General features: G+C 71.8%; 51 protein-coding genes and 2 pseudogenes (1 of these 53 cut by a window edge). 43 read left to right on the top strand and 10 right to left on the bottom strand.

The features are described from left to right. The 7 genes and pseudogenes from AQI88_RS43935 to AQI88_RS34070 all read left to right on the top strand — a co-directional run. Positions 1–833 carry the 3' portion of a ComEA family DNA-binding protein gene (locus AQI88_RS43935; protein WP_079057983.1) on the top strand. It extends 328 nt beyond the left edge of the window, so the window shows 833 of its 1,161 coding nt (coding positions 329–1,161); the start codon falls outside the window, past its left edge; the stop codon is at positions 831–833. Further along, a pseudogene (locus AQI88_RS34090) lies at positions 830–3,413 on the top strand (ComEC/Rec2 family competence protein). Before AQI88_RS43935 ends, AQI88_RS34090 begins: the two are co-directional and overlap by 4 nt. Positions 3,414–3,884: 471 nt before the next feature. Further along, entirely contained in the window at positions 3,885–4,751 is an 867-nt protein-coding gene (locus AQI88_RS34085) for an arylamine N-acetyltransferase family protein (RefSeq protein ID WP_067006875.1), read from the top strand. Positions 4,752–4,757: 6 nt separating this feature from the next. Next, positions 4,758–4,936 (top strand): annotated as a pseudogene (locus tag AQI88_RS49165) (YceI family protein); the annotation flags it as partial. Positions 4,937–4,977: 41 nt separating this feature from the next. After that, entirely contained in the window at positions 4,978–5,223 is a 246-nt protein-coding gene (locus AQI88_RS34080) for a hypothetical protein (protein WP_067006872.1), read from the top strand. Positions 5,224–5,309: 86 nt separating this feature from the next. Further along, positions 5,310–6,299, top strand: a complete 990-nt coding sequence (holA, locus tag AQI88_RS34075) for a DNA polymerase III subunit delta (protein WP_067006869.1) — start codon at positions 5,310–5,312, stop codon at positions 6,297–6,299. Positions 6,300–6,400: 101 nt separating this feature from the next. Next, a complete protein-coding gene (locus AQI88_RS34070) occupies positions 6,401–6,796 on the top strand; it encodes a nuclear transport factor 2 family protein (RefSeq protein WP_067006866.1) in 396 nt (131 codons plus the stop codon). Positions 6,797–6,996: 200 nt separating this feature from the next. On the opposite strand, the gene rpsT is transcribed toward AQI88_RS34070, so the two are convergent. Beyond that, positions 6,997–7,263, bottom strand: a complete 267-nt coding sequence (gene rpsT / locus AQI88_RS34065) for a 30S ribosomal protein S20 (protein ID WP_067006864.1) — start codon at positions 7,261–7,263, stop codon at positions 6,997–6,999. 226 nt (positions 7,264–7,489) lie between these two features. Between rpsT and lepA the strand changes: the two genes are divergently transcribed. From lepA to AQI88_RS34040, 5 genes are all read left to right on the top strand, one after another. Continuing rightward, complete coding sequence (lepA, locus tag AQI88_RS34060; protein ID WP_067006861.1) at positions 7,490–9,364, top strand: translation elongation factor 4; 1,875 nt, start codon at positions 7,490–7,492, stop codon at positions 9,362–9,364. A gap of 262 nt (positions 9,365–9,626) precedes the next feature. Then, a complete protein-coding gene (locus AQI88_RS34055) occupies positions 9,627–11,501 on the top strand; it encodes an AMP-dependent synthetase/ligase (protein ID WP_067006856.1) in 1,875 nt (624 codons plus the stop codon). Positions 11,502–11,700: 199 nt separating this feature from the next. After that, positions 11,701–13,521, top strand: coding sequence for a SpoIIE family protein phosphatase (locus tag AQI88_RS34050; RefSeq protein ID WP_167357500.1), 1,821 nt, complete (start codon positions 11,701–11,703; stop codon positions 13,519–13,521). Positions 13,522–13,548: 27 nt separating this feature from the next. Further along, entirely contained in the window at positions 13,549–14,781 is a 1,233-nt protein-coding gene (gene hemW / locus AQI88_RS34045; RefSeq protein ID WP_067007004.1) for a radical SAM family heme chaperone HemW, read from the top strand. Positions 14,782–14,858: 77 nt separating this feature from the next. Further along, a complete protein-coding gene (locus tag AQI88_RS34040) occupies positions 14,859–15,131 on the top strand; it encodes a hypothetical protein (RefSeq protein WP_067006850.1) in 273 nt (90 codons plus the stop codon). On the opposite strand, the gene AQI88_RS34035 is transcribed toward AQI88_RS34040, so the two are convergent. Together AQI88_RS34035 and AQI88_RS34030 are read right to left on the bottom strand one after the other, a co-directional pair. After that, on the bottom strand, positions 15,115–15,921 hold the full coding sequence (locus tag AQI88_RS34035; RefSeq protein ID WP_067006847.1) for a DUF3097 domain-containing protein: 807 nt from the start codon (positions 15,919–15,921) through the stop codon (positions 15,115–15,117). The two genes, AQI88_RS34040 and AQI88_RS34035, sit on opposite strands and share 17 nt — an antisense overlap. 34 nt (positions 15,922–15,955) lie before the next feature. After that, positions 15,956–16,690, bottom strand: coding sequence for an MBL fold metallo-hydrolase (locus AQI88_RS34030; RefSeq protein WP_067006844.1), 735 nt, complete (start codon positions 16,688–16,690; stop codon positions 15,956–15,958). 161 nt (positions 16,691–16,851) lie between these two features. Here AQI88_RS34030 and hrcA point away from each other — a divergent pair, with 161 nt between their 5' ends. The 5 genes from hrcA to AQI88_RS34005 all read left to right on the top strand — a co-directional run bounded on the left by hrcA (position 16,852) and on the right by AQI88_RS34005 (position 21,400). Then, a complete protein-coding gene (gene hrcA / locus AQI88_RS34025) occupies positions 16,852–17,868 on the top strand; it encodes a heat-inducible transcriptional repressor HrcA (RefSeq protein ID WP_067006842.1) in 1,017 nt (338 codons plus the stop codon). Beyond that, positions 17,869–19,005, top strand: coding sequence for a molecular chaperone DnaJ (gene dnaJ / locus AQI88_RS34020; protein WP_067006839.1), 1,137 nt, complete (start codon positions 17,869–17,871; stop codon positions 19,003–19,005). Between the two features lie 159 nt (positions 19,006–19,164). Further along, entirely contained in the window at positions 19,165–20,241 is a 1,077-nt protein-coding gene (locus AQI88_RS34015) for a nitronate monooxygenase (protein WP_067006836.1), read from the top strand. Beyond that, complete coding sequence (locus AQI88_RS34010) at positions 20,238–20,990, top strand: 16S rRNA (uracil(1498)-N(3))-methyltransferase (protein ID WP_067006833.1); 753 nt, start codon at positions 20,238–20,240, stop codon at positions 20,988–20,990. Before AQI88_RS34015 ends, AQI88_RS34010 begins: the two co-directional genes overlap by 4 nt. A 17-nt stretch (positions 20,991–21,007) precedes the next feature. Further along, complete coding sequence (locus AQI88_RS34005) at positions 21,008–21,400, top strand: VOC family protein (RefSeq protein WP_067006830.1); 393 nt, start codon at positions 21,008–21,010, stop codon at positions 21,398–21,400. Here the strand turns inward: AQI88_RS34005 and AQI88_RS43930 are convergent. Further along, complete coding sequence (locus tag AQI88_RS43930; RefSeq protein WP_079057985.1) at positions 21,342–21,734, bottom strand: hypothetical protein; 393 nt, start codon at positions 21,732–21,734, stop codon at positions 21,342–21,344. The genes AQI88_RS34005 and AQI88_RS43930 overlap by 59 nt on opposite strands. Before the next feature lie 154 nt (positions 21,735–21,888). Here AQI88_RS43930 and AQI88_RS34000 point away from each other — a divergent pair, with 154 nt between their 5' ends. The 16 genes from AQI88_RS34000 to AQI88_RS33920 all read left to right on the top strand — a co-directional run bounded on the left by AQI88_RS34000 (position 21,889) and on the right by AQI88_RS33920 (position 39,007). Next, positions 21,889–22,398 carry a hypothetical protein gene (locus tag AQI88_RS34000; protein ID WP_067006827.1) on the top strand — a complete coding sequence of 170 codons (510 nt, stop codon included), beginning with the start codon at positions 21,889–21,891 and terminating at the stop codon, positions 22,396–22,398. A 46-nt stretch (positions 22,399–22,444) separates the two neighbouring features. Beyond that, positions 22,445–25,663 (top strand): S41 family peptidase, encoded by a 3,219-nt coding sequence (locus AQI88_RS33995; RefSeq protein WP_208615980.1) that lies wholly within the window; start codon positions 22,445–22,447, stop codon positions 25,661–25,663. A 121-nt stretch (positions 25,664–25,784) separates the two neighbouring features. Next, on the top strand, positions 25,785–26,138 hold the full coding sequence (locus AQI88_RS33990) for a histidine triad nucleotide-binding protein (RefSeq protein ID WP_067006821.1): 354 nt from the start codon (positions 25,785–25,787) through the stop codon (positions 26,136–26,138). Between the two features lie 6 nt (positions 26,139–26,144). After that, positions 26,145–27,050 (top strand): ribonuclease Z, encoded by a 906-nt coding sequence (locus AQI88_RS33985; RefSeq protein ID WP_067006818.1) that lies wholly within the window; start codon positions 26,145–26,147, stop codon positions 27,048–27,050. Positions 27,051–27,070: 20 nt separating this feature from the next. Then, positions 27,071–28,078, top strand: coding sequence for an adenosine deaminase (locus tag AQI88_RS33980; protein WP_067006785.1), 1,008 nt, complete (start codon positions 27,071–27,073; stop codon positions 28,076–28,078). Between the two features lie 242 nt (positions 28,079–28,320). Beyond that, positions 28,321–29,610 carry a glucarate dehydratase family protein gene (locus AQI88_RS33970; RefSeq protein ID WP_107118744.1) on the top strand — a complete coding sequence of 430 codons (1,290 nt, stop codon included), beginning with the start codon at positions 28,321–28,323 and terminating at the stop codon, positions 29,608–29,610. 82 nt (positions 29,611–29,692) lie between these two features. Continuing rightward, positions 29,693–30,841, top strand: coding sequence for a carbohydrate kinase family protein (locus AQI88_RS33965; protein ID WP_067006778.1), 1,149 nt, complete (start codon positions 29,693–29,695; stop codon positions 30,839–30,841). Positions 30,842–30,991: 150 nt separating this feature from the next. After that, positions 30,992–32,062, top strand: a complete 1,071-nt coding sequence (locus tag AQI88_RS33960; protein ID WP_067006775.1) for a PhoH family protein — start codon at positions 30,992–30,994, stop codon at positions 32,060–32,062. A 15-nt stretch (positions 32,063–32,077) separates the two neighbouring features. After that, positions 32,078–32,575, top strand: coding sequence for an rRNA maturation RNase YbeY (gene ybeY, locus AQI88_RS33955; protein ID WP_067006772.1), 498 nt, complete (start codon positions 32,078–32,080; stop codon positions 32,573–32,575). A 16-nt stretch (positions 32,576–32,591) separates the two neighbouring features. Next, positions 32,592–33,878 carry a hemolysin family protein gene (locus AQI88_RS33950; RefSeq protein WP_067006769.1) on the top strand — a complete coding sequence of 429 codons (1,287 nt, stop codon included), beginning with the start codon at positions 32,592–32,594 and terminating at the stop codon, positions 33,876–33,878. Further along, positions 33,875–34,234, top strand: a complete 360-nt coding sequence (locus AQI88_RS33945) for an MmcQ/YjbR family DNA-binding protein (RefSeq protein ID WP_067006766.1) — start codon at positions 33,875–33,877, stop codon at positions 34,232–34,234. Before AQI88_RS33950 ends, AQI88_RS33945 begins: the two co-directional genes overlap by 4 nt. A gap of 43 nt (positions 34,235–34,277) precedes the next feature. Then, a complete protein-coding gene (locus AQI88_RS33940; RefSeq protein ID WP_067006763.1) occupies positions 34,278–35,297 on the top strand; it encodes a S66 family peptidase in 1,020 nt (339 codons plus the stop codon). Positions 35,298–35,371: 74 nt separating this feature from the next. Beyond that, positions 35,372–35,734: a cytidine deaminase gene (locus AQI88_RS33935; protein ID WP_067006760.1), complete on the top strand. Its 363-nt coding sequence runs from the start codon at positions 35,372–35,374 to the stop codon at positions 35,732–35,734. A gap of 184 nt (positions 35,735–35,918) precedes the next feature. Next, positions 35,919–36,395 carry a hypothetical protein gene (locus AQI88_RS33930; protein ID WP_067006757.1) on the top strand — a complete coding sequence of 159 codons (477 nt, stop codon included), beginning with the start codon at positions 35,919–35,921 and terminating at the stop codon, positions 36,393–36,395. 166 nt (positions 36,396–36,561) lie between these two features. Beyond that, positions 36,562–37,890 (top strand): beta-xylosidase, encoded by a 1,329-nt coding sequence (locus AQI88_RS33925; RefSeq protein WP_067006755.1) that lies wholly within the window; start codon positions 36,562–36,564, stop codon positions 37,888–37,890. Between the two features lie 97 nt (positions 37,891–37,987). After that, entirely contained in the window at positions 37,988–39,007 is a 1,020-nt protein-coding gene (locus AQI88_RS33920; protein WP_067006752.1) for a WxL protein peptidoglycan domain-containing protein, read from the top strand. On the opposite strand, the gene AQI88_RS33915 is transcribed toward AQI88_RS33920, so the two are convergent. Then, on the bottom strand, positions 38,901–39,239 hold the full coding sequence (locus AQI88_RS33915; RefSeq protein ID WP_067006749.1) for a P-II family nitrogen regulator: 339 nt from the start codon (positions 39,237–39,239) through the stop codon (positions 38,901–38,903). The two genes, AQI88_RS33920 and AQI88_RS33915, sit on opposite strands and share 107 nt — an antisense overlap. 58 nt (positions 39,240–39,297) lie before the next feature. On the opposite strand from AQI88_RS33915, the gene AQI88_RS33910 reads away from it, so the two are divergent. Then, on the top strand, positions 39,298–40,515 hold the full coding sequence (locus AQI88_RS33910; protein ID WP_067006746.1) for an RNA-guided endonuclease InsQ/TnpB family protein: 1,218 nt from the start codon (positions 39,298–39,300) through the stop codon (positions 40,513–40,515). A gap of 267 nt (positions 40,516–40,782) precedes the next feature. Next, entirely contained in the window at positions 40,783–41,736 is a 954-nt protein-coding gene (gene era, locus AQI88_RS33905; protein WP_067007001.1) for a GTPase Era, read from the top strand. Here the strand turns inward: era and AQI88_RS33900 are convergent. Continuing rightward, a complete protein-coding gene (locus AQI88_RS33900; protein WP_067006743.1) occupies positions 41,733–42,587 on the bottom strand; it encodes a helix-turn-helix transcriptional regulator in 855 nt (284 codons plus the stop codon). The two genes, era and AQI88_RS33900, sit on opposite strands and share 4 nt — an antisense overlap. A gap of 137 nt (positions 42,588–42,724) precedes the next feature. On the opposite strand from AQI88_RS33900, the gene AQI88_RS33895 reads away from it, so the two are divergent. After that, entirely contained in the window at positions 42,725–43,570 is an 846-nt protein-coding gene (locus tag AQI88_RS33895; protein WP_067006740.1) for an NAD-dependent epimerase/dehydratase family protein, read from the top strand. A gap of 118 nt (positions 43,571–43,688) precedes the next feature. Here the strand turns inward: AQI88_RS33895 and AQI88_RS33890 are convergent, their stop codons facing one another. Genes AQI88_RS33890 through AQI88_RS33875 form a run of 4 tightly spaced genes read right to left on the bottom strand, consistent with a single transcriptional unit; the run spans position 43,689 to position 47,665 of the window. Then, positions 43,689–44,942 carry an MFS transporter gene (locus AQI88_RS33890; RefSeq protein WP_067006737.1) on the bottom strand — a complete coding sequence of 418 codons (1,254 nt, stop codon included), beginning with the start codon at positions 44,940–44,942 and terminating at the stop codon, positions 43,689–43,691. After that, positions 44,939–46,258 (bottom strand): GH1 family beta-glucosidase, encoded by a 1,320-nt coding sequence (locus AQI88_RS33885; protein WP_067006734.1) that lies wholly within the window; start codon positions 46,256–46,258, stop codon positions 44,939–44,941. The genes AQI88_RS33890 and AQI88_RS33885 overlap by 4 nt, the downstream gene beginning before the upstream one ends. A gap of 58 nt (positions 46,259–46,316) precedes the next feature. Beyond that, positions 46,317–46,583, bottom strand: a complete 267-nt coding sequence (locus AQI88_RS33880) for a protealysin inhibitor emfourin (RefSeq protein ID WP_067006731.1) — start codon at positions 46,581–46,583, stop codon at positions 46,317–46,319. Between the two features lie 20 nt (positions 46,584–46,603). Then, positions 46,604–47,665 carry a M4 family metallopeptidase gene (locus AQI88_RS33875; RefSeq protein WP_067006728.1) on the bottom strand — a complete coding sequence of 354 codons (1,062 nt, stop codon included), beginning with the start codon at positions 47,663–47,665 and terminating at the stop codon, positions 46,604–46,606. Positions 47,666–47,995: 330 nt separating this feature from the next. On the opposite strand from AQI88_RS33875, the gene leuA reads away from it, so the two are divergent. From leuA to AQI88_RS33840, 7 genes are all read left to right on the top strand, one after another. Continuing rightward, positions 47,996–49,717: a 2-isopropylmalate synthase gene (leuA, locus tag AQI88_RS33870; RefSeq protein ID WP_067006725.1), complete on the top strand. Its 1,722-nt coding sequence runs from the start codon at positions 47,996–47,998 to the stop codon at positions 49,715–49,717. Between the two features lie 184 nt (positions 49,718–49,901). Continuing rightward, entirely contained in the window at positions 49,902–50,597 is a 696-nt protein-coding gene (locus AQI88_RS33865) for a TerB family tellurite resistance protein (RefSeq protein WP_067006723.1), read from the top strand. Between the two features lie 466 nt (positions 50,598–51,063). Continuing rightward, positions 51,064–53,139 carry an MMPL family transporter gene (locus AQI88_RS33860; RefSeq protein ID WP_107118743.1) on the top strand — a complete coding sequence of 692 codons (2,076 nt, stop codon included), beginning with the start codon at positions 51,064–51,066 and terminating at the stop codon, positions 53,137–53,139. Positions 53,140–53,185: 46 nt separating this feature from the next. Next, on the top strand, positions 53,186–54,373 hold the full coding sequence (locus AQI88_RS33855) for a sensor histidine kinase (protein ID WP_079057982.1): 1,188 nt from the start codon (positions 53,186–53,188) through the stop codon (positions 54,371–54,373). Next, positions 54,370–55,029, top strand: coding sequence for a response regulator transcription factor (locus tag AQI88_RS33850; RefSeq protein WP_067006720.1), 660 nt, complete (start codon positions 54,370–54,372; stop codon positions 55,027–55,029). Before AQI88_RS33855 ends, AQI88_RS33850 begins: the two co-directional genes overlap by 4 nt. Positions 55,030–55,032: 3 nt before the next feature. After that, the gene (locus AQI88_RS33845; RefSeq protein ID WP_067006717.1) at positions 55,033–56,274 is read left to right on the top strand and encodes a sialidase family protein; all 1,242 of its coding nucleotides are present in this window, start codon (positions 55,033–55,035) and stop codon (positions 56,272–56,274) included. 379 nt (positions 56,275–56,653) lie between these two features. Further along, a complete protein-coding gene (locus AQI88_RS33840; RefSeq protein ID WP_067006714.1) occupies positions 56,654–57,121 on the top strand; it encodes a hypothetical protein in 468 nt (155 codons plus the stop codon). Positions 57,122–57,184: the final 63 nt, after the last annotated feature.

The following is a 57,184-nucleotide window of genomic DNA, read 5'->3' as shown; positions in this document are numbered from 1 at the left end:
CCCGGCTGAGTACGGCGAGCACGACGCCGCCCGGACCGGGCGAGGCACGCGCGCCGTCCATGGAGCCCGGGCCCCCGACCCGGGCCGCCGAGGAGCAACTGGCAGGTCCAGCGGGCCATTCGGAGCCCGCGAAGCCTCTCGTACCGGGCCTGCGGGAGCGGGCCGGGCTTGCTCTGCGGGAGCGGTTGCCGGTGTGGTTGCAGGTGCGATGCGGGGTGGAGCGGCGGGGAGTGGTTGCGCTCGCCGTGGTACTCGTGGCAGCCGTCGCCTTCGCCGTCCAGCACTTCTGGGCCGGCCGGACGCAGCCCGTGAGCGCTCCTCAAGTGGTGCGCGCGCAAGCGCCGTATGCCAAGAAGGGCGATGAGGCGAAGTCCCGCGGTTCCGCCGGCGCAGCGGCGACCGCGGCCGGCCAGATCGTCGTGGACATCGGCGGCAAGGTCCGCAAGCCGGGGATCCGGCGGTTACCGGCCGGTTCCCGCGTGGCCGACGCCCTGCGCGCGGCGGGCGGAGTACGGCCGGGCGTGAGCACCGACGGGCTCAACCGGGCCCGTTTCCTGGTGGACGGCGAGCAGGTCCTGGTCGGCGCACCCCCAGGGGTGGCGGCAGCTCCGCCCGGGCCGGGCAACGGGGCGGGACCCGCCGCCCCGGTCTCCCTCAACACGGCGACCGCGGACCAGCTCGACACCCTGCCCGGAGTCGGCCCGGTGCTGGCCCAGCACATCATCGACTACCGCACCCGGCACGGCGGTTTCCGCTCGGTAGACGAACTGCGCCAGGTCAACGGCATCGGCGACCGCCGCTTCTCCGACCTGCGCAGTCTGGTGCGGCCATGAGAGGCGCACCGGATCGCGAGCCGTCGCGGCGCGGGGCAGCCGGTGCGGCCGGGAACAGTCCCGCCGACCAGCGGCCACCGACCCCGGCCGACCTGCGTCTGGTGCCGCCGGCGCTCGCGGCCTGGGGGACGGCGGCGCTGGCCGTGGACGCCGCGCCGGGCTGGAGCGCCGGCATCGCGGTCGTCTGCCTGGTCGCCGGAGCCGCTGTGCTGTCGGCGTGGTGGCGGGGGCGGTCGCGGACTCGGCTCGGCCGGCTCCGCGCCCCGGTCGCCGCCGTGCTGCTCTGCGTCGCCGCAGCTGCTGCCTCGGCGGGGCTGCACGGGGCGGACGTACGGCGCGGGCCGGTGCCCGAGCTGGCCCGCCGGTTCGCCACCGTGACCGCCGAGGTCGAGCTGACCGGCGATCCCTGGCTGAGCAGGCCCCGGGTGCGGGGTGATCACGCGGCGCCGACGGCGGTGCTGGCCCGGGCGGAGGTACGGCGCGTGGAGGAGGGCGACGGGACGGGTGTGCGCACGCGGAGCCCTGTGCTGCTGGTCGTCGACGCCGAGGTTCCGGCGCCACGGGCGCCCCCCGACGAAGACGCGCCCGCCGCGCCTCCCGCGCCCGGCGCACGCGGTGCGCGTCCGGTCTGGCTCGGGCTGCTGCCGTCCACGCGGCTGAGGGTGCACGCTCGACTGGCACCCTCCCTGACCGGCGGCGACCGGACCGCGGCCGTGCTGCGTGTGCGGAACGAACCGGTGCCGGAGGTCGTCGCAGGGCCGAGCGGGCCGCAGCGGCTCGCGGGCCGGCTCAGGGCCGGTCTGCGGGAGGCGAGCGACGGACTGCCGGGGGACGCCCGGGCGCTGCTTCCCGGACTGGTCGTCGGCGACACCTCGCGGATCACACCCGAACTGGACGAGGCCTTCAAGGAGACGGACCTGGCACACACGCTCGCCGTCTCCGGCAGCAACCTCACGATCCTGCTCGCCCTGCTCATCGGGCCGCCCGGTCTGGCCCAGCGCGTCGAGCGCCGCGGACTCGCCCCGCGCCTGGGGCTCTCGCTGCGAGCGACCGCGCTGCTCGCGGGAGCGCTCACGCCGCTTCGTGATCGTGTGCCGACCCGACCCCAGCGTGCTGCGGGCCGCGGCCTGCGGCACGGTCGCCCTGCTCGCCCTGGCGACAGGGCGCCGCAGATCCCTGATTCCGGCACTGGCCACGGCCGTCCTCCTGCTGGTCCTGTACGACCCGTGGCTGGCGCGCAGTTACGGCTTCCTGCTCTCCGTGCTGGCGACCGGCGCACTGCTCGTGCTGGCGCCCGGCTGGAGCGAGGCGCTGCGGCGGCGCCGGGTACCGGCCCGGTTCGCGGAGGCGCTGGCCGCGGCCGCCGCAGCGCAGGCCGTGTGCGCGCCGGTCGTGGTGGTGCTGTCGGCCCGGGTGAGCCTGGTGGCGGTGCCCTGCAATCTGCTGGCCGAGGCAGCGGTCGCCCCGGCCACGGTGCTGGGATTCGCCGCGCTGGCGACGGCGCCGGTGGCGATGCCGGTGGCCAAGGTACTGGCCTGGGGAGCGAGTTGGCCGACCGGATGGATCGCCAGGGTCGCCCGGACCGGGGCGGCGCTGCCCGGCGGGGGTGTGGACTGGCCGGGGAGCTGGGCCGGGGCGCTGTTGCTCGCGGCGGTCACCGTGGCCGTGGTCCTGGCCGCCCGGCGGCTGCTGCGCCACCCCTGGTGGTGCGGTGTGCTCGGCGTACTGCTCCTGCTGGTGGTGGTGCGGCCGGCGCCGCTGACCCGGGTCATCACGGGATGGCCGCCGCCGGGCTGGCGGTTCGCGATGTGCGACGTAGGCCAGGGCGACGCGACGGTGCTGGCAGCCGGCGAGGGAGCAGGGGTGGTCGTGGACGCGGGACCCGATCCCACACTGGTGGACCACTGCCTGCGGGAGCTGGGCATCACTCGCATCCCCTTGGTCGTCCTGACCCACTTCCATGCCGATCATGTCGCGGGCCTGCCCGGTGTCCTGCGGGGCCGCTCGGTGGCCGCGATCGAGACCACGGATTTCGAAGAACCGGCGGACCAGGCCGAGTTCGTGAGAAGGGAGGCGGCCGAACGGCACATCCCGCTCACCCGGGCCGCAGCCGGGGAGGAACGGCGCACCGGAGCCCTCGCCTGGCGGGTGCTGTGGCCGCCCGCGGCGCCACCTCCCGGCCAGGGCCCGGCACCGGAGCTCGACGGCCCGAACGACGCCAGTGTCGCCCTGCTCGTACGGTCCGGCGGACTGCGGCTGCTGTTGCTCGGGGACCTCGAACCTCCCGCCCAGCAGGAGCTGTTGCGGTCACCGGTGGCGGCCGAGCTGGCCGGCGTGGACGTCCTGAAGGTGGCCCATCACGGCTCGGCCTATCAGGACCCGGAGCTGATACGGCTGGCGGCCCCCCGGGTGGCGCTCATCTCCTGCGGCGCCGACAACCCCTATGGCCACCCGGCACCGGCGACCGTGGCCGCGCTGCGGGCCGGCGGCGCGATGGTGCTGCGCACGGACCGGGACGGGGCACTTGCGGTGGGCGGGACCGGAGGGGCAAGAGGGGAGGTGCGGGTGGCCCGGGACTGAGGCAGGCGAGGCGGGCGGGCGGCTTCGGGCAATCGGACGGGGGCGGACCGGCCCCGGCGGACAAGGAGGGACGGGCAAAGCACCGGAAGAAGAGAACAGCGGACACCGAACCAAGGACGGGAGGAGACCGGACACGGTCTCGGGTGTAGAGGCGGCCGGACTGGGGCGGGATGGGAGCCGGCAGGACCAGGTCGGGACGGGAGGCGGCCGGACCGGTTCGGGAGGAAGGACGAGGAGGCCCAGCTGGTACCCGTCGAGGGCGACCGGTGCCACCTGGAGGCAGCCGGATCCAGCACCGGATGGTAGGGACCGGGTCGGGAGGGGAGGCGGCCGGACCCGGCTCGGGATGAAGGGGGCAGAGGCCCGCCTGGTGCCCATGCTTCCGGGTGACCGGTGCCCGGACGCAGCCGGATCCAGCGCCGGGTGGGAGGGACCAGGTCGGGATGGGAGGGCTGGGCACAGACTGGGGGTATGAACGCAGCACAGATTGACGCCTATCTCCGTCGGATCGGGGCCGTGCGCCCGCAGCGGCCCACCGCCGAGGCGCTGCGCGAACTGCACCTGCGCCATCTGCGGACCGTCCCCTTCGAGAACCTGTCGATCCACCTCGGCGAGGAGATCGTGCTGGGCGAGAAGCACTTGCTGGACAAGCTGGTCGAGGCGCGGCGGGGCGGCTTCTGCTACGAACTCAACGGCGCGTTCGGGGTGTTGCTCGCCGCCCTCGGCTACGAGGTCGAGCTGCTCGCCGCGCGGGTGTACGGGGACGAGGGGCGGCTCGGGATCCCGTACGACCACCTCGCGCTGCGGGTGCGGACGGCCGACGGCGGTGACTGGCTCGCCGATGTCGGGTTCGGGGCGCACAGCCACTTTCCGCTGGCGTTCACGGAACGCGGTGAGCAGGCGGACCCCGGCGGGACGTTCCGGGTGGCGGAGGCCGGACCGGACGCGGCCGGGGTGCTCGGCGGCGGGGGAGACCCCTCCAGGTCGGCTGACCTGGACGTCGTACGGGACGGCCAGCCGGAGTACCGGCTGGAGCGGCGGCCCCGGGTGCTCGGGGACTTCGTGGGCGGGGCCTGGTGGAACAGCACTTCGCCGCACTCGCACTTCACCCAGTCCCTGGTGTGCTCACGGGTGACCGAGGACGGCGGGCGGATCACGCTCAGTGGGCGGAAGTTGACCACGACGGCCGCTGACGGCAGGAAGGAGACACGGGAACTGGGCACCGACGAGGAGGTGCTGGCGGTGTACCGGGAGGGGTTCGGGATCGGGCTGAGCTCAGTGCCGACACCGCTGTTGTCTCGAAAGCCGCATCCGAAAGTCGCATCAGTGACCGAATGAACCTACGGCAACGGTATGCAGGGCGAGGCGCGGGCGGCCTGCCGGGCCACCACCGAACTCCGCCGCGACGACTCCGCCGCGACGGCTTCACGGTGAGCCGGCAGACCATGCCGGCGCGGGGCATCGCGGTGGTCGGGCCGAGCATCCGGCTCGACCACGGCGTACCGCTCGTGCCCAACGGCTGACCTGGCGCTTCGGTCGGGGCAGTGTGCCGGAGAATGGGCCCGTGAGTGATGTGAGACATGTGCTGGTGCTGCCCGACCGCGATGCCGCCGAGGAGGCGGCCGAGGCGCTCGGGGAGCGCTTCGGCCTCGACGAGGAGCCCCAGCTCGTTCGGGACGCGCTGGCCGGCGAGGACGACGCCGAGGACGCCCAGTGGCTGGTCGTGCTGCACGACGAGGGCGAACGCCTGGACCCCGCCGAGCTGGACGCGTTCGCGGGGCAGTGGGACGGCTGGCGCGAGGAGCCGTGACCCCGAGGCGGACTCCGGGTGGGCTCGGGGACCGATCAGGGCCGCGGACCGGTTCGTTGTCAGTGCCGCGTGGGATGCTTTAGGCGATGGCCAGAAAGACTGCAAATGACGACCCTCTCGCCCCGGTGACCCTTGCCGTGGGCCAGGAGGACCTCCTGCTCGACCGTGCCGTGCAGGAGGTGGTGGCTGCCGCCAGAGCTGCCGACGCCGACACGGACGTACGTGACCTGACCCCGGACCAGGTGCAGCCCGGCACACTCGCCGAGCTGACCAGTCCCTCGCTCTTCGCCGAGCGCAAGGTCGTGGTCGTACGCAATGCGCAGGATCTGTCCGCCGACACGATCAAGGATGTGAAGTCCTACCTCGGGTCCCCCGCCGAGGAGATCACCCTCGTGCTGCTCCACGCGGGCGCCGCCAAGGGCAAGGGCCTGCTGGACGCCGCGCGCAAGGCGGGCGCGCGTGAGGTGGCCTGCCCGAAGATGACCAAGCCGGCGGACCGGCTGGCGTTCGTGCGGGGGGAGTTCCGCTCGTTCGGGCGGTCGGCCACGCCCGAGGCCTGCCAGGCCCTGGTCGACGCGATCGGAAGCGATCTGCGGGAGCTGGCTTCGGCGGCGGCGCAACTCGTCGCCGACGTAGAGGGGACGATCGACGAGGCCGTCGTCGGGCGGTACTACACCGGGCGGGCCGAGGCCTCCAGCTTCACGGTCGCCGACCGGGCCGTGGAGGGGCGCACGGCGGAGGCGCTGGAGGCACTCAGGTGGTCGCTGGCGACCGGGGTCGCGCCGGTGATGATCACCAGCGCGCTCGCGCAGGGCGTGCGGGCGATCGGCAAGCTGTCGTCGGCGCGCGGCGGCCGGCCCGCCGACCTCGCGCGGGAGCTGGGGATGCCGCCCTGGAAGATCGACCGGGTGCGGCAGCAGATGCGGGGCTGGACGCCGGACGGGGTGGCCGTGGCACTGCGTGCGGTCGCCGAGGCTGACGCGGGTGTGAAGGGCGGCGGCGACGATCCCGAGTACGCCCTGGAGAAGGCCGTCGTGACGATCGCCCGGGCGGCGCGGTCCAGAGGACGGGGCTGAGCCGCCGGCGGGAGCGTGATCCAGTCGCCCCGCCGCGGTCGGCGAGGAGAATCGGAGCTGTCAGCCGTACATCGCCGAGGCACGGGAAGGTGGCGGTCTCCATGGCTGAACACCCGCATGCAACGCTCGTCCGCAAGGGTTACGACGCCTTCCTCCGCGTCGACATGGACACCCTGCGCGGGTTGATGACGGCGGACGTCACCTACCACGTGCCCGGCAGCCACCCGCTGTCCGGTGACTTCAAGGGCCAGGACGCGGTGATCGGGATGTACCGCCGGCTCTTCCAGGAGACCGGTGGCAGCTTGCGCGCCGACCTGCGCACGGTGTTCGTCGACGGCCGGGGCCATGCCGTCGCCCTGCACCACATCACCGCGGAGCGCGAGGGGAGGCGCTATCACGAGGACGGATGCCTCGTCGTCCGGATCGTCGGGGACAAGATCACCGACATCGACCAGTGCGTAACGGACATCGACCTGGACAACGCGTTCTGGTCGTGACGCAGGTGCCCGGGGGTGGTCATGCCGAAGGCCCCGCCGCCCACCCTGGGGAAGGGAGGGCACCGGGGCCTCGGATCAAGCTTGCGAGCCCGTTCCCGCGTGGCGAACGCAGGCCGCGAACAGGCTCTGGGGTGCCGGACGGGAGCGGATGAGAGAGGGCCCGCTCTGGGTCCTTCCGGCGGTCAGATCAGAAGGGAGTTTCAGCCCTTGAGGGACGTGACCTTGGAAGCAAGCGCCGACTTCTTGTTGGCGGCCTGGTTCTTGTGGATGACGCCCTTCGAGACGGCCTTGTCGAGCGCACGCGCGGCAGCGCGCTGCAGCTCGGTGGCCTTCTCGACGTCACCCGCGGCAGCGGCCTCACGGGCCTTGCGGATCGCGGTCTTCAGGGAGGACTTGACGGCCTTGTTGCGCAGCCGAGCCTTCTCGTTGGTCTTGATCCGCTTGATCTGGGACTTGATGTTCGCCACGAAGGAGCCTTTTCAGGTTCAGGTGCGGGGCCGCTCGGGTCCCGTACCGGTGATCCAAAAATTTTCTGTCGCGCCTCACGCCGAGAGGGCATGAGGCACAGCCATCTACAGTACCAGTGGCCCTGCGAACGGCCCAAAACGGTCCTCGGTCCCTCCGCGTGGGACCATGGAGACTACGTATCGATCCGACCCGAGGCATAAGGCGCCTCAAGAGACAGGACCCTGCGTGCCCGCGACCCCTAACCATGTGCCCGAGCCGAGCCGTACCGCCCCGGCTCTGATCCGCAATTTCTGCATCATCGCGCACATCGACCACGGCAAGTCCACACTCGCCGACCGGATGCTCCAGCTGACCGGTGTGGTCGAGCAGCGGCAGATGCGTGCTCAGTACCTCGACCGGATGGACATCGAGCGCGAGCGCGGCATCACGATCAAGTCCCAGGCGGTGCGTCTGCCCTGGGCCCCGACCGAGGGCCCCGACCAGGGCACGACCCACATCCTCAACATGATCGACACCCCGGGGCACGTCGACTTCACCTACGAGGTCTCGCGGTCGCTGGCCGCCTGTGAGGGGACCATCCTCCTCGTCGACGCCGCCCAGGGCATCGAGGCGCAGACCCTCGCCAACCTCTACCTGGCGATGGAGAACGACCTCACGATCATCCCCGTACTGAACAAGATCGACCTGCCGGCCGCCCAGCCGGAGAAGTTCGCCGAGGAGCTGGCGAACCTGGTCGGCTGCGACCCGTCGGACGTGCTCAAGGTCTCCGCCAAGACCGGCCTCGGCGTCGACGCGCTGCTCAACAAGGTCGTCAAGGAGATCCCGGCGCCGGTCGGGGTCGCCGATGCGCCGGCCCGCGCGATGATCTTCGACTCGGTCTACGACTCCTACCGCGGTGTCGTGACGTACGTCCGTGTCATCGACGGCCAGCTCAACAAGCGCGAGCGCATCAGGATGATGTCGACCGGTGCCACCCACGAGCTGCTGGAGATCGGGACCAACTCGCCGGAGATGCTCCCGGCGGACGGTCTCGGCGTCGGTGAGGTGGGCTACCTCATCACCGGCGTGAAGGACGTGCGCCAGTCCAAGGTCGGTGACACCGTCACCAGCCAGGCCAAGGGCGCCACGGAGGCGCTCGGCGGCTACAAGGACCCGAAGCCCATGGTCTTCTCGGGTCTGTATCCGCTCGACGGCTCCGACTACCCCGAGCTGCGCGAGGCCCTCGACAAGCTGCAGCTCAACGACGCCGCGCTGGTCTACGAGCCGGAGACCTCCGCCGCCCTCGGCTTCGGTTTCCGCGTCGGCTTCCTGGGTCTGCTCCACCTCGACGTGATCCGCGAGCGGCTGGAGCGCGAGTTCGGGCTCGACCTGATCGCCACCGCGCCGAACGTGGTCTACCGCGTGGTCATGGAGGACGGCACCGAGTACACCGTCACCAATCCGAGCGAGTTCCCCGAGGGCAAGATCCGCGAGGTCTACGAGCCGGTCGTGCGTGCCACCATCCTGGCGCCCACCGAGTTCATCGGCTCGATCATGGAGCTGTGCCAGACCCGGCGCGGCACCCTGCTCGGCATGGACTACCTCTCCGAGGACCGGGTCGAGATCCGCTACACCCTCCCGCTCGCGGAGATCGTCTTCGACTTCTTCGACCAGCTGAAGTCCAAGACCCGCGGCTACGCGTCCCTCGACTACGAGCCCACCGGCGAGCAGACCTCCAGCCTGGTCAAGGTGGACATCCTGCTGCACGGCGACAAGGTGGACGCCTTCTCGGCGATCACCCACAAGGACGCCGCGTACGCGTACGGGGTGCGGCTCGTCGCCAAGCTGCGCGAGCTCATCCCGCGGCAGGCCTTCGAGGTGCCGATCCAGGCCGCCATCGGCTCCCGGGTCATCGCCCGCGAGACCATCCGCGCCATCCGCAAGGACGTCCTCGCCAAGTGCTACGGCGGTGACATCTCCCGTAAGCGGAAGCTGCTGGAGAAGCAGAAGGAAGGCAAGAAGCGGATGAAGATGGTGGGTTCCGTGGAGGTTCCGCAGGAGGCCTTCATCGCGGTCCTGTCCAGCGATGACAGCGCGGGGTCGGCCAAGAGTAAGAAGTAACCGCGGGTAACCACGGCTTGCGCTCGCAAACCGGGTACAACGGGGGCTCGTCGTGCGAAAGCGTGGCGGGCCCCTACGCGTGCGTAGCGTCGCTCTGAGTGGAAAGTGACAGGCCGATGCCCCTTACGCAGCGGCCGGTCGCGCCTTACTCTGATCCCTGCTCGATAGTTACTCGCGAGTTAAACAACAAGCGCGAACCCCACCGTGAGTTAACCCAGCCGCACTTGAGCCAGCCGCACTGTCGCGGGCCCCGGAGGATGTCGTGAGCGACACACAGACCCTGATCGAGAACCGTCCGCCGTCCGTGGCGGCCCTCTTCCTGGAGCGCGTGGCGGCCACACCGGACGCCGAGGCCTACCGCTACCCCGTCCCGCCGGCCTCCGGCCAGGGCCCCGACGACTGGAAGTCGCTGAGCTGGGGCGAGGCGGCGCAGCGGGTGTACGCGATCGCCGCCGGGCTCATCGAACTGGGCGTGCAGCCGGAGCAGCGGGTGGCGCTCGCCTCCTCGACCCGCGTCGAGTGGGTCCTCGCCGACCTCGGCATCATGTGCGCGGGCGGCGCCACCACGACCGTCTACCCGCAGACCAACGCCGACGAGTCGGCGTTCATCCTCTCCGACTCCGAGAGCCGGGTGCTGATCGCCGAGGACGCGGCCCAGCTCGCCAAGGCGGTGGAGAAGCGCGGCGAGCTGCCCGCGCTGACCAAGGTCGTGGTGATCGACCCGGCCGGCGTCGAGACGAACGACTGGGTGACCACCCTCACCGAGCTGGAGCAGCGCGGTGCCGCCTATCTGGACAAGCACCCCGAGCTGATCAAGGAGCGGGTCGGCGCGATCACCAAGGACCAGCTCGCCACCCTCATCTACACCTCCGGCACCACCGGCCGCCCCAAGGGCGTGCGTCTGCCGCACGACAACTGGGCGTACATGGCGAAGGCCATCGCCGCGACCGGCCTGATCAGCGGCGAGGACGTGCAGTACCTCTGGCTGCCGCTCGCCCACGTGTTCGGCAAGGTGCTCACCTCCGGCCAGATCGAGGTCGGCCACGTCACCGCCGTCGACGGGCGCGTCGACAAGATCATCGAGAACCTCCCGGTGGTGCAGCCGACGTACATGGCGGCCGTGCCGCGCATCTTCGAGAAGGTCTACAACGGCGTCGTGGCCAAGGCCCGCGAGGGCGGCGGGGCCAAGTACAAGATCTTCCAGTGGGCCGCCGAGGTCGCCCGCGAGTACGCCAAGGCCAGCCAGGACAACTTCCGGCGCACCGGCAACCGCACCGTGCCCTTCGGTCTCGCGGCCAAGCACAAGGCCGCCGACGCGCTCGTCTACGCCAAACTGCGCGAGGCCTTCGGCGGCCGGCTGCGCGCCTGCGTCTCCGGCGCCTCCGCGCTCTCCCCGGAGATCGGCTACTTCTTCGCCGGCGCCGGCATCCACGTCCTGGAGGGCTACGGCCTCACCGAGACCTCCGCCGCCTCGTTCGTCAACCCCGGCGAGGCCTACCGCACCGGCACCGTCGGCAAGCCGCTGCCCGGCACCGAGGTCCGCATCGCCGACGACGGCGAGATCCTGCTGCGCGGCCCCGGCATCATGGACGGCTACCACCAGCAGCCCGAGAAGACCGCCGAGGTGCTGGAGTCCGACGGCTGGTTCCACACCGGCGACATCGGCGAGCTGTCGCCCGACGGCTACCTGCGCATCACCGACCGCAAGAAGGACCTCATCAAGACCTCCGGCGGCAAGTACGTCGCCCCCGCCGAGGTCGAGGGCCAGTTCAAGGCGGTGTGCCCGTACGTCTCCAACATCCTGGTGCACGGCGCCGACCGGAACTACTGCACCGCTCTCATCGCCCTGGACGAGATCGCGATCCTCCAGTGGGCGAAGGAGAACGGCTTGGACGGCAAGTCGTACGCCGAGGTCGTCGCGGCGCCGCAGACGGTGGAGCTGGTCGACGGCTATGTGCGGGAACTCAACACCGGTCTTCAGCGCTGGCAGACGATCAAGAAGTTCCGGCTGCTGCCGCGCGACCTGGACGTGGAGCACGGTGAGATCACGCCGAGCCTGAAGCTGAAGCGGCCTGTTGTCGAGCGGGAGTACCGGCACCTCATCGACGAGATGTACGCGGGGACGCGGGAGTCGTAGGCCCTGAGGGGGACTGCGCGTCGTTGAGCCGTTGCGGGCCGTCCGCGGCTGGTCGCGCAGTTCCCCGCCCCCCTCTTACGGCTCGCTTCACATCGCGTTCGAAACTGTCCTCCAGTAGCACAGTTCGCATGCGTTGCTGGTCGCTTCGGTGACTCTGCGCTTATCCATGGGGTCGGTCTGTCACCCTGGCCGCATGGACATGGCGGCCATACCGATGCAGCGGGAGAACGAGACCCACGCCCGAGGGGCTCAGGGGCACGCCACCCTGCCCGGCAGCCCCCTCGCGCCGGGGGCTGCCCGCGCGCTGCTGCGCACGGCGTTCACCGATGCCCCCGAGATCTGCGCGCGGCTCGCCGACGACGCCATGGCCGTCGTCAGCGAACTGGTCACCAACGCCGTCGTGCACGCGGGCACCGAGGTGGAGGTGGACTGGCGGCTGGAGGAGAGCGGCGCGTTCGTGGTGGAGGTGCGTGACCACCACCCCGCGCGCGCCCCGCGCGACCCTTCGGGCGGCGAGGCACCGTACGAGATCTCCGACCACGGGCGCGGCCTGCGCCTGGTCGCCACCCTCGCCGAGTCCTGGGGCGTCACCTACCGCACCGGCACCAAGACGGTGTGGGCGCGGCTGCCGCCCGGCGGCCGGGACGAGCCGGACGAGCCCGCACCGGTCCCCGCCCTGGAGACCGCCGAGGCGCTCGCCCCGCAGCCGCAGCGCCCCGGAGCCGACCGGGACTGGCTGGGCCGGGGCGCGCTGTCCTTTCTCGCCGAGGCCTCCGACCTGCTCGCCGGACAGCTGGACGAGAACCTGGTCGCCGCCCTCACCGGGCAGCTGATCGTGCCCCGGCTCGCCGACTGGTGCGCGGTGTGGCTGGAGGACGAGGCGAGTGCGCGCGGCGGAGACGGCGGCGCGCCCGCACGCGTGTGGCACGCCAGCGAGAGCCGGATCGAGGAACTGACCCGCGCCCTGGAGAAGGACCCGCCGTGCCCGCGCGACGGACTGCGCTCCGGCCCGGAGCCGTACCCCTGGCCCGGTGACGCGCTCGGCCCGCAGGGCGCCGACGGCACCGCACTCGCGTACCGGCTCATAGCGGGCGGCCGTCCGCTGGGCACGCTGGTCATCGGGCGGTGCGGGCTGCTCAGCTTTCCCGACGAGGTCACCGGTCTGGTCGAGGACCTCAGCCGCCGGGTGGCCCTCGCCATCGGCGCGGCCCGCCAGTACGCCCGGCAGGCCACCATCAGTGCCGTCCTGCAGCGCGGCCTGCTGCCCGGCGCGGTCGCCGAGATCCCCGGAATGCGCAGCGCGCTCGTCTACGAGCCCTGCGACAAGGGCGGCCCGAGCGGCGACTTCTACGACCTCTTCCCGGCGGGCGACGGCCGCTGGTGCTTCGCGGTCGGCGACGTACAGGGCAAGGGCCCCGAGGCGGCGGTCGTGATCGGGCTCGCCCGCCCCTGGCTGCGTCTGCTCGCCCGCGAGGGCTACCGGGTCGCCGACGTCCTCGACCGCCTCAACCAGCTCCTCCTGGACGACGCCACCGAGGCCGCCGACGCGGCCGCCCGCGCCCTGGTCGCCGCCGGCGGCCGGCCCGTGGCCCCCGGGGACGGCCCGCAGACCCGCTTCCTGTCCCTCCTCTACGGCGAGCTGACCCCGCACGACGACGGCGTCCGCTGCACCCTCGCCTCGGCCGGACACCCACTGCCGCTGGTCCTGCGCCCCGACGGCGAGGTGCGCACCGCCGCCCGGCCGCAGACCCTGCTCGGGGTGGTCGAGGACGAGACGTACACCAGTGAGACCATCGACCTGCGGCCCGGCGACAGCCTGCTGTGCGTCACCGACGGGGTGACCGAGCGGCGCTCCGGCTCCCGCCAGTTCGACGACGGCGACGGGCTCGCGCGGGCCCTGTCCGGCTGTACGGGCCTGAGCGCCGAGCTGATCGCGGAAAGGATCCGCCGCCTGGTGCACGACTTCGGCGGCGGCCTGCCGGAGGACGACCTCGCCCTCCTGGTGCTCCAGGCGGAGTAACCGCCGTCGTACGGGACAATGGAGGACATGCCTTCCGCACTCCCCGACGGTGAGCCCGTCCCCGACGACGGCGCGCTGCCCCCCTCCGCGCTCGCCGGCGCCGCCGACCGACCCCTCGGGTTCTACCTGCACGTCCCGTACTGCGCCACCCGCTGCGGTTACTGCGACTTCAACACCTACACCGCCACCGAGCTGCGCGGCTCGGGCGGAGTGCTCGCCTCCCGGGACAACTACGCGGACACGCTGACCGACGAGATCCGTCTGGCCCGGAAGGTACTGGGCGACGACCCGCGCGAGGCCCGTACGGTCTTCGTGGGCGGGGGCACGCCGACGCTGCTGGCCGCCGACGATCTCGTACGCATGCTGGGCGCGATCCGCGACGAGTTCGGTCTGGCGCCGGACGCGGAGATCACGACGGAGGCGAACCCGGAGTCGGTCGACCCGGCCTACCTCGCCACCCTGCGCGAAGGCGGCTTCAACCGGATCTCCTTCGGCATGCAGAGCGCGAAACAGCATGTGCTGAAGATCCTCGACCGGACGCACACCCCGGGCCGCCCCGAGGCGTGCGTGGGAGAGGCGCGCGCGGCCGGCTTCGAGCACGTCAACCTCGACCTGATCTACGGCACGCCGGGGGAGTCGGACGACGACTGGCGGTCCTCGCTGGACGCGGCGATCGGGGCGGGACCGGACCACATCAGCGCGTACGCCCTGATCGTGGAGGAGGGCACGCAGCTCGCCCGCCGCATCCGCCGGGGCGAGGTCCCGATGACGGACGACGACGTCCACGCCGACCGCTATCTGATCGCCGAGGAGATGCTGTCCGCGGCGGGCTTCGACTGGTACGAGGTGTCCAACTGGGCCACCTCGGAGGCGGGGCGCTGCCTGCACAACGAGCTGTACTGGCGGGGCGCGGACTGGTGGGGCGCGGGCCCCGGGGCGCACTCGCACGTGGGCGGGGTGCGGTGGTGGAACGTCAAGCATCCGGGCGCGTACGCGGCGGCCCTCGCCTCCGGCCGCTCGCCAGGCGCGGGCCGGGAACTGCTGTCCGACGAGGACCGGCGGGTGGAGCGGATCCTGCTGGAGCTGCGGCTGCGGGAGGGCGTCCCGCTGTCGCTCCTGAAGGAGGAGGGGCTTGCAGCGTCCCGGCGGGCGCTGGCGGAGGGGCTGCTGGAGTCCGGTCCGTACGAGGAGGGGCTGGCGGTGCTGACCCTGCGGGGGCGGCTGCTGGCGGACGCGGTGGTGCGGGACTTGGTGGACTGATCACTCCGGCGGGTGAATCGGTGCAGAACGCCGGTTCGGTCCCTAACCAAGGGGGCGGCAGTGTACACCGTCGAGCTGTGCCGAAGGACGCGATCGACCGCGACGACCCCCTGCTGTGGGAGTTCGTCCCGGACGCCACGCCCCTGCGGCCCGGGCTGCCGCGCCTGCGCTACCGCATCGACATCAGGCACCAGCGCGCCTCGCACGAGAAGGCGCTCCGGCGCTGGGTGCCGCGTCCGCTGTGGCTCGGGCCCGTAGAGCAGCCCTGGCGGTACCTGGGCGCACCGGATCGCGCGGGCCACCGGCAGCGCACCCGAGAGGCGGCGGCCGGGATCACTCCGGCGCGGTGACGAAGTCGATCAGCTCCTCCACCCGCCCCAGCAACTCCGGCTCCAGATCCTTGTAGGACCGCACCCGCGACAAGATCCCCTGCCAGGCCGCCCCCGTGTTCTCCGGCCACCCCAGCGCCCGGCACACCCCCGTCTTCCAGTCCTGCCCGCGCGGCACCCGGGGCCAGCCGGGAATCCCCAGCGACGACGGCTTCACCGCCTCCCAGATGTCGATGTACGGGTGGCCGACCACCAGGGCGTGTTCGCTGGTCACGGACTCCGCGATGCGCCATTCCTTGCTGCCCGGCACCAAGTGGTCCACGAGCACGCCCAGCCGCGCGTCCGGGCCCGGACCGAACTCCGCCACGATCGACGGCAGGTCGTCCACGCCCTCCAGGTACTCCACGACCACGCCCTCGATGCGCAGGTCGTCGCCCCACACCCGCTCGACCAGCTCGGCGTCGTGCCGGCCCTCGACGTAGATGCGGCCGGCGCGGGCCACGCGCGCACGGGCGCCGGGGACGGCGAGCGAACCGGAGGCCGTACGGGTGGGCCGTACCGGAGCCGAGGACGACGGCCGTACGAGCGTCACCACCCGCCCCTCCAGCAGGAAGCCGCGCGGCTCCAGCGGGAACACCCGGTGCTTGCCGAAGCGGTCCTCCAGCGTCACCGTGCCCGCCTCGCAGCGGATCACCGCCCCGCAGAACCCGGTACCGGGCTCCTCCACCACCAGCCCCGGCTCGGCCGGCACCTCCGGCACCGGCTTGGGCTTCTTCCACGGCGGGGTCAGGTCGGGGGAGTACTGGCGCATTCGGATGACGATAGGAGAAGCGGGGGACCCGGGCTCACGACACGCCGAAACGCGCTGCCAGCTCGTCGCGTTGCCGTCGTACGAACGCCGCGTCCACCACCGCTCCGTGACCGGGCACGTACTGTGCGTCCTCACCGCCGAGGGCGAGCAGCCGGTCCAGGGCGTCGGGCCAGCGGGACGGTACGGCGTCCGGGCCCGCCTGGGGTGCGCCGGACTCCTCCACCAGGTCGCCGCAGAAGACGATCTCCGGCCCACCGGAGACCGAGCCGGGGACGAGCACCGCGAGATCGTGGGCCGTGTGGCCGGGGCCCACGTTGGCCAGCAGGGCCTGGCGGCCGTCGCCGAGGTCCAGGGTCCACTCGCCGGACACCAGGTGACGGGGAGGGGCGAGGGCGTCCACCGCCTCCTCTGCGTCCGCCGCCGGCAGGCCGTTCCGGATCGCGTCCAGGCGCATCTCCTCGCGCTCGTACGCGAACACCGCGTCGAGGCCCACCGCGCCGTACACCTCCGCCCCGGCGAACGCGGCCGCACCGAAGACGTGGTCGAAGTGCGGGTGGGTGAGCGCGAGATGAGTCACACGGCGGCCCGCGAGCCGCTGCGCCTGTTCCCGCACCCGCGCGCCCTCGGCCAGGCTCGACCCGGAGTCCACCACCAGCGCCGTACCCTCGCCGAGGACCAGGCCCACGGTGCAGTCCCAGCCGGGCAGTCGGCACCGCCCCACCCCTGCGGCCAGCCGCTCCCACCCCAGCTCTTCCCAAGTCGCCGTCATACCGCGACGCTAGCCGTTCAACCAGGTAAGGCGGCACCGACCTTGCCCAGTCAGTACCCCACGGCCGTACACTGGGCCGGGGAACTCTGGCACTCGGACACGCAGAGTGCCAGGCAGACGACCGAAGGGCCTAGGGGACGACATGCTGGAGGTGTGCGCGGATGCTGAGTGAACGCAGGCTTCAGGTGCTGCGCGCCATCGTCCAGGACTACGTGGGCACCGAGGAGCCGGTGGGGTCGAAGGCGCTCACCGAGCGGCACAACCTCGGCGTCTCCCCGGCGACCGTGCGCAACGACATGGCGGCCCTGGAGGACGAGGGGTTCATCGCCCAGCCGCACACGAGTGCCGGGCGCATCCCCACCGACAAGGGCTACCGGCTCTTCGTGGACAAGCTCGCGGGCGTCAAGCCGATGACGGCGCCCGAACGGCGGGCGATCCAGAACTTCCTCGAGGGCGCCGTCGATCTCGACGACGTGGTGGCGCGGACGGTGCGGCTGCTCGCGCAGCTGACCCGGCAGGTCGCCGTCGTGCAGTACCCGTCCCTGACCCGGTCCACCGTGCGGCATGTGGAGCTGCTCTCGCTCGCGCCCGCGCGCGTGATGCTCGTGCTGATCACGGACACCGGCCGGGTCGAGCAGCGGATGGTCGACTGCCCGGCGCCGTTCGGCGAGGCGTCCCTGGCGGATCTGCGGGCACGGCTGAACAGCCGGGTCGCGGGCCGTCGCTTCGCCGACGTGCCGAGACTGGTCGAGGACCTGCCGGAAGCCTTCGAGGCCGAGGACCGCGGTACGGTCTCCATGGTGCTCTCCACACTGCTGGAGACACTGGTCGAGGAGAACGAGGAGCGGCTGATGATCGGCGGAACCGCCAATCTCACCCGCTTCGGACACGACTTCCCCGTCATGATCCGGCCCGTCCTGGAGGCCCTGGAGGAGCAGGTCGTGCTCCTCAAGCTCCTCGGCGAGGCGAAGGATCCGGGCATGACCGTGCGCATCGGGCACGAGAACGCCCATGAAGGACTCAACTCAACCTCCGTCGTGTCGGTCGGCTACGGTTCGGGCGGCGAGGCGGTTGCCAAGCTCGGCGTGGTCGGACCGACCCGCATGGACTACCCGGGAACGATGGGAGCGGTACGCGCAGTGGCACGGTACGTCGGACAGATCCTGGCGGAGTCGTAAGTGGCCACGGACTACTACGCCGTTCTCGGCGTGCGCCGCGACGCGTCGCAGGATGAGATCAAGAAGGCGTTCCGTCGGCTCGCGCGCGAGCTGCACCCGGACGTCAACCCCGACCCGAAGACCCAGGAGCGGTTCAAGGAGATCAACGCCGCTTACGAGGTGCTGTCGGACCCGCAGAAGAAGCAGGTCTACGACCTCGGCGGCGACCCGCTCTCCCAGTCGGGCGGCGCCGGTGCGGGCGGCTTCGGGGCCGGTGGCTTCGGCAACTTCTCCGACATCATGGACGCGTTCTTCGGTACGGCGTCGCAGCGCGGGCCGCGCTCGCGCACCCGGCGCGGCCAGGACGCGATGATCCGGATCGAGATCGAGCTGGACGAGGCGGCCTTCGGGACGACCAAGGACATCCACGTCGACACGGCCGTTGTCTGCAACACCTGCAACGGTGAAGGCGCGGCTCCGGGCACGTCCGCCCAGACGTGTGACATGTGCCGCGGCCGCGGTGAGGTCTCGCAGGTCACCCGGTCCTTCCTGGGCCAGGTCATGACCTCCCGCCCCTGCCCCCAGTGCCAGGGCTTCGGTACGGTCGTGCCGACGCCGTGCCCGGAGTGCGCGGGCGACGGGCGCGTGCGCTCGCGTCGCACCCTCACCGTGAAGATCCCGGCCGGTGTCGACAACGGCACCCGGATCCAGCTCGCCGGCGAGGGCGAGGTCGGCCCCGGTGGCGGTCCGGCCGGCGACCTGTACGTCGAGATCCACGAGCTGCCGCACCAGACCTTCCAGCGGCGCGGCGACGACCTGCACTGCACGGTCACCATCCCGATGACCGCGGCGGCCCTCGGCACCAAGGTGCCGCTGGAGACGCTGGACGGCATGGAGGAGGTCGACATCCGGCCCGGTACGCAGTCCGGGCAGTCGATCCCGCTGCACAACCGCGGTGTCACGCATCTGCGGGGCGGCGGCCGGGGTGACCTGATCGTGCATGTCGAGGTCACGACCCCGACCAAGCTCGACCCGGAGCAGGAGCGGTTGCTGCGCGAGCTGGCGAAGCTGCGGGGTGAGGAGCGGCCGACGGGGCAGTTCCAGCCGGGGCAGCAGGGTCTGTTCTCGCGGCTGAAGGATGCGTTCAACGGGCGCTGACTGAAGGGGCTCTGCCCCTTCGGCCCCGCCAGGGGGCTCCGGCCCCCTGGACCCCCGGCCCATGCCCACCCACCACCCGACTCGGTCGGTTGCGAAGTGGCATGTGCCAGCGGGAAGGCTCGATTCGGACTTGTTCGGAGGACGTGACAACATGCCGTCATGTCCTCCGCGCTGACCGATCTCTTCCCCCACCCGATCGTGCAGGCCCCCATGGCGGGCGGTGTCTCCGTCCCGCAGCTCGCCGCCGCCGTCTGCGAGGCCGGCGGCCTCGGGTTCCTCGCCGCCGGATACAAGACCGCCGACGGCATGTACCAGGAGATCAAGCAGCTGCGGGGGCTCACGAGCCGCCCCTTCGGCGTGAACCTGTTCATGCCCCAGCCCGATACCGCCGAGTCGGGCGCCGTCGAGGTCTACGCCCACCAGCTGGCCGGCGAGGCCGCCTGGTACGAGACCGAGCTGGGCGATCCGGACAGCGGCCGGGACGACGGCTACGACGCCAAGCTCGCCGTGCTCCTCGACAACCCGGTGCCGGTGGTCTCCTTCCACTTCGGCGTCCCGAGCCGCGAGGTCATCGACTCCCTGCGCCGTGCCGGAACCTTCACCCTGGTCACCGCCACCACCGCCGAGGAGGCCCTCGCGGCCGAGCGGGCCGGGGCGGACGCGGTGATCGCGCAGGGCGTGGAGGCCGGCGGCCACCAGGGCACCCACCGGGACATCCCGGAGAACGACGGCTCCGGCCTCGGGCTGCTCTCGCTCGTCGCCCAGGTCCGCGAGACCGTGGGCATCCCGGTCGTCGCCGCCGGCGGCATCATGCGCGGCAGCCAGATCGCCGCCGTCCTCGCGGCGGGCGCGAGCGCGGCCCAGCTGGGCACCGCGTTCCTGGCCACCCCCGAGTCCGGCGCGAACGCCCTGCACAAGCAGGCGCTGACCAACCCTCTGTTCGCGCGCACCGAGCTGACCCGCGCCTTCTCCGGCCGCCCGGCGCGCGGACTGGTCAACCGCTTCATGCGCGAGCACGGCCGGTACGCCCCCGCCGCCTACCCCGAGATCCACCACCTGACCTCGCCGCTGCGCAAGGCCGCCGCCAAGGCCGGCGACGCGCAGGGCATGGCGCTGTGGGCGGGCCAGGGGCACCGGATGGCCCGCGAGCTGCCGGCCGGGCAGCTGGTGGAGGTGCTCGCGGGCGAACTCGACGCCGCCAGGACAGCGTTGTCGGCCACGGGTGATCTCCGATGACCGCGCCGGTGTTCGTCGTCGACTCCCTGGAGGGCGTGGGCCCGGGCTCGATCATCGACGTGGCGGGCCCCGAGGGGCGGCACGCGGTCTCCGTACGGCGGTTGCAACCGGGTGAGGACGTGGTGATCACCGACGGGAAGGGCCGGGGGGCGGCCGGGGTCGTCCTCAGCGTGTCGGGGAAGGACCACCTGGTCGTCGAGCCCTTCGAGTTCCCGCTGGAACCCGAGCCCAGCCCCCGTATCACCGTCGTCCAGGCCATTCCCAAGGGCGACCGCGGCGAGCTGGCCGTGGAGACGATGACCGAGACCGGCGTCGATGCGATCGTGCCCTGGTCGGCCGCCCGCTGCATCACCCAGTGGAAGGGCGACCGGGGCCTCAAGGCGCTCGCCAAGTGGCGGGCCACCGCGCGCGAGGCCGGCAAGCAGTCCCGCCGCCTGCGCTTCCCGGAGGTCGCGGACGCAGCGACGACCAAGCAGGTTGCCGCACTTCTCGCCAAAGCCGACTTCGCCGCCGTCCTGCACGAGGACCGCGACTACGGCAGTGAGCCGCTTGCGACCGCCGAACTCCCCGCCACGGGCGAGATCGTGCTGGTCGTCGGCCCCGAAGGCGGCGTCTCCCCCGAGGAGTTGACGCTCTTCGAGGAGGCGGGCGCGAAGGCGTACCGGCTCGGGCGTAGCGTGCTGCGTACATCGACCGCCGGCACTGCGGCCACCGCGCTGCTCCTCGGCCGCACCGGCCGCTGGTCCTGACCGCAGGGGGAATCACCATGGAACTCGCCCAAGTCAGGCTCCTCGTCACCGACTTCGCCGCCTGCTACCGCTTCTACGCCGAAGTCCTCGGCCTCAAGCCGCAGTCCGGGGCGGCCGAGGGACCGTACGAGAAGTTCAGCCCGCACACGGGGTCCGCCGGAATCGCGCTGCAGGACCGTGCGATGATGGCCGAAGTCCTGGGCGAACTGGGCGAGGAGGCCTGCGGCCACCGCTCCCTGGTCGTCCTGCGGGTGGACGACCTCGACGCCTACTGCGCGCAGATCACCTCCCGGGGCGCGACCCTCCTGCATGGCCCGGCCCCCATGACCGACCGCATGCGGGTGGCCCACCTCAAGGACCCGGAGGGCAACCTGGTGGAACTCCAGGAGTGGCTCCTGCTGCGCGCCTGACCACGACGGCCGGTAGCAACTCCCATCCGTCCACCTCACCGGCGGCAAGCCCCCGCTGCCGCACCTCGTCCACGAAGGCCCGTACGACACCGGGCTCGTGCAGACTGACCGAGCGTCCCTGCTCATCGACCACGAGCCCGGAGTGGGCGTGGAAACCGGCGCCGACCACGCGGCCGGGCCCGTCCCGGAAGACCACCCGCACCGCCACCCCGTCCCGGTGCAGCGTCAGCACCTCCCGGCAGGGACCACCGCCCGTGTGCCGGTGCCGGACGGTCCACCGCCACTCGTCCCCCTCGCCCACGACCAGCCGCCGGAGCCTGCGTTCGCTGCGCACCGGGCCAGAGTACGGGGTGACACGGACGAGGCGCCCGTACAAGCGGAGTGGCCGTATCCGGTCTACCACCCGCTCCCGCGCCGGTGGCACGCTGCTGTTCATGGGGCCTTTGAAGCGCATTGGGCAGCGGACACGGCGGGCGCGCGGGACTCGGATGGCGGCCGGGGCAGGGCTCGCGGTGGTGGCCCTGGGCGGGGTGGTGGGCTGTGAGCCGGGCGGTCTCAGCTCGGCCATGGTGGCGTACACCACCGACAAGACCGCGACACACGAACTGAAACAACAGCATGTGGGCGTCAGTTGGCTCACCTGCACCGGGAGCTTCACCACCGGCTTCGGAAAGAGCGGTGCCACGTCGAAGGCGCAGAACGTCGTCTCCGTCGACTGCCAAGGGGAGACCACGGACCGGCGCAAGATCACCGTCACCGGAAGGGTGACCAGGGCCGTCGACGGCGCCTGTGTGCGTGGGGATCTGACGGCCAAGGTCGGAGGCAGGCAGGTGTTCCGGGTCAGCGGGCTCGGCAACTGCGACGCCACGCCCCACGTGACGTACAAGCAGCCCACCGCCTACCACCCCTCCTACCCGCAGCCGGGCCCCACCGTCACCGTCACGCGGACCATCTGGTGCAAGGGGGATCCCACCTGCTGGCCCGCGCAGGGCAAGTGATCGGAACCGGCAGCGCGGTCAGGCGGCCGCTGCGTAAGGTGACGGGGTGACTCAGGGCGCTTCGACGGGATCCACGGCATCTTCCGGCTATCTCCGATTTCCCCATCTGCACGGCGACTTGGTGACGTTCGTCGCCGAGGACGACGTATGGCTGGCACCCCTCGACGGCGGCCGGGCCTGGCGGGTCAGTGCCGACAACATGCCGGTGACCCGGCCCCGGATCTCGCCCGACGGGACCGCCCTCGCCTGGACCTCCACCCGGGACGGCGCGCCCGAGGTGCATGTCGCCCCGGTGGCGGGAGGCCCCGCCGAGCGGCTGACGTACTGGGGCAACCCGAGTACCGAGGTGGGCGGCTGGACCCCGGACGGGCAGGTGCTCGCGCTCAGCGCACAGGGCCGGCCCAGCACGCGCCAGACCTGGGCGCACGCCGTCCCGCTCGACGGCGGACCGGCGGCCACCCTGCCCTACGGCCCCGTCGGCGACGTGGCGTTCGGGCCCGCCACCGTGCTGCTGTCCGCGCCGATGGGCCGGGAGGCCGCGTACTGGAAGCGCTACCGGGGCGGCACCGCGGGCAAGCTGTGGATCGATCGGGAAGGCGCCGGTGCGTTCGAGCGGCTGCACGAGGCGCTGGACGGGAACATCGAGTGCCCGGTGTGGGCGGGGGACCGGATCGCCTTTCTGTCCGACCACGAGGGCACGGGTGCGCTGTACTCCTCGCTCGCCGACGGCTCCGGCCTGCGCCGGCACACCCCCCTCGACGGCTTCTACGTCCGGCACGCGGCCGGTGACGGCACCCGGGTCGTCTACAGCTCGGCCGGTGAACTGTGGCTGCTGGACGACCTGGAGGGCGCCGAACCGCGGCGGCTGGAGGTGCGGCTCGGCGGGCCGCGGGTGGACCTGCGGCCGCACCCGGTGAACGCGGCGCGCTGGTTCGGGGCCGCGGCCCCCGACCACACCGCACGCGGGAGCGCCGTCAGTGTGCGCGGCGGCGTCCACTGGGTCACCCATCGCTCCGGGCCCGCCCGCGCCCTCGCCGCCACCCCCGGCGTCCGGGCCCGGCAGCCGCGCACCTTCCGTACCGAGGGCGAGGAGTGGGTGGTGTGGGTGACGGACGCCGAGGGCGACGACGCCCTGGAGTTCGCCCCCGCGACCGGGCTCGCCCCGGGCACGACCGCCCGACGGCTCGCCGCCGGCCGGCTCGGCCGGGTCCTGGAGCTGGCCGTGGCGCCCGACGGCAGCCGGGTCGCGGTCGCCGCGCACGACGGGCGGCTGTTGCTCGTCGAGCGGGAGTCCGGCGAGGTGCGCGAGGTCGACCGCAGCGACGACGGCGAGGTCTCGGGCCTCGCCTTCTCACCCGACTCCGCCTGGCTGGCCTGGGCCCACCCCGGCCCGCGCCCGCTCTCCCAACTGCGCATCGCCCACACCACCGACCTCTCGGTCACCGAGGCGACCCCCCTCCGCTTCCAGGACTACGCCCCCGCCTTCACCCTGGACGGCAAACACCTCGCCTTCCTCTCCAACCGCGCCTTCGACCCGGTCTACGACGAACACGTCTTCGATCTCGCGTTCGTGGTCGGCGCCCGCCCGCACCTGATCACCCTGGCCGCCACCACCCCCTCGCCCTTCGGCCCGCAGCGGCACGGCCGCCCCTTCGAGGCCCCCGACAAGGACGAGACCCCCGACAGCGAGGGCACCCCCGCCACCCGCATCGACCTGGAGGGCCTGGCCGACCGCATCGTCCCCTTCCCGGTGGAAGCCGGCCGGTACTCGGCCCTCCGCGCCGCCAAGGACGGCGTGCTCTGGCTGCGCCACCCCGTCCACGGCGTCCTCGGCGCCGCCCGCGCCCACCCCGAGGACCCCGCCCCGCACACCGAGCTGGAGCGCTACGACCTTGCCCAGCGCCGCCTGGAACACCTCGCCGGCGACGCCGGCCACTTCGAGGTCAGCGGCGACGGCAAACGGGTCCTGCTGTGGAGCGACGGCCGGCTCCGGGTCGTGCCCAGCGACCGCCGCACCGGCTCCGACGACGACGGCGACAGCAGCGTCACCGTCGACCTCGCCCGCGTCCGGCAGACCGTCGACCCGGCCGCCGAGTGGCGGCAGATGTACGACGAGACCGGCCGCCTGATGCGCGACCACTTCTGGCGGCCCGACCTCGACGGCGTCGACTGGGACGGAGTCCTCGACCGCTACCGCCCGCTGCTGGACCGCCTCGCCACCCACGGCGACCTCGTCGACCTGCTGTGGGAGGTGCACGGTGAACTGGGCACCTCGCACGCCTACGTCAGCCCGCCCGGCGGCTCCGGCGGCGGCCCCCGGCACGGCCTGCTCGGCGCCGACATCTCCCGTCACGAGGACGGCAGTTGGCGCATCGACCGCATCCTCCCGGCGGAGACCTCCGACCCCGAGGCCCGCTCCCCGCTCGCCGCACCCGGCGTCGCCGTACGCCCCGGGGACGCGATCGTCGCCGTCGCCGGCCACCCGGTCGACCCGGTGACCGGCCCCGGGCCCCTCCTCGTCGGCACGGCCGGACAGCCCGTCGAACTGACCGTCTCACCGGCCGGCGGGGGCGAACCCCGGCACACGGTCGTCGTCCCGGTCCCCGACGAGGAGCCGCTGCGCTACCACGCCTGGGTCGCCGACCGGCGCGCCCACGTCCACCGGACCTCCGGCGGCCGCCTCGGCTACCTCCACGTCCCGGACATGCAGGCCCCCGGCTGGGCACAGATCCACCGCGACCTGCGCGTCGAGGTGGCCCGCGAGGGGCTCGTGGTCGACGTCCGGGAGAACCGGGGCGGGCACACCTCCCAGCTCGTCGTCGAGAAGCTCGCCCGGCGCATCATCGGCTGGGACGTGCCCCGCGGCATGCGGGCCACCAGCTACCCGCTGGACGCGCCGAGGGGCCCGGTCGTCGCCGTCGCCAACGAGTTCTCCGGCTCAGACGGCGACATCGTCAACGCGGCGATCAAGGCCCTCGGTATCGGCCCGGTCGTGGGCACCCGCACCTGGGGCGGAGTGATCGGCATCGACAGCCGCTACCACCTGGTCGACGGCACCCTCGTCACCCAGCCGAAGTACGGCACGTGGCTGGAGGGTTTCGGGTGGGACGTGGAGAACCACGGCGTGGACCCGGACGTGGAGGTCGTACAGAGCCCGCAGGACTGGGCGGAGGGCAGGGACACCCAGCTGGACACGGCAATCAGGCTCGCGCTGGAGGCGTTGGAGGAACGGCCCGCGAAGACACCGCCAGGCTTGCCGACTTGAGGGGCGCGGGGCCGTATCGATATGCGGCTGCGCCGCGTGGGCGCGACCAGCCACACACGGCCCGCACTCGAACGACTACGATGCCCCCGTACTGGATCAACGGCGAAAGCGAGCGCAGCGTATGGCAGGGGAGCCGCAGGACGACTGCCTGTTCTGCAAGATCGTCGGGGGTCACATCCCCGCGACGATCGTCCGCGAGACCGAGACCACTGTCGCCTTCCGCGACATAAACCCCCAGGCGCCGACCCACATCCTGGTGATCCCCAAGGTGCACCACCCGGACGCCGCTTCCCTCGCTGCTGCCGAGCCGGGGATCGCAGCGGACATACTGCGTGAGGCCGGCCAAGTCGCCGAAGGCGAGAAGCTGGACAGCTACCGCATCGTCTTCAACACCGGCACCGGCGCCGGCCAGACCGTCTGGCACGCCCACGCGCATGTGCTCGGCGGTCGCGGTATGGAATGGCCCCCCGGATAAACCGTCATGTCCGTCCGTGAATTGGTGGTCCTCGGTACCGCCAGCCAGGTCCCGACCCGGCACCGCAACCACAACGGCTACCTGCTGCGCTGGGACGCCGAGGGCATCCTGTTCGACCCCGGCGAGGGCACACAGCGGCAGATGCTGCGCGCCGGGGTCGCCGCCCACGACCTGAACCGGATCTGCGTCACGCACTTCCACGGCGACCACTCCCTCGGCCTCGCCGGAGTCATCCAGCGGATCAACCTCGACCAGGTGCCGCACGAGGTCACCGCGCACTACCCGCGCTCCGGGCAGCGCTTCTTCGACCGGCTGCGGTATGCCACCGCCTACCGGGAGACGGTCCGCCTCACCGAGGCACCGGTCGCCGCCGACGGCACCCTCGCGACGACCCCGTCGTACACCCTGGAAGCCCGCAAGCTGTCCCACCCCGTCGAGTCCTACGGCTACCGGCTGATCGAACCCGACGGGCGCCGCATGCTGCCCGACCGGCTCGCCGCGCACGGGATCAAGGGGCCGGACGTCGGCCGGATCCAGCGCGAGGGGCGGCTCGGGGACGTGACGCTGGAGGAGGTCAGCGAGGTACGGCGCGGGCAGCGGTTCGCGTTCGTCATGGACACCCGGCTGTGCGACGGTGTGCACGCGCTCGCCGAGGGCTGCGACCTGCTCGTCATCGAGTCCACGTTTCTCGACGAGGACGTCGAACTGGCCGAGGACCACGGCCATCTGACGGCCGGACAGGCGGCGGCCGCGGCACGGGACGCCGGGGTACGGCACCTCGTCCTCACCCACTTCAGCCAGCGCTACTCGGACCCGGACGAGTTCGAGCGGCAGGCGCGTGCCGCCGGTTTCGAGGGAGAGCTGACCGTGGCGCACGACCTGCAGAGAGTGCCGGTCCCGAAACGCACGTGAGGCGGCCGTACGATGCTTTGATGCCCCTCCCGAAAGCAGAACTGCACCTCCACATCGAAGGCACCCTGGAGCCTGAGCTGGCGTTCGAGCTGGCCGCCCGCAACGGCGTCGAGCTGCCCTACGCCGACACCGACGAACTGCGCAAGGCGTACCAGTTCGAGGACCTCCAGTCCTTCCTGAACCTGTACTACGAGCTGATGGCCGTCCTGCGCACCGAGCAGGACTTCGCGGACCTGGCCGACGCCTACCTCGCCCGTGCCGCCGCTCAGGGTGTGCGGCACGCGGAGATCTTCTTCGACCCGCAGGCCCACCTCGCCCGGGGCGTGAGCATGGGCACGGTCGTGGAGGGGCTGTGGCGGGCGCTGGGCACCAGCGAGTCGGTGCACGGCGTCTCCACGAAGCTCATCATGTGCTTCCTGCGCGACGAGTCCGCCGCGTCGGCCCTTCAGACCCTGGAGGCGGCCAAGCCCTACCTGGACCGGATCACCGGCATCGGCCTCGACTCGGCCGAGGTCGGGCACCCGCCGGTGAAGTTCCGGGAGGTGTACGAGGCCGCCGCCGCGCTCGGGCTGCGGCGCGTGGCGCACGCCGGCGAGGAGGGGCCGCCGGAGTACATCACCGAGGCGCTGGACGTGCTCGGCGTGGAGCGGATCGACCACGGTCTGCGCTGCATGGAGGACCCGGCGCTGGTCGAGCGGCTGGTCCGGGACCGCGTCCCGCTGACCCTGTGCCCGCTGTCCAACGTCCGGCTGCGGGCCGTGGACGTCCTCGCCGGGCATCCGCTGCCCGCGATGCTCGACGCCGGCCTGCTCTGCACGGTCAACTCCGACGACCCGGCCTACTTCGGCGGGTACGCCGGCGACAACTTCGCGGCCGTACGGCAGTCCCTGGGCCTCACCGAGGAGCGGCTGCGCGAACTGGCCCGCAACTCCTTCCTCGCCTCCTTCCTGGAGGACGACGAGGAGCGGCGGGCCCGCTACCTGGCCGAGGTGGAGGCGTACGAGTTCGGGTCGCCGGATGCGCTATAGTTGATCACGTCGCGGTCGCCGGAACTCCCGGTGACGGACTGTGCGTTGGTGGTCCAAGGAAAGACGCCCCGCTTCCTGCGGGGAGATGTAGGTGCAAGGCCTGCCCGGCGCTCCATTCAGAGCCCCATCCCGCTGTGTGCGGGGTGGGGCTCTTTGCATTCCGTCTTCCTTCCGTGTGCCTTCCATGACTCTTCCATGTGTGTTCTTATACGTAGACAGCGTTCATGAGGGAGAGCCTGACTGTGACCCGTGACCTGACCATCGCCGAGATACGCCTGACGCCGATCCTGGTCGCCGACCCGCCGCTGCTCAACACGCAGGGCGTGCACCAGCCGTACACCCCCCGGCTGATCGTGGAGGTCGTGACGGCCGACGGGATCACCGGCCTCGGCGAGACCTACGGCGACACCAAGTACCTGGAGCTGGCCCGCCCGCTCGCCGAGCGCCTCCCCGGATACTCGGTCATGGATGTGAACATGCTGTTCTCCCTGGACCTCGCGGTGGCCGAGGGGCGGGTCACGGGCGCCGTGGACGCCGGCGGGCTGCGCGGTGTGCAGAGCGCCGACAAGCTGCGGCTGTCCGTGCTGTCCGCCTTCGAGGTGGCCTGCCTGGACGCCCAGGGCAAGGCGCTCGGGCTGCCCGTGCACGCGCTGCTCGGCGGCAAGGTGCGCGACGCGGTCGAGTACAGCGCCTACCTCTTCTACAAGTGGGCCGGCCACCCGGAGGGCGTCGCGGCCGAGCCGGACCACTGGGGCGCCGCCCTCGACCCGACCCAAGTCGTCGCCCAGGCACGGGAGTTCAAGGAGCGGTACGGGTTCACCTCCTTCAAGCTCAAGGGCGGCGTCTTCCCGCCCGAGGAGGAGATCGCGGCCGTACGCGCCCTCGCCGAGGCCTTCCCCGGGCACCCGCTGCGGCTCGACCCCAACGGGGCCTGGTCCGTCGAGACCTCGCTGAAGGTGGCCGAGGAACTCGGGGACGTCCTGGAGTACCTGGAGGACCCGACGCTCGGCACGCCCGCGATGGCCGAGGTGTCCGCGGGGACGGAAGTCCCGCTCGCCACCAACATGTGCGTGACCACGTTCGGGGAGATCAAGGAGGCGTTCACCAAGGACGCCGTTCAGGTGGTCCTCTCCGACCACCACTACTGGGGCGGGCTGCGCAACACCCAGCACCTCGCCGCGATCTGCGCCGTCTTCGGTGTCGGGGTGTCCATGCACTCCAACACCCACCTCGGCATCAGCCTCGCCGCGATGACCCAGGTGGCGTCCACCGTGCCGAACCTCCACCACGCCTGCGACTCCCACTACCCCTGGCAGTCGGAGGACGTCCTCACCGAGCGGATCGTCTTCACCGACGGCCGGGTCGCCGTCTCCGACGCACCCGGCCTCGGCGTCGAACTGGACCGGGACGAACTGGCCCGGCTGCACCGGCGGTGGGCCGAGGACGACGGCACGCTGCGCGAGAGGGACGACGCGGCGGCGATGCGGCTGGGCGAACCGGGGTGGCAGCCGCCGGTGATGCCCCGCTGGTAGCACGCTCCCGGTGTGACCGCCCTTGTGCGGGGTGAGATGTGGTGCACACTGGCCAGATCCGCACCACGTCAGGGAGCGCACCGTGACCCCGTCCCGCACGATCGCCGGAGAGGAACCCGAGCACCTCACGCAGGCAGCGCGCTGTCAGGCCCAGGTCGACCCGCTCGCCATCCTGCGCACCCCGGGCGATCCGCCCTGGGACGTCTACCTCACGGGCACGGTCTTCCTCGACATCATCTTCACCGGCCTGGACTCGGCGCCCGTGCGCGGCACCGAGTCCTGGGCCCGGGGGATGGGATCCAGCCCCGGCGGGGTCGCCAACATGGCCACCGCGCTCGCCCGCCTCGGCCTGAGGACGTCCCTCGCCGCGGCCTTCGGGGACGACCACTACGGCGAGTACTGCTGGGACGCGCTCGAACAGGGCGAGGGCATCGATCTCGCCCCCTCGCGCACGGTGCCCGGCTGGCACTCGCCGGTGACCGTCTCGATGGCCTACGAGGGCGAGCGGACCATGGTGTCCCACGGCCACGAGCCGCCCCCGGAGGGGCCGGCGCCGGACTTCCCGCCCTCCGCGCGCGCGGCCGTAGCCTCCCTCACGCCCGGCCGGAGCGCCCCCTGGATCGCCCAGGCCGCCCGCGAGGGCACCCGGATCTTCGCGGACGTCGGCTGGGACGACACCGGCGCGTGGGACCTCGCGGGCCTTGCCGACCTCGAACACTGCGAGGCGTTCCTGCCCAACGCCGAGGAGGCGATGCGGTACACGGGCGCGAGCTGCCCGCGGGCGGCCGCGCGTGCGCTGACCGAGCATGTGCCGGTGGCCGTCGTGACGCTCGGGCCGGAGGGCGCGTACGCGGTGGACCGGCGTACGGGGGAGACGGCCGAGGTTCCCGCCATCGCGGTGGAGGCGCTGGATCCGACCGGGGCGGGGGATGTCTTCGTGGCCGGGTTCGTGACCGGCACGCTGGCCGGGTGGCCGCTCGCCGATCGTCTTGCGTTCGCGGGGCTCACGGCGGCTCTGTCCGTCCAGGAGTTCGGGGGGTCGCTCTCCGCGCCGGGGTGGTCGGAGATCGGGGCGTGGTGGCGGAGGGTGCAGTCCCTTCCGGGGAAGGAACAGTCGCCTGCGGCGCTTCGGCGGTATGCGTTCTTGGACCGGCTCGTCCCGGAGGGGCTGGACCGGCCCTGGCCGCTGCGGCGGGCCGTGCCGACCATCGGGTTCCGCCGGTCCGGGTGAGCAACCCACCACACGACTCGGTCGGCTGAAATATGGACCGCCTAAAAGCCCTACGGTCTTGTCAGTCCACCGTCGTACCCTGGAATCGCGAGGCCGCCCTCAGCTATGCGGCCGTGACGAGGAGGAACCGCAGGCCTACAGCGCCGGCCCATGACTCAGACACCCACAGCTCACACCCCCGCGCAGGAGCAGGCGAGAGCGCAGTTGACCGTCCCCGCCCAGCACCCCATGGTGACCGTGCTGGGTTCCGGCGACTCCCTCCTGCGCGTGATCGAGAAGGCCTTCCCGGCAGCCGACATCCATGTCCGGGGCAATGAGATCAGCGCGGTCGGCGACCCTGCGGACGTCGCCCTCATTTCGCGCGTGTTCGACGAGATGATGCTGGTGCTCCGCACCGGGCAGCCGATGACGGAGGACGCAGTGGAACGCTCGATCGCCATGCTCAAGGCGAGCGAGAACGGGATGAGTGACGGCCCGGAGACCCCGGCCCAGGTACTGACGCAGAACATCCTGTCCTCGCGCGGCCGCACGATCCGCCCCAAGACGCTCAACCAGAAGCGGTACGTCGACGCGATAGACAAGCACACGATCGTCTTCGGCATCGGCCCCGCGGGTACCGGCAAGACCTACCTGGCCATGGCCAAGGCCGTGCAGGCCCTGCAGTCCAAGCAGGTCAACCGGATCATCCTGACCCGTCCGGCGGTGGAGGCGGGGGAGCGGCTGGGCTTCCTGCCCGGCACGCTCTACGAGAAGATCGACCCCTACCTGCGCCCGCTGTACGACGCGCTGCACGACATGCTCGACCCGGACTCGATTCCGCGCCTGATGGCGGCGGGGACGATCGAGGTCGCGCCGCTCGCGTACATGCGCGGACGCACGCTCAACGACGCCTTCATCATCCTGGACGAGGCCCAGAACACCAGCCCCGAACAGATGAAGATGTTCCTGACCCGGCTCGGCTTCGACTCGAAGATCGTGATCACCGGTGACGTGACGCAGGTCGACCTGCCGAACGGCACCAAGAGCGGTCTGCGGCAGGTGCAGGAGATCCTGGAGGGCGTCGAGGACGTCCACTTCTCCAGGCTGTCGTCCCACGATGTCGTACGGCACAAGCTGGTGGGCCGTATCGTCGACGCGTACGAGCAGTACGACAGCGAGCACGGCACCGAGAACGGCACCCACAAGGGCGGCCGGGGCCGGTCCGGGCACAAGGGGAAGTAGAGACACGGCACCACCATGTCGATCGACGTCAACAACGAGTCCGGCACCGAGGTAGACGAGCAGGCGATCCTCGACATCGCCCGCTACGCGCTCGCGCGGATGCGCATCCACCCGCTCTCCGAGCTCTCGGTGATCGTCGTGGACGCCGACGCCATGGAGCAGCTGCACATCCAGTGGATGGACCTGCCGGGTCCGACGGATGTCATGTCGTTCCCGATGGACGAGCTGCGGCCGCCCGGCAAGGACGACGACGAGCCGCCGCAGGGGCTGCTCGGTGACATCGTGCTGTGCCCGGAGGTCGCCGCCAGGCAGGGGACCGAAGCGCCCACGCAGCACTCCATGGACGAGGAGCTCCAGCTGCTCACCGTCCATGGCGTGCTGCACCTGCTCGGGTACGACCACGAGGAGCCCGACGAGAAGGCCGAGATGTTCGGGCTCCAGGCCGCCATCGTCGACGGGTGGCGGGCCGAGCGGGGGCTGACCGGTCCGTCGCCGGCGCCGACCGTCTCGTAAGCGGGCCGGTCCTCCCATGAGTCCGCAGATCGTGGTCGGCGCGATCGCGCTGGTCGTCGTCGCCTGGCTCGCCGCCTGTGCGGAGGCGGGCCTGGCGCGCGTCTCCAGCTTCCGCGCCGAGGAAGCCGTCCGCACCGGGCGGCGCGGCAGCGCCAAGCTGGCGCAGGTCGCCGCCGACCCCACCCGCTATCTGAACGTGGCCCTGCTGGTCCGCGTCGCCTGCGAGATGGCGGCCGCGGCCCTGGTGACGTACGCCTGCCTGCAGGAGTTCGCGGCCACCTGGCAGGCCCTGCTGATCGCCATCGGCGTCATGGTCCTGGTGTCGTACGTCGCCGTCGGCGTCTCCCCGCGCACCATCGGCCGCCAGCACCCGCTGAACACGGCGACGGTGGCGGCGTACGTGCTGCTGCCGCTCGCCCGCATCATGGGCCCGATCCCGTCCCTCCTCATCCTCATCGGCAACGCGCTCACGCCCGGCAAGGGCTTCCGCCGCGGCCCCTTCGCCTCGGAGGCGGAGCTGCGCGCGCTGGTCGACCTCGCCGAGAAGGAGTCGCTGATCGAGGACGAGGAGCGCCGCATGGTGCACTCGGTCTTCGAACTCGGCGACACCCTCGTGCGCGAGGTCATGGTCCCGAGGACGGACCTGGTGGTGATCGAGCGGTACAAGACCATCCGCCAGGCCCTCACCCTCGCCCTGCGCTCCGGGTTCTCCCGCATCCCGGTCACCGGGGAGAGCGAGGACGACATCGTCGGGGTCGTCTATCTGAAGGACCTGGTCCGCAAGACGCACATCAGCCGCGACGCCGAGAACGACCTGGTCTCCACGGCCATGCGCCCGGCCGTCTTCGTCCCCGACACCAAGAACGCCGGCGACCTGCTGCGCGAGATGCAGAAGGAACGCAACCACGTCGCCGTCGTCATCGACGAGTACGGCGGCACCGCCGGGATCGTCACCATCGAGGACATCCTGGAGGAGATCGTCGGCGAGATCACCGACGAGTACGACCGGGAACTCCCGCCGGTCGAAGAGCTCGGTGACGACCGCTTCCGGGTGACGGCCCGCCTGGACATCACCGACCTCGGCGAGCTGTACGGCCTGGAGGAGTACGACGACGAGGACGTGGAGACCGTCGGCGGACTGCTCGCCAAGGCGCTCGGCCGGGTGCCCATCGCGGGCGCGTCCGCCGAGGTCGAACTGCCGGACGCGCGCAGGCTGCGGCTGACGGCGGAGGCGGCGGCGGGGCGCCGCAACAAGATCGTCACGGTCCTGGTGGAACCGGCACCGCAGGAGAAGCCCGAGTGACCCCCAAGGAGCTGCGCGCCTTCTGCCTGTCCTTCAACGCGGCCGAGGAGGACTTCCCGTTCAACCCGGAGACCTCGGTCTTCAAGGTGCTGGGCAAGATGTTCGCGCTGAGCCGGCTGGACGGACGCCCCCTGACGGTCAACCTCAAGTGCGACCCCGAGGACGCGGTCCGGCTGCGCGCCGAGCACGAGGGCCTGATCATCCCCGGCTACCACATGAACAAGCGGCACTGGAACACCGTGACGGTCGACGGCGGCCTCCCGGACCGCCTGGTCAAGGAGCTGATCGAGGACTCGTACGACCTCGTCGTCGCGGGCCTGCCGAAGGCGGAGCGGCTACGCCTGGACCGGCCCTGAAATCCCTGTGACCGTCGGCTGACCCCGTGTCAGAATCCGGCGCATGACCGTTCGATATCCGCGCCCCCTGCGCCCCGGTGACCGTATCGCTGTGACCTCCCCCTCCAGCGGAGTGGCCGAGGAGCACCGGGGGCGCCTCGACGTGGCGGTGCAGGACCTGGAGGCGCGGGGGTACGAGGTGGTCGTCGGCCGGTGCATGGACGGCTCGGGCCACCTCAGCGCCCCGGCCGCCGAGCGCGCCGCCGAACTGACCGAGATGCTGACCGACCCGGCCGTGCGGGCCGTGGTGCCTCCGTGGGGCGGGGAGACCGCGATCGACCTGCTGCCGCTGCTCGACTTCGAGCGGATCGGGCGGGCCGAGCCGACCTGGGTCGTCGGCTACTCGGACATGTCCACCGTGATCACCCCGCTGACCCTGCTCACCGGCATCGCGACCGTGCACGGCAACAACCTCATGGACACGCCCTACCGGACCCCCGAGGGCCTGCTGTCCTGGCTCGACATCGTCTCCGCGCCGCAGGGCGAGCCGTTCTCCCAGACCCCGCCGGGCCGTTACCGCTCGGGCGGCTGGGACGACTTCCGCAAGCACCCCGAGGTCCGCGACCTCACCCTGGACGCCGAGGGCACCTGGACCCGCCTCGACGCCGCCGGTGACGTGGACGTGGAGGGCCGGCTCATCGGCGGCTGCATCGAGACCCTCGTCAACCTCGCGGGGACGCGGTACCTCGACACCTCGCGCTTCGCCGGGGACGAGCCGCTGCTCGTCTACGTCGAGGCCTGCGAGGACAACGCGTTCACTATCTGCCGCAACCTGCACGGCATGCGCCTCGCCGGGTTCTTCGACCGTGCCGCCGCCGTCCTCGTGGGCCGCACCCACGCCCCCGACGGCCGCAGCCTCACCCAGCACCAGGCCGTCCTCGACGCGCTCGCTCCGCTGGGCGTGCCGGTCATCGCCGATGTCGAGTGCGGTCACGTGGCCCCCTATCTCCCGCTGGTGAACGGCGCGTGTGGCCGCGTGGTGCACACGGCCACACGGAGCGAGATCGTTCAGACCCTGGACTGATCTCGGCGCAGGCAGGCGAAGCGCGACGTACCCCGTGGCGGGGTGAGCGGGCGGTGACTTCGTATGCTCGGGGCATGACCGAGAGCAACGCGCTTGACCCCGAGGACCAGAAGATCGTCACCCTGGCCCGTTCCGCCCGGGCCCGCAACGGTGTGCCCGAGGGGGCGGCCGTACGGGACGAGACCGGGCGGACGTATGTCGCCGGGTCGGTGGAGCTCGCTTCGCTGAAGCTGAGTGCCCTGCGGACCGCCGTCGCCATGGCCGTGGCTTCCGGGGCGAAGTCGCTGGAAGCGGCGGCGGTGGTGAGCGAGACGGAGGGGGTCGCTCCCGAGGACCGGGCCGCCGTGGCCGACCTGGGGGGACCCGGGACGCCGGTGTTGCTCGCCGGGCCCGACGGAGCCGTGAAGCGGACGGTCCCGGCGGGCACCGCGGAGTAGTCCGGATTTCATCCTTGCCGTCGCCTGCCTCTCGCGCATCAATGGAGCCGTAAGTTCCGACGATCCGTCAGATCCGCACCGCCGCCGCAGCGTGCCGTACCCACCTGCCAAGGCCTGCCGTTCGTCGGCGCACCTTCCGACCATCCCCACATGGCATCCCCACAGGGAAGGGAAGCGGATCCCCATGACAGGCAAGCGAACAGCAACAGGTGCGGCACTGGCCGCCGGGGCCCTCGCGGTCGCCGGGCTCGCCTTCGCGCCCACCGCGGCCGCCGTCACCCCCCAGACGGCGACCATCAACGCCAGTTGCGGCATCTTCGGCGGTGGCGCCGCCACGCTCACCGCCACCCAGAGCGGCACCTCGGCCACCGTCACCCTCACCTCCAGCGCGGTCAAGGCGCCGGTCGCGGTGGCGGCGGACTCCATCACCTCCAAGCTCACCCTGGTCAAGGCGAGCGGCGGCACCACCGTCTTCACGGGGACGAAGAACCCGGCCATGGCCGCCGGCGACCCGGTCAGCGCCGGCCCGCTCAGCGGCACCGTGGCCTCCGGTGACAGCCTGGAGGCGTACGGCGGCTCGTTGCAGATGACGATCTTCGGGATCAACGTCACCTGTACGGCGACCGGCAAGCAGTCGCCGGGTCCGTTCGTGTTCGACTGAGCCATGAACTGAGTGATCTTTTCCGGTTCTTCCGTGGATGCCGCAGAAACTGATGATCCGTCAGATTTCTGCGGCATCTCCATTGACTTCTCACGCGGGCTCCTCATCAATGCCCCCTGTCGGCGCAGATGAGCCGCTGCGCCCACAACCCTCAGGAGGGGGCCCCATGGGTTCGACACCCCGAAGATCCCGACGGTGGCGCTGGGCGTCACTGTTCGGGGCGACCGCCCTCGCGGTCACCGCGGGCGGCGCGCTGGCCTGTCCGGCCGGTGCCGCCGGTACGAACGTGGACTTCGCCACGCACTGCATCCCGCCCGCCGTCGCGGGCATCCCGCCGATCGACGGCACCACCACCGCGAACGTGTCGGTGGACAACGCCAGCCCGAAGGTCGGCGACACGGTCACCGTGACCTACACCGTGGTCACGGCCGCCGCCAGCAACCCCACCGACCTGGCCCTGCCGGCCGACATCATGACCCCGACCGGCAAGGTCACCCTCGGCGGCGCCCAGAGCGGTGACGTCACCGTCGCCGGACCGAAGAAGAACCCGCCGGTGCCGGGGAAGGCCGCGTTCCCGTCCTTCTCCATGACCGGTACGTTCACCGTCACCAAGGCCGGCCAGATCACCCTCTCGCCGGGCGACTACAACATCCACACCAGCTACATCCTGGAGCTGGACACCCCCTGCACGGTCACCAACCCGCCCGCCCCGGTGTCGCAGACCGTGACGGCGACCGACGGGACCCCGGCCAACACCCGTGCCATCTCGCTGGGTTCGGCCTCCGGTGCCCCGGGCGCCGGTGTCACCGTCAGCGGCAGCAACTTCACGCCGGGCGCCACCGTCACCGTGGCCGGGCGGGCCGGGGGCAACCAGACCGCGGACACCGCCACGGTGACCGCGAACGCCCAGGGCTCCTTCAGCGGTTCCCTCGTCGTCAACGACAAGACGACGACCGGGATCGTGGCCTACGAGGGCGGCTCCTGGAGCGCGGACAAGGGCGCGGGCCCCGCGGCCTACGTCGTCAACGACAACACGCCCGTCCCGGCCGGCAGCCAGAAGCTGACCACCACCGTCAAGGCGGGCACCCTGTCCATGTCCCAGGCCGGGGACGCCGTGGCCCTCTCGGCGGTCGACTTCGGCAAGGGCGGGGCCTCGACCGGAGCCCTCAAGACGGTGACCGTCAAGGACTTCCGCGGCGGGCCCGCGGGCTGGTCCCTGACCGGCAAGGTCACCGACTTCACCGGTCCCGGCGCCAAGATCGACGCGGGCAAGCTGAGCTGGACCCCCGCCTGCGCGACCAAGGCGGGCAGCCCCAGCACCTGCAAGGCCGGGTCGACGGGCACGGTGGGCACCTCGGGAGCGACCCTCGCGTCGACCCCGGACGCCACGCTCACCGGCGGCGAGTTCACCGTCGACGCCGGACTCTCCCTGGACGTACCGGCGTTCACGCCCCCAGGCTCGTACTCCGGCGTCCTGACCCTCACCCTCACCTGACCGCACTCCGGCACCGGTGGCCGGGCGCCCCGCCGTACGGACAGGGTCCGCACCCGCCCGACCGCCACCACACCGAGCCCATGGGGGGTCCGCACCCATGCGCAAGCCCTACGTCCTCCTCCTGAGCCTGATCGGCCTGTTCCTCGGCAGCACCGCCGTACCCGCCGAGGCCGCCGACAACGGCAGCTGGTCCGTCTACCCGGCCGCCTCGAAGATCGCCGCGCGTCCGTACTTCTACCTCTCCGCCGACCCCGGCCAGACCCTCACCGACAAGGTCGTCATCGCCAACAAGACCGGCAAGCCGCGCACCTTCCGGCTCTACGCGGCCGACGCCTACAACACCCCCCGCGACGGCGGGTTCGCGGTGCGCACCCTGAAGGAGCGGATGCGGGGCGTGGGTGCGTGGGCGCGGCCCGCCAGGTCCCGGGTCACCGTGCCCGGCCACAGGACCGTCACCGTGCCCTTCACCCTGCGGGTGCCCGAGGGCGCCGAACCGGGCGACCATCCGGGCGCGATCGTCGCGCTCGACGAGCGGATCGACCCTGGCAGCGGGACGCTCGCGCTCGGCGTGCAGCGGGCCGTCGGCGCCCGCGTCTACCTCCGGGTCAGCGGGCCCACGCTCCCCGCGCTGTCCGTCGAGCACGTGCAGATCAGCCACCACCAGCCACTCGTCCCGGGCCTCGGCGACAGCACGGCGACCATCTCCTACACCCTGCGCAACACCGGGAACGTCACCCTCGATCCGAAGGTCGAGCTGAAGGCGCGGGGGCTGTTCGGCCGTACGCTGCTCGACCGCGACCTGACCCGGATCCCCTCCGAGCTGCTGCCGGGGCAGCGGGTACGGCTCACCGAGGCCTGGCACGGCGCACCCCAGCTCGACTGGGGCGACATCACGCTGACCGCGAGCGCGCAGCACACCCGCCAGTCGGCGAGCGCCTCCTTCTTCGCGCTGCCCTGGCTGCTCGCCGGGCTGGTGTTCGTGGCCGGGGTGGTGACCGGGGCGATGCTGGTCAGAGCGCGTCGGGGCCGCGTTCGCCGGTCCGCACCCGTACGACGGTCTCCACGGGCAGCGCCCACACCTTCCCGTCCCCGATCTTCCCCGTCTGCGCGGCCTTGACGATCGCGTCGATCACGTCCTCGGCGACCGCATCCTCGACCACGACCTCGATGCGGACCTTCGGCACCAGGTCGACGCGGTACTCGGCCCCCCGGTACACCTCGGTGTGGCCGCGCTGACGGCCGTAGCCGCTCGCCTCGGTCACGGTCAGACCGTGCACGCCCAGCTCCTGCAGGGCGGTCTTGACCGCGTCGAGGCGGTACGGCTTGACGATCGCGGTGATGAGCTTCATCTCTTTTCCTCCGTTACGGGGAGAGGGTGGTCACAAGCCGGCATGGCAGTTTGTGAGCATGCCCGCCCAGATGAAGCGGTCGTTCAAGTACCGCTTCTATCCGACCGAAGCGCAGGCAGCCGAGCTGTCGCGCACGTTTGGCTGTGTGCGGAAGGTCTACAACATGGCACTTGCGGCCCGAACCGAGGCATGGACGCTGCGTCAGGAACGGGTCAACTACAACGCGACGTCGGCGATGCTGACCGCCTGGAAGAAGACCGAGGAGCTGGCCTTCCTCAACGATGTGTCCTCGGTCCCGCTGCAGCAGGCCCTGCGGCACTTGCAGACGGCGTTCACCCACTTCTTCGCCAAGCGGGCGAAGTACCCGCGCTTCAAGTCGCGGAAGAAGTCGAGGAAGTCCGCCGAGTACACCACCAGTGCGTTCCGCTTCCGCGACGGGAAGCTGACGCTGGCGAAGATGGACCAGCCGCTGGACATCGTGTGGTCGCGCCCGCTCCCCGAGGGCGCACAGCCCTCCACAGCGACCGTCTCGCAGGACGGTGCGGGGCGCTGGTTCGTGTCCCTGCTGGTGGAGGACCCGTCCATCCAGCCCCTTTCTGCGAACGGCCGCGCGGTGGGCGTGGACGCCGGGCTCGACCACCTGCTGACGCTGTCCACGGGGGAGAAGATCACCAACCCGAGGCACGAACGCAAAGACCGTGCCCGCCTGGCCCGCGCCCAGCGGGAGCTGTCTCGCAAGGCCAAGGGCGACGGAGCCAACCGGGCCAGAGCCCGGCGCAAGGTCGCCCGTATCCACGCCAGGATCGCCGACCGCAGGCGAGACGCCCTGCACAAGATCACCACTCGACTCGTCCGTGAGAACCAAACGATCGTGATCGAGGACCTGACCGTTCGGAACCTGCTGAAGAACGGCAGACTGGCCCGCGCCATCTCCGATGCCGCGTGGGCGGAGTTCCGCAGCATGCTGGAGTACAAGGCCCAGTGGTACGGCCGCGAGGTGATCGCAGTCGACCGCTGGTTCCCCTCCTCCAAGCTGTGTTCCCACTGCGGCACTCTCACCGAGAGCATGCCGCTGAACGTCCGCACCTGGACGTGCGACCGCTGCGGTACGACCCACGACCGGGACGTGAACGCGGCACGCAACCTTTTGGCCGCCGGGCTGGCGGTGTCGGCCTGTGGAGCCGGTGTAAGACCTCAACGGAGTACTCTGGGCGGGCAGCCGGCGACGAAGCAGGAAACCCACGGGGCGACCCGTGGAAACCCCCTCTTTCAGTAGGGGGAGAAAGTCAAGCCTGGGTCTTGACCTGCGCTTTCTTGCACGCTGTTCGGGCCGAGGCCGCTCGTACGGGCGTGGTCCAGGCCGCTGAGGGACCCGAGAGCGCGTCGCCGGGCCTGGGGCATCAGCAGGCCGAGGGCGGTGGCGGCGAGCGGTCAGGCTGTGTCGCCGGTGTCGACGTGCTGGGCGGCCAACGGAAGCTCACAGGGTGAGCAGGTGAGCCCCACTGGTACGGCACGGTCTCGTGGATCAGGGAGAATGGTCGTCATGAGCGTTCGTACCCAGTCATCCGAGAAGCCGGCCGAGACCGTCCACCGCGCCGGCTTCGCCTGCTTCGTGGGCCGCCCCAACGCGGGCAAGTCCACCCTCACGAACGCTCTGGTCGGGCAGAAGGTGGCGATCACCGCGAACCAGCCGCAGACCACGCGGCACACGGTACGCGGCATCGTGCACCGGCCCGACGCCCAGCTGATCCTGGTGGACACCCCGGGGCTGCACAAACCGCGCACCCTGCTCGGCGAGCGGCTCAACGACGTCGTACGGACGACGTGGGCCGAGGTCGACGTGATCGGCTTCTGCCTTCCGGCGAACGAGAAGATCGGCCCCGGCGACCGCTTCATCGCCAAGGAGCTGGCCGGGATCAGGAAGACCCCCAAGATCGCGATCGTGACGAAGACCGACCTGGTCGACTCCAAGACCCTGGCCGAGCAGCTGATCGCGATCGACCAGCTGGGCAAGGAGCTGGGCTTCGAGTGGGCGGAGATCGTGCCGGTCTCCGCGGTCGGCGACAAGCAGGTGGGCCTGCTGGCCGATCTGCTCGTCCCGCTGCTGCCGGAGGGCCCGGCCCTCTACCCCGAGGGCGACCTCACGGACGAACCCGAGCAGGTCATGATCGCGGAACTCATCCGTGAGGCGGCCCTGGAGGGCGTCCGCGACGAGCTGCCGCACTCCATCGCCGTCGTCGTGGAGGAGATGCTCCCGCGTGAGGACCGTCCCGCGGACCGTCCCCTCCTCGACATCCACGCCAACCTCTACATCGAGCGCCCGAGCCAGAAGGGCATCATCATCGGCCCCAAGGGCAAGCGCCTGAAGGAGGTCGGCATCAAGTCCCGCAAACACATCGAGGCGCTGCTCGGCACGCCGGTCTTCCTCGACCTCCATGTGAAGGTGGCGAAGGACTGGCAGCGCGACCCCAAGCAGCTGCGCAGGCTGGGCTTCTAACCGGCGGCTCCCTGAGGGGTCATGTCCTGCAATCCGACCACCCGCAGCAGCTGAAGTCTCTCGTAGGACTCCGTCCCCGGGCGGGCCGTGTGGATGACGAGGAGCTGGTGGTGGTTGTGGTGGAGGAGGATCTCGCAGTCCAGTTCCAGGAGGCCGACCACCGGGTGCCGGAAGCGCTTGGCCGTGGCCTGGCGTACGGCCACCTCGTGTTCCTCCCACAGGCCCGCGAACTCCTCGCTGGACGAGCGTAGTTCGGCCACCAGGGCCGCCGGTTCCGGGTCGCCGGGGCGGGCGGCCGTCACCGCGCGGAGGTTCGCCACGTGGGCGCGGGCGTGTTCGGGGACGTCCTCGGGCGGGAACAGGGCGCGGGAGGCCGGGTCCAGGAAGAAGCGGCGGACCAGGTTGCGCTCGTGCGGCGGGCGGGCCGACGCGTCCCCGGACAGGGCCTTCGCCATCGCGTTCTGGGCCAGTACCTCGCCGCAGTCTGTCAGCACTGCCGCCGGTGTGTCGTGCAGCCGGTCCAGGACCAGGAGCAGACCCGGGCGCACATGCGTGGAGGTCGCCTCCCGGCGCGGCGGCTCCTCACCGGCCAGGTGGAAGAGGTGGTCCCGTTCGTCGTCGGTCAGGCGCAGGGCGCGGGCGAGGGCGGTCAGCATCTGGCGGGAGGGGCGAGGACCCCGCGACTGCTCCAGGCGCGTGTAGTAGTCCACCGACATGCCCGCGAGCGACGCCACCTCCTCCCGCCGCAGGCCCGGTGTACGGCGGCGGGCGCCGGGCGCCAGGCCCACGTCGGACGGGTCCAGGCGGGTACGGCCACGGCGCAGGAAGTCGGCGAGTTCGGTCCGGTTCACCCCTCCAGCGTGAGGCAGCGCGCCCGGCTTATCCAGGGACTGCCGATCCCCTGATCGACGGGTCTCTCCCGGTCCCGTCCGCTCCGGCCCAGGGTGGAGACAGCCACCGAAGCCACCCTGAACCCGAGGAGCAGCTCATGTCCACACTCGTCACCGGCGTCACCGGCCAGGTCGGAATCGGCTTCCTGCCACGGCTGCTGGCGCAGGCCCGGCCGGGAGAGCAGGTGCGCGTCCTCCTCAGGGACGCCGCCCGCGCCGACCGCCTCGCCGACCTCGGCGCCGACGTCGTCCTCGGCGACCTGCGCGACACCGAGGCCCTCGGCAAGGCCCTCGCCGGCGTCGACGCCGTCGTCAACATCGCCGCCGCCTTCCGGGGCGTGCCCGACGAGGAGGTGTGGGCCGTCAACCGGGATGCCGCACTGGAACTGGCCCGCGCCGCCCTCGCCTCCGGCGTACGGCGGTTCGTGCAGGTCAGTACGAATCTCGTGTACGGGGCCGGGCGCGGGCGCCCGCACACCGAGGACGACCCCAGTGTCCCGGGCGGGCCGATGTGGACGGCGTACCCGCAGTCCAAGGCGGAGGCCGAGCGCGGGCTGCTGGCGCTCGACGGCCTCGACCTCCGTATCGGCCGCCTCGCCTACGTCTACGGCGAGGGCGACCCGCACCTGGCCGCCGTCACCCGCTGGACCGCCCACTGGCCCGCCACCAAGCGCTTCCACCTGGTGCACGTCGCCGACGTCGCCCAGGGTCTGCTGCGCCTGCTGTACGCCCCCGGCGCCGACGGTCGCGTCTACAACATCGCCGACGACGCCCCCGTCACCGCCCTCGAACTCCACCAACTCCTGGGCGCCGACCTCCCGGCGGAGGGCGTCGACGCCGACCCCTGGCACGGCCTCGTCTCCACCGACCGCATCCGGCGCGAGCTGGGCTATCGCCCGCAGTACCCGACGCTCCGCTCCGCCCGGGACGCCGGAGCCCTCTAGGGCCTGTCCGGCGGATCATGCCGGAATCGCGGGGTCTGGCACGCACTCCCGCACTGCCTCAAGGGCGTGGGGGGACCCCCATCGCGTCGACGCCCTGATACGCCGGACAGGCCCTGGCTCACTCCACCCCCCGGATCCGCCCCACCAGTACCGCCCCCGCCAGCCCGACCACCGCCGCCACCAGGTACAGCACCCGGTAGCCGCCGAGGTACGTCACGATCGGCGCGGCCAGGGCGGGGGCCGTCACCTGCGGCAGGGCGTTGGCCACGTTGATCACGCCCAGGTCCTTGCCCCGGTCCAGCGCCTTCGGCAGGACGTCCGTCATCAGCGCGAAGTCGACCGAGGTGAACACACCGAAGCCGACCCCCAGGACCGCGGCCGCCACGATCGCGCCCGGCCAGGTCTGCCAGCCGGCCAGCGCCGCCGTCGCCACCGCCATCAGCACGCCCGACCACACCACGAAGGGCTTGCGCCGGCCCACCCGGTCCGACCAGACGCCGCCGAAGACGACCGTCGTCATCAGCGTCAGGCCGTTGACCGCCGTCAGGATCAGCACGCCCCGGTCGGGGTCGGCGTAATGCAGGCGGTCCCGCAGGTAGTAGAGGAGGTACAGCAGCACCAGCGAGTTGCTGAGATTGATCAGGAACCGGGTCAGCCACGCCCAGCCCAGGTCGGGATGGCGGCGCGGGCTCAGCCAGAAGCCCGTCAGGAACCCCCGCCATGACCAGGGCGGCCGGTCCGCCGGTGCGAGGCGCAGATCCTCGTACCGCAGCACGTACGGCACCACGCCCACCACCGCGAACACCGCACAGGCCGCATACCCGGCGCCGACCCCGCCCGCCGCCGTCGCCAGGCCCGTACCGCCGACCACCCCCAGGATCTGCGCCGCCCCCAACCAGCCGCCCACCGCGCCCCGTTGCAGCCGCGGCACCCGGTCGGGCACGGCCGCGGTCACCGCCGCGAAGGCCGCGTTCAGCGTGAGCTGCACCAGGCACCAGCCCAGCGTCATGGTCCACAGCCCGCCCGCGCCCGCGAGCAGCAGCAGCGAGAGCGCGCCGCCCGCCGTACCGGCCACGATCCACGGGGTACGGCGGCCCCGGCGGGCGGTCGTACGGTCCGACAGGGCGCCGAAGAAGGGGTTCGCGAGGAGCGAGACCACCGCGCCCGCCCCCGTCACCCACGCCAGCACCGTCTCCTTCGACATCCCGGAGCCGGGCGCGAAGTCCCCCGCCTGGGAGGCGAGCAGGATCTGCAAGGGGCCGAACCAGCCCACCCAGATCGCCCCGTTGGCCAGCGACAGGGCCGCGGTCCAGCCCCGGCCGACCGGCTCGGCGGGCTCGGCGAGCGCGGCCGCGGCCCGGGCGGTGGTCATCTCTGCGCCCGCAGCACGTCCCGGAACCAGTGGTAGGAGGCCTTCGGGGTGCGCTTCAGGGTGGGGTCCGCGAAGTCGACGTGCACGAGGCCGAAGCGGCGCGCGTAGCCCTCCGCCCACTCGAAGTTGTCCAGCAGGGACCACACGAAGTAGCCGCGCACGTCCACACCGGCCTCCAGCGCCGCGTGCAGCGCGCGGACATGGCCGTCCAGGTAGGCGATCCGGTCCTGGTCGTCGATGCCCTCGTAGGAGCAGCCGTTCTCGGTGATGACGATCGGCGGGAGCCGGTCGCCGTAGCGGTCGCGGAAGCCCGTGAGCAGCTCCGTCAGCCCCTCCGGGACGACCGGCCAGCCGAAGTCCGTCACCGGGCGGTCCTCGATCTCCCGTACCGAGAAGGGGAGTTCGGCAGGCAGGGTCAGGCCGCCGAACTCGATCTCGGTGCCCTGCGGGGCGCCCACCCGGGTCGGCGCGTAGTAGTTGATGCCGTACCAGTCGACCGGCTCGCCGATGACCTTCAGGTCCGCCTGGACGTCGCCCGGCATCAGCTCGCCCAGGCCCTCGGGGTAGGCGCCGAGGATGACCGGGTCGGCGAACAGACGGTTGAGGAGGACGTCGTAGAAGGCCGCCGCCTCCAGGTCGGCCGGGTCTTTCGAGGCGGGCCAGGTCGGGCCGTGGGAGTTGGCGATCCCGATGTCGCCCGCCCCGGCCGCGCGCAGGGCCCGCACCGCGAGGCCGTGGGCGAGGAGCTGGTGGTGGGCGACCGGGAGGGCGTCGAAGAGGAGCTGCCTGCCGGGGGCGTGGGCGCCCAAGGCGTGGCCCAGCAGGGTGTGCTCGGCGGGCTCGTTGAGGGTGATCCACTTGGTGACGCGGTCGCCGAGGCGTTCGGCCACCACGGACACGTGGTCGGCGAACCGGGCCGCCGTGTCCCGCTCCAGCCAGTCCAGCGAGGCCGGCAGGTCCCAGTGGAAGAGGGTGGGGACGGGCCGTACACCCGCCGCGCACAGCTCGTCCACCAGCCGGTCGTAGAAGTCCAGGCCGCCGGGGGAGTTCACCCGGGGCCAGGAGACGGAGAAGCGGTACGCGTCCACGCCGAGACCGGCCAGGAGTGCCACGTCCTCCCGGTAGCGGTGGTAGTGGTCGCAGGCCACCGCCGCCGTCGAGCCGTCCTTCACCCGCCCCGGCTCGGCCGTGAACACGTCCCACACGGACGCCTCGCGCTCCTTCGCCGCCCCCTCGATCTGGTGGGCGGAGGTCGAGACGCCCCACAGGAAGCCGGCCGGGAAGCGGGTGATCGGGTTGCCTGCATCAGTCGCCATGGCCGGGATCATCCTTACCCCCGGTAACGGAAGTCAACGCCCCGGCGTGAACCGCTGGTTACGCACCTTCCTTCAGTACCCGGGACACCAACTGCCGCTGCTCCTCGGTCAGCCGGGGATCGGCCGCGTACACCGTCCGGCCGTCCACCGTGATCTCGTAGCGGAAGCCGTCCGGGACCCCGGCCGGGGGTGTGCCCCGGCCGGACGCGAGCACGCGCTCGGCCAGGGCCTGCCACTCGGCGGCGTCGGGCCGGCCCGAGGTGTCCACCTCGGCCCGGCGCTCGATGCCCGCGAAACCGCCCGTGCGCCGTACCTGAATACGCATGGGGACTGTCTAGTACAGAACTACGTCGCCGGCACCCCGACCTGCGCCCACGCCTTCTGCACGGCCTGGATCTCGTCGCCTGCGCCGTACCGCTCCCGGGCCGCCTTGACGGTCAGTGTGGCGAAGTCGGCGAACTGGGCCTCCGGCTTGAGATCGCCGCCGGTCAGCACGTTGTACCAGATCTGGCCCGCCCTCTCCCAGGCGTTGCCGCCCAGCGCGGTGGCCACGAGGTAGAAGGCGTGGTTGGGGATGCCGGAGTTGATGTGCACGCCGCCGTTGTCGCGGCTGGTGCGGACGTAGTGCTCCATCGTCGCGGGCTGCGGGTCCTTGCCCAGGTTCGGGTCGTCGTACGCCGTGCCCGGTGCCTTCATCGAGCGCAGCGCCTCGCCGTGGACGTTCGGCCCGAGCAGGCCGGCGCCGATCAGCCAGTCGGCCTGGTCGGCGGTCTGGCCGAGGGCGTACTGCTTGATCAGCGTCCCGAAGACGTCCGACACGGACTCGTTCAGCGCCCCGGACTGGCCGTAGTACTCCAGGTTCGCCGTGTACTGGGTGACGCCGTGGGTCAGCTCGTGGCCGATCACGTCGACGGGGATGGTGAAGTCGAGGAACAGCTCGCCGTCGCCGTCGCCGAACACCATCTGCTCGCCGTTCCAGAAGGCGTTGTCGTACTTCTCGCCGTAGTGGACGGTCGCGATCAGCGGCAGTCCCGCATCGTCGATCGAGTGCCGGTTGTAGGCCTTGAGGTACAGCTCGAACGTGGCGCCGAGGCCCGCGTGCGCGCGGTTGACGGTCGCGTCCTGCGCGGGCTGGTCGTTCTCGGCGTGCACCTTCTTGCCCGGCAGGGTCTCGGCGCCTTCGGCGTCGTAGATGGTGCGGTCCGGCTTGTCGGACGGGGTGCCGGAGGGTGCGGCGGCGCCGCGGACCGCGGTGATCCTGCGCCGGGTGCGGTGCAGGGCGTCCTGCTCCAGGGTGCGCCGCGCGGGACCGGCGATGGCGTCGTCCTCGTGCTGGGCGAGTCTGTCGAGGACGTGCGGTGGCACGATCGTGCAGAAGACGGGCTCAGAGCCCCCGTTGGTCGTCATGCCCGGCACCCTTGCACTGAGTTATGCCGGTGTCACTACCTGCGACTGTGATTGGTGAAATAGGGTGACAATCTGGTGACTCCACGCTCGCACTGTGTAGCGAACGTGATATGGCGCACCATTTGTCCATTTTGTTCTGCCGGTTCCGCATACTGATACAGGCCCGCGCACCAGGCGCGGCTCGGCTAGGCTGCGGAGCATCATGCGTTTCGGGCTGCTTCTCCTTAGCTGCCGCGGCGAGGGCCTGTAAGAGGCCGACTCCCTCCCCGCGGAGCTTTGGCGTTGCGTCGTCGGCCGTCCTTCCGGACATCCTGAGGAGCCCACGCCATCATGGCCAACCGCCAGCAGCCCAGTTCCATGCCGATCCACAAGTACGGCCGCTACGAGCAGGTCGACATCCCGGACCGCACCTGGCCGGAGCAGCGCATCACCGTCGCCCCCCGCTGGCTCTCCACCGACCTGCGCGACGGCAACCAGGCCCTGATCGACCCGATGTCGCCCGAGCGCAAGCGCCGGATGTTCGACCAGCTGGTCAAGATGGGCTACAAGGAGATCGAGGTCGGCTTCCCCGCCTCCGGCCAGACCGACTTCGACTTCGTGCGCTCGATCATCGAGGAAGAGGGCGCGATCCCCGAGGACGTGACGATCTCCGTCCTGACCCAGGCCCGCGAGGACCTGATCGAGCGGACCGTGGAGTCCCTGAAGGGCGCCCGCCGGGCCACCGTCCACCTGTACAACGCCACCGCCCCGGTCTTCCGCCGGGTCGTCTTCCGCGGCTCCAAGGACGACATCAAGCAGATCGCCGTCGACGGCACCCGCCTGGTGATGGAGTACGCCGAGAAGCTGCTGGGCCCGGAGACGGAGTTCGGCTACCAGTACTCGCCGGAGATCTTCACGGACACCGAGCTGGACTTCGCCCTGGAGGTCTGCGAGGCGGTCATGGACGTCTACCAGCCGGGTCCGGGCCGCGAGATCATCCTCAACCTGCCCGCCACGGTGGAGCGTTCGACCCCGTCGACGCACGCGGACCGCTTCGAGTGGATGAGCCGCAACATCTCCCGCCGCGAGCACGTCTGCATCTCCGTCCACCCGCACAACGACCGCGGTACGGCCGTGGCGGCGGCCGAGCTGGCGCTGATGGCCGGCGCCGACCGCGTCGAGGGCTGCCTGTTCGGGCAGGGCGAACGCACCGGCAACGTCGACCTGGTCACCCTGGGCATGAACCTGTTCTCCCAGGGCGTCGACCCGCAGATCGACTTCTCCGACATCGACGAGATCCGTCGTACGTGGGAGTACTGCAACCAGATGGAGGTCCACCCGCGCCACCCGTACGTGGGCGACCTGGTCTACACGTCCTTCTCCGGCTCCCACCAGGACGCCATCAAGAAGGGCTTCGACGCCATGGAGGCCGACGCCAAGGCCAAGGGCGTCACGGTGGACGACATCGAGTGGGCGGTGCCGTACCTGCCGATCGACCCGAAGGACGTCGGCCGCTCCTACGAGGCCGTCATCCGCGTCAACTCGCAGTCCGGCAAGGGCGGTATCGCATACGTCCTGAAGAACGACCACAAGCTGGACCTGCCGCGCCGGATGCAGATCGAGTTCTCGAAGCTCATCCAGGCCAAGACGGACGCCGAGGGCGGCGAGGTCACCGGCGGCGCCATCTGGTCGGTCTTCCAGGACGAGTACCTGCCGAACCCCGAGAACCCGTGGGGACGCATCCAGGTCAGGACCGGCCAGTCGACCACGGACACGGACGGCGTCGACACCCTGACGGTCGAGGCCACGGTGGACGGCCAGGACACCGTCCTGACCGGCTCCGGCAACGGCCCGATCTCGGCCTTCTTCGACGCCCTGCAGTCCATCGGCATCGACGTACGCCTGCTGGACTACCAGGAGCACACGATGAGCGAGGGAGCCTCCGCGCAGGCCGCCTCCTACATCGAATGCGCGATCGACGGCAAGGTCCTGTGGGGGATCGGCATCGACGCGAACACGACGCGTGCGTCGCTGAAGGCGGTCGTCTCCGCAGTGAACCGCGCGGCCCGCTGAACGCTCTGACCGGCCGTTTCGGGGCCCCAGTCGTCGTATACGGCGGCTGGGGCCCCGTCACTTATCGGCCATCGCACCCCCGAGGTCACGGAAAGGTCTCGTACGGGGTACTGACTCAGCCTCCGTGATGTGGCTAACATCACGCCAGCGCGGCGATGTTGCCGCGTCGTTACGGAGGTGCGACGTGCTGCCAGTACGGGGACGAGACGACCGTGCCACCAGAGCTGTGCGCATTCTGGGCACCCGCACCGCATGGACACCCGTGGGAGACGGCGAGTTCTTCTGCCCCGGCTGCGGAGGCGACCGCAACTACCAGCGGCTCACCGGGCGCCGCCGCTTCACCCTCCTCGGGGTGCCCGTGCTGCCGCGCGGGGCGACCGGACCCGTCGTGGAGTGCGCGTCCTGCCGCCACCACTTCGGCACCGACGTCCTCGACCACCCCACCACCCGCCGCTTCTCCGCGATGCTCCGCGACGCCGTGCACACCGTCGCCCTCGCCGTCCTGGCCGCGGGCGGCACCTCCTCCCGTACGGCCCTGGAGACGGCCGCCGCCACCGTCCGCGCGGCCGGCTTCGAGGACTGCGCCGAGGACCAGCTGGCCGCCCTGGTCGAGGCCCTCGCCGCCGACACCGGCCGGGTCCTCGGCGGCCCGTGCGGCGCGAGCCTCGCCATAGAGCTGCACGAGGCCCTCGACCCGCTCGCCCCTCACCTCGCCCCGCCCGGCCGCGAGGCCCTCCTCCTCCAGGCGGCCCGCATCGCCCTGGCCGACGGCCCCTACACACCCGCCGAACGCGACGCACTGGCCACGATCGGCGCGGCCCTGACCATCTGCACCGACGACGTGAACCGACTACTGGCGGCGGCAAGAACACCGTCCTGATGGGCGCCGGGCTGACTCGCGTTGGCCTGAGGGCGCCCGGTTGGCTCGCGCTTGTTTGGCTGGCGCCGGGCTGACTCGCGTCGTCCTGACAGCGCCCGTTGGCTTGCGTCGGGTTGGCGGCGTTCGGCTGGCTCGCGCCGGGCTGAGGGTGCCCCGTTGGCTCGCGCTTGCTTGGCTGGCGTCCGGTTGTCTGGCGCCCGTCCTGTCTGTGCCTGCCTGGCTCGCGCCCGCCCGGCCCGCGCCCGACTGATCCGCCCCCGCCCGACCCGCCCTTGTGTGGAACCTCCCCGCGTAAATCACGCCCCTGACCCGCGCTCTCGCGATACTCCCCAGGGAGTAGTCCGCCCGGCCGGTCACCCCGCGCAGTACCCCCGAACTCGCCCCCACGTCCGACGAACGCGGCGCTTTCCGGAGGAAGTCTGGGAGCCGTATTCAGACATCCGCTTCGGAGGGAGGGCCCGTTTCCATGGGGGCCGCGAGAACACGTGTGACAGAGGGGCGGCGGGGGCTGCCCTTGCTGGTGCTGGGCCTGTGGGTGGTCCTGCTGGCCGTGGCGGGGCCGTTCGCTGCCAGGCTCGCCGACGTCCAGCACAACCGGGCGACCGACTATCTGCCCGCGTCCGCCGACTCCACGCAGGTGGCCAAGCTTCAGGACCGGCTGCCCGGCGGCGAGAGCACCGAACTGGTCCTCGTCTACCACCGCGCGGGCGGCCTCACCGCCGCCGACCGGACGACGGCCGGACGCCAGGTGGCGACGATCGCCCACCGCCACACCCTGTCCACCGCCCCGCGGGGCATCCCGTCCGCCGACGGCACCACCCTGATGTACCCGGTCAGCAGCAACGAGCCCGGCACGGACGAGAAGAGACGCGACGCCTTCGTCGACGACGTCCGCCAAGTCGCCCACGGTCCAGGAGGGTTGACGGTCGAGGCGGGCGGCCCGGCCGCCCTCGCCACCGACGCCTCCGGTGTGTACGCCTCCCTCGGCGGGCCCCTGCTCTACACCACGGTCGCCGTCGTCGCGATCCTGCTCATCCTCATCTACCGCAGCCCCCTGCTGTGGCTGGTCCCGCTCGTGGTCGCCGGTATCGGAGACTTCCTGGCCCGGGCCGCGGCTTACGGCCTCAACCAGGCCTTCGGCACCACCGTCTCCGGCCAGAGCGCGGGCATCATGACGATCCTCGTCTTCGGCGCCGGCACCGACTACGCCCTGCTCCTCGTCTCCCGCTACCGCGAGGAGCTACGGCGCCACGAGCGGCCGTACGACGCCATGCGGGCCGCGCTGCGCGGCTGCGGGCCCGCCGTCCTCGCCTCCTCCGGCACGGTCGCCGCGGGGCTGCTGTGCCTGCTCGCCGCCGATCTCAACTCCAGCCGGGGCATGGGCCCGCTCGGCACCGTCGGTGTGCTGTGCGCGCTGGCCGCGATGCTGACGCTGCTCCCTGCCGTCCTGGTCCTGCTGGGCCGCCGAGTCTTCTGGCCGCTCGTGCCCGCCCACGGCAGCACGCCCACGGCCCGCCGGTCGCTGTTCGCCGCGATGGGCTCCTCGGCCGGGCGCCGCCCGCTGACCGTCCTCGCCTCCGGAGCCGTCCTGCTCGGCGCGCTCGCACTGGGCGTGCTGAACCTGCCCGGTTCCCTCAAGCAGCTGGACGCCTTCGTCGACCGGCCGGACTCCGTGACGGCCATGGAGACGGTGGCCAGGGCCTACCCGGAGCGGTCCGCGCAGCCCATCGAGATCCTCACCCCGGCCGGCCGCGCCGACACCACGCTGGCGGCGGTCAAGGGCACCCGGGGAGTGGTGAGCGCCGTGGCGGGCCGCACCGGCGACCGCTGGACCGAGATCACGGTGACCGCGTCCGCCCCGCCCCAGTCCGCCGCCGAGACCGCCACCATCAAGGCGCTACGGCACCGACTGCCCGGTTCCTACGTCGGCGGGCCCAGCGCCCAGCAGCTCGACCTGGAGGACACCGACGCCCGCGACCGGCTGGTCGTCGTACCGATCGTCCTGCTCTCCGTGCTGCTGATCCTGATCGTCCTGCTCCGCTCCCTCGTCGCGCCGCTGATCCTGGTGGCCGCCGTGGTCGCCGTGTGGGGCGCGGCGCTCGGCGTCGGCGGGCTGGTGTTCGGACCGCTGTTCGGCTTCCACGGCACCGATCCCGGTCTCGGCCTGCTGTCCTTCGTGTTCCTGGTCGCCCTCGGCGTCGACTACGGCATCTTCCTGATGCACCGCATGCGGGAGGAGTCGTTGAGGGGCGCCGAGCCCGCGGCCGCCGCGCTGACGGCACTGCGCACCACCGGCGGGGTCATCGCCTCCGCCGGGCTCGTCCTCGCCGCCACCTTCGCCGTGCTGACGAACATGGGGCTGGTCCCGCTGGTCGAGCTGGGCTTCGTCATCGCGGTCGGCGTCCTGCTGGACACCTTCCTCGTCCGCACCTACCTGGTGACCAGCGCGAGCGTGGCGCTGGGCAGGAGAGTGTGGTGGCCGGGGCGGCTGTCCAAGGCGCCGTCCGCGGGCCGCGAGCGCGTCCCGGAACCCGTGGCCTGACCTCCGGGTGCCCCCGCTCTCGGCAGGGGCACCCGCCTACCGGAAGATGAGTCCCGTGCAGGCAACCATCACCGCCGTCCGGCCCCGACGGGCCTTCGCGATCCTCGGCCCGCTGCGGCAGGACGCGTACCTCGCCGTCGGCCTCGCCACCCTGGCCTCCGTGATCGCGGTGACCGTCGGCAGCGGACGGCACCCGGACGCGCTCGGCTGGGCCCTGCTTCTCGGCCTCCACGTGCCGCTGGCCTGGCGCCGCCGGGCGCCGCTCGCGGTGCTGGCGCTCACGATCCCGCTGATCGCGTTCTACCACCAGCAGAACTACAACCACTCCGCGCCGACCGCCGCCTCCATGGTCGTCCTCTACACGGTGGCGGTCAGCAGCGGACCCCGGCGCACGGCGGCCATCGGCTGCGCCGTCGTCGGGCTCATGCTGGTCCTGAAGATCGACCACGGCATGGCCGGGCTCGCGGTGTCGTTCCAGATCACCGGCTGGATCGTCTCCATGCTCGTGCTGGGCGGCTACATCCGCGTCCACCGGGAGAACGCGGCCGCCGCCCTCGAACGCGCCGAACGAGCCGAACGCACCCGCGAGGAGGAGGCCGGCCGCCGGGTCGCCGAGGAACGCCTGCGCATCGCCCGCGACCTGCACGACCTGCTCGCCCACAGCATCACCCTCATCGGCGTGCAGACCTCGGTCGCCGCCCACGTCCTGGGCGCCGACCCCGGCCGCCTGGACCGGGCCGCTGTCGCCGAGGCCCTGGACGACATCGCCGAGACCTGCCGTACGGCCCGCGGCGAACTCCGTACGACCCTGGAGGTCCTGCGCGACCCCGGTTCCCCGGACTCCCGCGGCCCGCTGCCCGGCCTGCACGGCCTGGTCGACCTCGCGCGGACGGCCGCGGGCGCCGAGGTGAAGCTCACGGTCACCGCGGAGGAGGTACCGCCCGCCGTGGGGGCCGCCGCCTACCGGATCGTGCAGGAGGCGCTCACGAACGCGGTACGGCACGGCGGCCGCGACGATGTGACCGTGCACGTACGCGTGCACGAGGACGACGGCGCCCTGCGCGTCCACGTCACCGACGACGGCTCGGGCGCGGGCGACGGTCTGCCAGGCTTCGGCCTCGTCGGCATGCGGGAGCGGGCCCGCAGCGTCGGCGGCACGGTGGACGCCGGACCGCGCGAGGACGCGAAGGGCTTCGAGGTGAAGGCCGTACTGCCCCTGGGAGGGCCGAGATGATCCGGGTGCTGCTCGCCGACGACCAGACCCTCGTCCGGGCCGCGTTCGCGATGCTGGTCGAGACCGCGCCGGACATGGAGGTCGTCGGCCAGGCCGCCACCGGCCGCGAGGCCGTCGACCTCGCCCGCGCCGAGCGCGCCGACGTGGTGCTGATGGACATCCGCATGCCCGGCCTCGACGGCATCGAGGCCACCCGGCTGATCGCCGCCGACGAGGACCTGGCCGGGGTGAAGGTGCTCGTCCTCACCACCTACGACACCGACGAGCACATCGTGGATGCGCTGCGCGCCGGCGCCTCGGGCTTCCTGGTCAAGGACACCCGTCCGGCGGACCTGCTCGACGCGATCCGCACCATCGCCGCGGGCGAGGCGCTGCTCTCCCCGGGCCCGACGGCACGCCTGATCGAGCGGTTTCTGCGCAGCCCCTCCGCGCCTGCGACGGGCGGCCCCGAGTGCCTCTCGGACCGCGAGCGGGAGGTGCTGACGCTGGTCACCCGGGGCCTCAACAACACTGAAATCGCAGAGGTGTTGGGGCTGAGCCCGCTCACCGCGAAGACCCACGTCAGCCGGATCATGGGCAAGCTCGGGGCACGCGACCGCGCCCAGCTCGTCATCGTGGGCTACGAGTCGGGGCTGGTGGTTCCGGGGAGCATATGAGGCGTGACCCCGCTGAGCCGCGCCCTTCTCACCGCCACCGCGTTCCTCACCCCGCTCACCGCCCTGCACCCAGCCCACTCCGCGCACTCCGCCCACCCCGCCCACTCCGCGCACGGCTGCGCCTCCTCGGTGCCGTACGTGTCCGGGGAGGGCGGCTACGCCACCTACCGCATCCCCGCGGCCGTCATCACCACCCCCCACCTTCGAGCACACTCGCGCGGTGGGACCTCCACCGGCACCGTCCTGGCCTTCGCCGAGGGCCGGCGCGACGGCGTCGGCGACAGCGGTGACATCGATGTCGTCCTGCGCCGCTCCACCGACGGCGGCTGCACCTGGGGCCCGCAGACGGTCGTGGCCGCCGGGCAGGGCGACACCCGGGGCAACCCGGCACCCGTGGTCGACCCGCGCACCGGCGCGGTGATCCTGGTGACCTCCTACAACAGCGGGGCCGTGACGGAGGACCGGATCATGCGCGGCAAGGTCGCGCCGGAGCAGGGCCGCCGGGTGTTCGTACAGCGCAGCTGGGACGACGGCCGCCACTTCACTTCCCCGCAGGAGATCACGGCCGAGGTGAAGCGGCCCGGCTGGCGCTGGTACGCGACCGGCCCCGGCCATGCGCTGGCCCTGACCCGCGGCCGGCACGCCGGCCGTCTCCTCGTCCCCGCCGACCACTCCGCAGCCCCGCCCGCCGGCTCCTCCGACACCGGCCGGGAGTCCCGGTACTACGGCGCCCACGCCCTCTACAGCGACGACGGCGGCCGCACCTGGCACCTCGGCTTCGTGGACGACACCTACGACGGCGTGACCAACGCCAACGAGACCGGCGCCGCCCAGCTCCCGGACGGCCGCCTGTACATCGCCTCCCGGGACCAGAACGGCACCAGCCCCGGCAACCGGCTCGACACCTACAGCAGCGACGGCGGCCACACCCTCGACCGCCCCTTCGCCGCCCAGCCCACGCTCAACGACGTCCCGGTGACCGAGGGCAGTGTCCTCCAACTCCAGGGCCATACCGCACCGTTGCTGTTCTCCGGCCCGTCCGTGCCGACCGCCCGCCGGGCGATGGCCCTGTGGTCCAGCACGGATGGCGGAGCGACCTTCACCAAGGCCCTGACACTGTCCGCGCGCCGGGCCGCCTACTCCGACCTCGTGCAGTTGGACCGCGACACCGTCGGGATCCTGTACGAGACCGGGCTGACGGGGGCGTACGAGACGATCGAGTTCCGGAGACTGCGGCTGCCCTAGCCATGCTCTGCGGGAATTGTCCCGGATATGACGGCAGTTGACTGTCCTTTGCTCATTGTTGATCCGATGGGCGTTGTGTGCATTGCCCCCGCATGTGAGCATTGAAGGTCGTTCGCTGAATGAAACCGGCCGAACGTATCAAGACACTTCCGGTGAGGGGGAAGGCGCCGTGGGGAGCGCTGAGCCGACGGGGTCGGCGGGGATGACGGATTCAGCCGAGGTGCATCCACCCAGGTCGGCATTGTCGGACATTGCGGAGCAGACGGAGCTGCACGCGGCCGGCGAACCGCTGCCTCCCGCTGAGGCCTCCCCTGCGGCCCCGCCCCACCCAAATTCCATCACATTCGCTGCCGCAAACCAGACTGCATCGGCGACTGCAATGACGGCCGAGTCTGGGCTCTCCGCAGAACAGGCCGTTCGACTCAGGGTTCACCGGAGCCAGTTCCGCACGCGCCTGGGCGAGTTCCGGCGTCGTCGCGTCCTCGTCCCGTACGGGGAGAACGGCGCGGCCCTGACGGTGGAGACGCACGGGGCACGGTGGCTGCTCGCGTTCACCGACGAGGCCGCGCTGGCTCGGTATGCGAGGGCGCGGGCAGAGGCAGGCCGGACCTGGCGGTACCGGGCGGTGTGGGGCGCCGCGGTGCTGGACGCGGGTGTGTCGGCGGTGGCCGAGGCCGGTCTGCCGTGCGGGGTGTTGGTGGACGCCGGTGACGGCGAGCGGGGAATGGTGCTGCCACCGGTCGTCGGAATCGTGCCGGAGGCGGTCGCGGTGAACGGGCCGGAAATCGGAACCGGAACCCGCGTGGTTGGCGTGCTGGACATGGACTCGGGTGCCGAGGCCGGATGACTGACGGGGGAGGGGCGGCAGTAACGTCACCGAGTGGCGGCGGTGGGCAGCCGGATCTGCAGG

Origin of the sequence: Streptomyces cellostaticus (assembly GCF_001513965.1) — a bacterium.
In the GTDB taxonomy this organism is placed as follows: domain Bacteria; phylum Actinomycetota; class Actinomycetes; order Streptomycetales; family Streptomycetaceae; genus Streptomyces; species Streptomyces cellostaticus.
This window is presented reverse-complemented; position numbering and strand designations above follow the sequence as displayed.

Excerpts from the sequence above, each read along its gene's own strand:
- AQI88_RS33960 (WP_067006775.1), top strand. The coding sequence starts at position 30,992 with ATGACTCAGACACCCACAGCTCACACCCCCGCGCAGGAGCAGGCGAGA.
- AQI88_RS33935 (WP_067006760.1), top strand. The coding sequence starts at position 35,372 with ATGACCGAGAGCAACGCGCTTGACCCCGAGGACCAGAAGATCGTCACC.
- leuA (WP_067006725.1), top strand. The coding sequence starts at position 47,996 with ATGGCCAACCGCCAGCAGCCCAGTTCCATGCCGATCCACAAGTACGGC.
- AQI88_RS34015 (WP_067006836.1), top strand. The coding sequence starts at position 19,165 with ATGTCCTCCGCGCTGACCGATCTCTTCCCCCACCCGATCGTGCAGGCC.
- AQI88_RS34010 (WP_067006833.1), top strand. The coding sequence starts at position 20,238 with ATGACCGCGCCGGTGTTCGTCGTCGACTCCCTGGAGGGCGTGGGCCCG.
- AQI88_RS34035 (WP_067006847.1), bottom strand. The coding sequence starts at position 15,921 with ATGCGCCAGTACTCCCCCGACCTGACCCCGCCGTGGAAGAAGCCCAAG.
- AQI88_RS33890 (WP_067006737.1), bottom strand. The coding sequence starts at position 44,942 with ATGACCACCGCCCGGGCCGCGGCCGCGCTCGCCGAGCCCGCCGAGCCG.
- AQI88_RS33895 (WP_067006740.1), top strand. The coding sequence starts at position 42,725 with ATGTCCACACTCGTCACCGGCGTCACCGGCCAGGTCGGAATCGGCTTC.
- AQI88_RS33980 (WP_067006785.1), top strand. The coding sequence starts at position 27,071 with ATGCCCCTCCCGAAAGCAGAACTGCACCTCCACATCGAAGGCACCCTG.
- AQI88_RS34070 (WP_067006866.1), top strand. The coding sequence starts at position 6,401 with ATGGCTGAACACCCGCATGCAACGCTCGTCCGCAAGGGTTACGACGCC.
- AQI88_RS34000 (WP_067006827.1), top strand. The coding sequence starts at position 21,889 with ATGGCGGCCGGGGCAGGGCTCGCGGTGGTGGCCCTGGGCGGGGTGGTG.
- ybeY (WP_067006772.1), top strand. The coding sequence starts at position 32,078 with ATGTCGATCGACGTCAACAACGAGTCCGGCACCGAGGTAGACGAGCAG.
- AQI88_RS34085 (WP_067006875.1), top strand. The coding sequence starts at position 3,885 with ATGAACGCAGCACAGATTGACGCCTATCTCCGTCGGATCGGGGCCGTG.
- AQI88_RS34005 (WP_067006830.1), top strand. The coding sequence starts at position 21,008 with ATGGAACTCGCCCAAGTCAGGCTCCTCGTCACCGACTTCGCCGCCTGC.
- AQI88_RS33850 (WP_067006720.1), top strand. The coding sequence starts at position 54,370 with ATGATCCGGGTGCTGCTCGCCGACGACCAGACCCTCGTCCGGGCCGCG.
- AQI88_RS33875 (WP_067006728.1), bottom strand. The coding sequence starts at position 47,665 with ATGACGACCAACGGGGGCTCTGAGCCCGTCTTCTGCACGATCGTGCCA.
- AQI88_RS34050 (WP_167357500.1), top strand. The coding sequence starts at position 11,701 with ATGGCGGCCATACCGATGCAGCGGGAGAACGAGACCCACGCCCGAGGG.
- hrcA (WP_067006842.1), top strand. The coding sequence starts at position 16,852 with ATGCTGAGTGAACGCAGGCTTCAGGTGCTGCGCGCCATCGTCCAGGAC.
- AQI88_RS33860 (WP_107118743.1), top strand. The coding sequence starts at position 51,064 with ATGGGGGCCGCGAGAACACGTGTGACAGAGGGGCGGCGGGGGCTGCCC.
- AQI88_RS33840 (WP_067006714.1), top strand. The coding sequence starts at position 56,654 with ATGACGGCCGAGTCTGGGCTCTCCGCAGAACAGGCCGTTCGACTCAGG.
- AQI88_RS34030 (WP_067006844.1), bottom strand. The coding sequence starts at position 16,690 with ATGACGGCGACTTGGGAAGAGCTGGGGTGGGAGCGGCTGGCCGCAGGG.
- AQI88_RS33855 (WP_079057982.1), top strand. The coding sequence starts at position 53,186 with ATGAGTCCCGTGCAGGCAACCATCACCGCCGTCCGGCCCCGACGGGCC.
- AQI88_RS33915 (WP_067006749.1), bottom strand. The coding sequence starts at position 39,239 with ATGAAGCTCATCACCGCGATCGTCAAGCCGTACCGCCTCGACGCGGTC.
- AQI88_RS33910 (WP_067006746.1), top strand. The coding sequence starts at position 39,298 with ATGCCCGCCCAGATGAAGCGGTCGTTCAAGTACCGCTTCTATCCGACC.
- AQI88_RS33930 (WP_067006757.1), top strand. The coding sequence starts at position 35,919 with ATGACAGGCAAGCGAACAGCAACAGGTGCGGCACTGGCCGCCGGGGCC.
- AQI88_RS33990 (WP_067006821.1), top strand. The coding sequence starts at position 25,785 with ATGGCAGGGGAGCCGCAGGACGACTGCCTGTTCTGCAAGATCGTCGGG.
- AQI88_RS33920 (WP_067006752.1), top strand. The coding sequence starts at position 37,988 with ATGCGCAAGCCCTACGTCCTCCTCCTGAGCCTGATCGGCCTGTTCCTC.
- hemW (WP_067007004.1), top strand. The coding sequence starts at position 13,549 with ATGCCTTCCGCACTCCCCGACGGTGAGCCCGTCCCCGACGACGGCGCG.
- holA (WP_067006869.1), top strand. The coding sequence starts at position 5,310 with ATGGCCAGAAAGACTGCAAATGACGACCCTCTCGCCCCGGTGACCCTT.
- AQI88_RS33950 (WP_067006769.1), top strand. The coding sequence starts at position 32,592 with ATGAGTCCGCAGATCGTGGTCGGCGCGATCGCGCTGGTCGTCGTCGCC.
- AQI88_RS33885 (WP_067006734.1), bottom strand. The coding sequence starts at position 46,258 with ATGGCGACTGATGCAGGCAACCCGATCACCCGCTTCCCGGCCGGCTTC.
- era (WP_067007001.1), top strand. The coding sequence starts at position 40,783 with ATGAGCGTTCGTACCCAGTCATCCGAGAAGCCGGCCGAGACCGTCCAC.
- AQI88_RS33880 (WP_067006731.1), bottom strand. The coding sequence starts at position 46,583 with ATGCGTATTCAGGTACGGCGCACGGGCGGTTTCGCGGGCATCGAGCGC.
- AQI88_RS33925 (WP_067006755.1), top strand. The coding sequence starts at position 36,562 with ATGGGTTCGACACCCCGAAGATCCCGACGGTGGCGCTGGGCGTCACTG.
- AQI88_RS33985 (WP_067006818.1), top strand. The coding sequence starts at position 26,145 with ATGTCCGTCCGTGAATTGGTGGTCCTCGGTACCGCCAGCCAGGTCCCG.
- AQI88_RS33940 (WP_067006763.1), top strand. The coding sequence starts at position 34,278 with ATGACCGTTCGATATCCGCGCCCCCTGCGCCCCGGTGACCGTATCGCT.